Genomic DNA, 56,093 nt, shown 5'->3' with positions numbered 1-56,093 from the left:
TGGGTTGAAGATGAAGAGCTGGATCGCGAGCATGTTGACAAGGAAACGGCGGAGCGCTTGCGTCAGCGCATGCGCTACTGCTCAAGCCTGATCTATATAGTGACTGATCGATCAGGTCAGTCCAAATGGATGCCTTGGGAATTGGGTTATTTCGACGGTTACAAGGACGGTGGTGTCGCTATCCTTCCCCTCGTAGATACAGTGAATTCCGGATTCGATGGCCAGGAATACTTAGGCTTGTATCCCTTGGTCAACCAAGTCAATCAGCGATTGTATGTAGAGGATGCCTCTAAAGTGCACTCGGACTTTTGGGCTTTCGTAAATGACCCGTCTCGCTAGATGTCTGAAGCCCAACTTTGAAAAAATTAATTAACAGTTAACGGCTAAGAAAATGGCTCGTAACGTCACAAGAAGCGAACTAAAAAGCATTGCTGTCAGTGCCTCTCGAAGACACAATTTCACGAAGTCTCTGACTGCGTCAGCGCACAACCTGACATTTATCTCGCATTCCAGTAAAGATGAGGATTTGGTGGCGGGGGCCATTGAGGTTATCGCTAGCCATGGCGGCGTCCCCTATATCGATGAGGTAGACCCGGCAATGCCGAGTCACACGTCGGAAGAGACGGCGGAGTTGTTAAAGAAGCGGATTGTTGAGTGCAAACGGTTCGTACTCCTTACGAGTCCCAATAGCAAAGATAGCCGATGGGTGCCATGGGAGCTGGGCGTCGCCGATGGGAAAAAAGGGATTCACAAAATCGCGATTTTCGGTGCCTCTGATTCTGCAGGTCTTGATGGTTGGTCATCTTGGGAATACATGGGTTTATATCCAAGAATAATCTGGGGGAAACTTCAGGGCTACTCAAATGAGCTCTGGATGGTCTACTCACAAAAGACGGACTCAGCCGTAACGCTAGAATCTTGGTTGCGGAGCTAAATTCCAATTTTACAGGTGGTATTCGGATTCTCATCAAAATGAGCTGGGGACAATATGTATCTGGGTTTTGAAATTGAGCACTATAAAACGTTCGAGATGATCAGTAATGCGGCTATCGATGATTATCGCAAACAGGCCCGCGATGCGGCGGTCAATGACCTGGCTGACTATGTTATAGGTCAGATTGATAAAAAGGACGTGATTGACGCCAAGGAGCTCGCTAAAAAGATATTCCCGCAGCAGGACGCCCATGTGTTCTTGTCGCATTCCCATCGCGATGAACGTGAAGCTATCGAGTTTGCGCTTTCTCTGGAAAAACGGGGTGTCAAAGTCTTCGTGGACTCCTGCGTGTGGGGCTATGTGGGCGATTTGCTATTGAAGATAAATGCTCATTACTCCGATAAAGAAGAGATAGGTGGAATCACCAACTTCTCTTACGATAAATGCAATGACGTGGCAGCTTCTCTGTTTTTAATGTTGAATGAGGAGCTACATCGAATGATTGATGCATCGGAGTGTTTCATCTTTTTCAACACCCAAAACTCCGTAAGTATCAAAGGATATGAAGGGTTCGCTGAAGGCGATCGCACGTTTTCTCCCTGGATTTATTCTGAGTTGGCTTTCAGTGCTAAGACGCGATACACACTGCGGCCTCGCAAGCGCCTCCCCAGAGGCATCGTAGGAGCGATGGAGTCACACAAAGTGCATAGGGCGATGGCATCAGCATCTTTTGCGTTTGAGATCATAAACCTGCACTTACCTAAGCTCAGCGGTAACGATGTTAAATCGTTAGCTGATAAGACGCCTCATGTTGGTTTTTTCTGGCTAGATGCGCTGTATTACGAGCATGACTTAGAAAATGAGTTCAAAGACCGCTGTCAGGCTGCTATTTTAAATGGCTAACGGAAATGTGCGACTCAGGACTGATCGGCCCTGGTGATCAGGACGTAATCATCCCTGCCCATTCTCTCAAAACAAAGCTGGCCAGCGACGAGCGACTAACCACCAGTCAAAGTGATCATTTGTTTCGCGTGGCGCACACCATTGCTTTAGCTGAGTCTTTTTTTGGCAACACTGATAAGGCTATGTGCTGGCTTTCCAAACCTAAGTGCAGTTTTCGCTGGAAAGTCTCGGGAGTAGCACAAACCATGTTCAGCGTTACGGGGCAGAAGAGGGAAGGGAGGCTAGGGCAGATACTAGAGTTGTTATCTGCCGTGTATGAAGTTCCTACAGCAGCGGTGACACGTGCTTTATAGGTGTCAGCAGATTACTGACGAATAGCTAAAAGGCTCCGTGCCACATCCGCGACTTAACGTACTGAAGTTTTACCCTTAAAGTACTACTTTTTCGCTTTAAGAAAGGTCAGGGGTAATATCATTTTCATATAGAATTTTCAGATATTCGGTATGAAGCTGAAGTAAACTTAGGTTTTGAGAGCGAAGTTTATCAGCCTCCTGCCTCAAATTGGTATATGCCACTAGTAGACTTTGTCTTGACATGGTTTCCCCCTTTGTTTTAGGTCCGGATTTTATGACGTCTTTAGCAATCTCAAATTCCTTGTGGATTGTTCCGCTCTTCGTTTTGTATAATGAGGTTCTTTCATATAAATAACCTGTAACGCTTTGAATTTTTTTTATGAAGCTATTCCAGCTCAGATCGCCTTCTTTTTCGATATCCCAGTTTCTGAGCATTTCAATAAAAGCCGTAGTGTCCTCGTCTGTTATTCTTCTACGCTTCATTTACAATTCCTATTTTGGAGAGCTTTCAGTGCTCTTAGAACAGCACTGTAAGAGATTTTTATGCTTGGGTGCCGTGTTAGAATGTTTTTGTATATTTTAGATGTGTCGCAATCGATTTGGAACCAGTCTTCACTTGCGCAGCAAGATAGTATCAGTTGGTCTATGTTCCAAAGTGGTTTGTTTGCGCCGCTAAATTTTATTAGTCCGGTTTTTGCGCTCTTCTCTCTGATATGGTTAAAGCTTTTTAATAACGTATTGTTTGAAAAAATGTATGTCTTGTTGAATGTAAACCCTGTTTTTTTTGCAAATTTCGCTAAAACGGATTCCACGGTAGGAAGCCCATCTTCAATTCCCCATTCTCTAGCGAATTGAGAGAAGCATTCATAAATGTTTTGATTGTTGCCATCAGGTAGTACCGATTTCCTTTCGCAGACTAAGTCTCCATGCATAGAGATAAATATCAAACCAATGTCGTGAAAATATTTGCGTTTTTCTAAAAGTTTGCTGCGAATTTCAGAGTTTTTCTGAAGCGCAGCGAGAGTTATTTTTGCATATGAAAAGTTTGTTTTGATTTGCTTTGCTACTTTTGGGAGTGTAGGGCAACCATGAAGTTTGAAATTCCAGTTTTCCAAAAGTTGTGAAGCTATGTATTTATTGTTCCAGTACCATCTTGAAGATGAGTCTCTTTTAATTAGATCCGTACTGAGCATTCGATTGCCAAGGCCCTCGTAAGCGCGCTGCATGGCGTCGTTATTTATGATGGCTTGATGCCGAATTAAAGTTTTATATTTAGCCTTAAAGCTACTGCAAACGTTCTCCCAGGTGGGAAGTCCATTATGTACAGTCCATGAATCCATTAGCGATTCAAATGCTTCTAAAATGTTGTTGTCAATGCTGCGAATTAGAATTCTACCATGCTTATAAGCCTGTTTTTTTACTTGATCTGCGTTTAGGGTGCGAGAAATAATTGCCTTTGAAACTATGTTGTCTCTTGGGGTGTCTGGTACTAATGCGCATAATGCGTTGGCGGGGACCGAAGTGTCCGAGCAAATTTCTATTTGCTTTTTGTATCTTGATATTTTGTTTGTATGTGAATTAAGGAACTTTTCCGCGCCGGGTTCTCCTTTGTCTACTGCAATTTGAGTGGCGGCTATTATTGGTTGTAGTTTCTCTACCATTCTATGTGCTGCTAATAATGATTTGTCGTCACCTCTTCTAAAGCAGTGTTCAGAGCAGTCAATACATTGAAAGACATTGGGGCACGGACCTGAATTATAGTTGTGTCGGCATAGGCCAAGTTCAGTTACGTGAAGCGATCCAATTTTTATTTTGAAGAATTGTTCGGTTGATACCCCAGTTTGTTTGTGTTCTTGCTCGTATAAATCATCTAAAAAACCGCCGAACTCGAACCCTGCCCCGATTGCATTTTCATCAATGAGATCAATTTTTTCCAGAGGAGTACGATGATCATAATCGTCATTTTGTTCCACTGAGCTTCTACCAGACCACATTGCAATCAATCGCTGGTCTATGTGTTTGCTCTGCGCCAACGTATTAAGTAAATGACGCATAGCATGTGTGCCTAAGGAAAGGTCTTCACGCTTGCGGCCTCGGAAAAATAATCTACCAAACCATGATTGGAGCTTGTTTGTCGAAAAAAAACAAGGTGCGTAATGGCACTGCCAATAAATTTTGAAGTTAGGAGTTTTGGAGGAGTATGGATATACAAATAAGCAATCCTTGAATTCAACATTGGATACACCATCTACGAATGGGAAGGTAGGTGATAATTTGTTGATAACCCACTTGTATAGGTTGGTGGCGCTGATGAAAGCCGCGTCCTTCAGTAAAATTTTTTCATTGTGGCGGTAATAGTTTGAAGAATCTGACTGAAACAACCTGCCTAGTCCAGGAGGTAAAACTGCGGCAGGTAATGAACTGTTTCTGTTCGCATATAGTTTTTGAGAATACACTCCATCGCTTCGCTCATAGCCGATTAAGGCTAATGCCTCTTGAACATTATATGTTTTCCGGTCTCTTAAATGCTCGAGGCCTTTCGGGATGTAAATGACTTTGTTCTCTTTGTACCAGGCTGCTGCGTCTCTTGCGGATTGGCCAAATTTGATAAGCTTCTGGACTGCTTCCCCGATAACCTCCTCAAACTCGGCACAAGGTGGCCTCTTCACGACGGACTTACCGTTTTTGGCTGGCATAGGAAAGCATAAACCAAATCCGTCCAGAGACGTAATACAGTCAAGATTCAACGTCACTATTTCAGAGGATCTAGAAGGCGCATAGTTCAATAGTGCGAACGCTGATGAGACTATCGTTTCAAAACCATTCTGAGGAAGCCTGAATGATTCAGCCAGCATTTTGCATGCCTCGAGATCTGGTAAGAGTGTCTTTGTTGAGCGGGGTGGCCTAGTATGAGGATTCTCAGTGTATTTTATATTTTCTGGGGATAAATTATATTTCTTATAGGTTTTACCTATGTTAGCAAGTCCGGCCCCCGTGCGAAACTTTACTCCCAGTGAGAGGTTGTTTTTATTTGAGGCGCGTAGAAAGTCTGAGTTGGTGATTTCCCATGGTTTTTTAAATGAAGGTAGAGAATCAATAAGAAAATAGAATCCAGTGGCAATATCTCGAGATTTCTTTTTTTCTTCCAGTGAGCGGATAAGATGAAATAGTTTAAGCGTGACAATCCAGTCCTCGTCTGCGCAGATGAGTTTGAATACGCCACTTTCTTTTTTATAAGTGGGGGGTAGTGCATGGGTAAAATCACACGGGTCGCCTTTGAGCAACATGTTGTTCGGGAGTTTGTATTTCAATGCTAGATCTATATTTTTTCCGCTCATTATTTGGTCCTGGAATAGCGGTATAAATACTTTCTTGAATGAGTCGAAATTTAGCTGAGGTGTGTTTTTGCTCATGAGGCGCGCTCTTGGTTGACACACAATTTTGAAATCCACATGTCGCATGCCTCTACATATTCCAATACCGTATTTTTAATTTTAATGTCAGGTTGGTTTTCGTACTCGCTGATTAGATATTCTTTATATTCGCCAAACGGTGCATCTCGAAATGGTTCAAATTTCGAGCAAAGCAGGCATGCTATTGGTGCATGATCTGTACAGTTTGCCATGGTTCCGCAAACGCCAATTGGCTTTGCTTGTGCAATTCCATAATGGCGTTGTATGGAGTTGGGCATTTCCAAAACGGCTTTTTCATATCCACCCTCATAAGGTGTACCTAGAAATAATTTCGCAATGGAGGTAAGTGCCGGTCCTAATTCCTCTTTGATCCTGGCTTGTGCTTCAGGTATAGAGTCGATATAAGAGTTTGCCGAGGAAAGATTGTTGTGCAAACCTAAGTACATAAGTTCATGTGCGCTTGCTCCATTTACGGCTGCGCGTGTTAGCAAAGTGTGTTTAAATCTAATGAAGTTTAGATTTACTCTTCCTCCCGTAACTCTGCTGCTCCTAACACCCATTTCATAAATGACACTCTTAAGTCTTGTCATTAGGGAGGTAGCATTGCAACGAGTATTGGGCAGTTTTTTTATTTCCTCTTCGGTAATCGTAAGCCCAGCTATCCCAGAGGAATTATGGATTAAATAAGTTCTATTCCTGCTAATGCAAATAGGTACCATATAATCGAGCAGGGTGTTCACCAGCGGTGGAAGTCTGACATTGATGTAGACGGGTTTGTTTTTTCTTTTCTGCTTGATTATTTCAATTTTTAGTGTCCAGTTTTTCTGGGGTTCACTGTAAGTTAAGTCATCTAGCTTTATGTTGAGAATTTGGCTTTGCCTATATCCGAGTACCAGAGCCAAAAAGAAAATGGCTAAGTGTTCAATTTCCAGCAGACCATTTTCGTAACCTTTGCAGATAGCGAAGGTTACATCTCTTACCTCGGTTTCGGTCAGTGCTCCATTAACAGGGTCGGCCGAGCTTATGGCGCTCCCGTTTTTTCTTGACGATGTACGGATTATATCAACTGCTAAATTATACTCGTCGCACCATAGAACTCCTTTGTCTCCGTTGCATGCAACTAAAAAGGCTTTCATATTAGGGTTGCACTTTAACCAGTTTATGAAAGAGGACCATAGCTCTTTACTTTCACTTATCTTGTGTATTGTGCGTCCTTGGCTGAGGGTGGCTTCACTAAGCAGCTTGCAAAGCTCTTTGAGTTTCGTGCAGAACGTCTTAATGGAAGATAGTGCGTAGCATTCTGCTATGCGTGAGCAAAGTTCATGGCGAAATGACTCTATGATGTCGTCGACAAGATAGTTCTGCATCTGCTTGAAATCTATCGTGCACTGGCCACTCAAGGTCTCATGTTTAATTGTTAGATTTGATCCAACAATAAAATCAAGTTTTGTCTTTTGATGGTATACAGTTATTTCTTCAAATGGCTGGTTTAATTCTTTTTTAGTCGTTTGACTGTGCGCCATCGCTAACGTCCTTGCTAAGTTTGTTGTGGAGAGATCGGTCTTCTGATAACAATCGTTCATTGCCGATTTTTTGAAAGGCATATTTTGCATAGTGTTCTGGCATTGAAGACTTCAAACTCCATCCCATCTGAACTCGGAGAACGCTTAATGCGTTGGAGATGATTCTCTCTTTTTCTCTTCCAGTGACAAAAGATGCTTTTTCATATTCGTTAAGAATAAAGTTGCATGCCCAAGAGTGTCGTAGGCTATGAGGAGTGATTTTTAATTCGATTTGCTCGCTCAGTGTTCTGAAAATCTTACCTACAGCATCGTTTGATAGCGGTTGCCCAGAAATACCGATGATTAAGAATGGGTGTTTGATACTCGCTTTTATTTTTTTTCTTTCGATAATATATCTTTCGATAAGTCCCCATAATGAGTCCGAAATTTTCAGTTCTCTGTTAAATGTCTTCACGGTAGCGGGCGACGTTCTAGGGTCCAGGTTCATGTCAGTACTTGCTTCAATTTTTGTAGTTATATATCCTCGATTTGTTCGTTGAAATCCGGCCACTCTTATACCGAGTAACTCACTGTTCCTGATGCCCGATTCACGCAGAAGATGAAATACAACTAGATTCCTATGTACTAGGAATTTTTCTCTGTTTTTTGAATTTGACTTTATTGTTAAATCCATTTTTATATAGTCTTCATTTGTCCAAGGTTGAACAATATTTTCATTGTCGGAGTTGTAGCTTCTAAGTTGATTTTTGAGTCTGTCTCTGAAGTCGCTGAGGGAATTTCTTTTATCCTTGTTTGTGCCGATTATTAATTCTTCAGCGATATATCCTAGAAATTTTTTTGCGATACCGCATCTTCTGTCATAAGTGGAGTTGGATACTTTTTTCGGATTTATAATGCCTATTCCCGCGATTCGGTTTTCGAGGGTTGATTTTGTTTCCGTAAGATGACTGCGTAATTTTGTAAGCTCTCCATTGGTGAGAAAGCTTCCGTTTGAAAATCTTCTTATATAGTCAATTTTTTTATACTGAAAAAACAGTATGACTAGACACAGATCGTAACTATACGTAATTAATGACTTTGGTCGAGTTGTGGGGTGTTGATTGATAAGCCAATAGTTTGCCCAAAACACAGGCTTGTCATTGTTAAAAATCAGTGCTGTGGGATTGCCGCTTGGACTTTTGAATTCAAATACTTTCATGCTGACTCTTTCACTGGAAGTAGTGAAGGGGCGGTTGGTGTCTTTGAATTTTTTTTTAACTTGAGGAAAAGATACCCGTCAGCGATTACTGACGCAGTAGCTTTAATCTGATTTGGTGGGATGTTAGATTGATAGTTTTCACAAATAGCAGGTGCCCGGCGCATATCAACGATTCCTTGATAAAGTAAACATCAAAGTCAACGCTGATCACTCGCACACTGCCAAATTTCTTAGGGCTTTAGTGTTTCAAGTTGAACTAGCTGATGGACCAGGCAGACCTACGCCGGGGCTGCCAATACGATCAATTATGCACAGGAATTTAGATGAATCAACGGGTGATTCTTGCTTCGGCTAAATTTATATATTAGTCAACACGTTGTATGTTACGTATAAAGTCCATGTTGACTTCATGGTTTCCCTCACTTTGTTGACCGGACAACCCAATTTTCCCCGTTTACACTGAAGAATATATAAATAGTCAACAAAAGGTTCTTCGGGCGGATAATACTTGGCCGCCATTGCGCCCGGTGGCGCCCCAGCCGATTTTGTGGCTTTCGACGATGGCGACTTTCAGGCCTTTTTCGGTGAGTTCGACAGCGGTGGCGACGCCGGTGAAGCCGCCGCCGATGATTACCACGTCGACAGTGTGTCGGCCTTGCAGGGTCGGGTAGTCGGTGTCTTGGTTGAGGGTGGCGGTGTAGTAGGAATTGCAGCGTTCGGTCATGTCAGTGTCCACACAAATTCGGGAGTCGGAGTGCAGTCCCCTGTGGGAGCTGGCTTGCCAGCGATAGCGGAGTGTCAATCACCACAGAAGGTGAATGTGCCGGCCTCATCGCTGGCAAGCCAGCACCCACAGGATCTATGTCCAATGGTTAAGCTTCAGTGAGATACCAGCGCCAATCCTGCTCACCCACCTCGGCCATGAACTGCCGATACTCGGCACGCTTCACCGCCAGATACACCCCGAGAAATTCCTGCCCCAACGCATCCCGCGCCCACACTGAGTTCTCCAGCGCCTGCAGCGACGTCAGCCAATCGGTCGGCAACAATTCCTTCGCCTGCGCATAGCCGTTGCCTTCGACCGGCGCACCCGGATCAAGGTCTTCACGAATGCCACGATGAATACCGGCAAGGATCGCTGCCGCCGCCAGATACGGGTTGGCGTCGGCGCCGCAGATGCGGTGTTCGATGTGCCGGGTATTGGCCGGGCCGCCCGGAACGCGCAGGCTGACGGTGCGATTGTCGACGCCCCAGGTCGGTGCCAGCGGTGCGTAGCTGTTGGCCTGGAAGCGCCGGTACGAGTTGGCGTTCGGGCAGAACAGCAGCAACGAATCGAGCAAGGATGCGAGCATGCCGCCAATCGCCGTACGCAGCAGTGGCGTGCCGGTCGGGTCTTCGGAGGCGAACAGATTATGTCCCGCGCCATCGGCCAGACTCACGTGCATGTGCATGCCGGTGCCGGCCAGATCATCGAACGGCTTGGCCATGAATGTCGCCTGCATGCCGTGCTTGTGGGCGATGGCTTTGACCAGACGTTTGTAGCGCACGGCCTGATCCATCGCCTCCAGCGCGTCGCCATGTTCGAGGGTGATTTCCACCTGACCCGGTGCGTATTCGGAGATCGCCGTGCGCGCCGGAATACCGTGCAGTTTGCAGGCGCTGTAGAGGTCGGCGAGGAACGGTTCGATCTGTTCCAGCTCACGCAAACCGTAGACCTGAGTGTGTCGCGGTCGGCCTCCGTCAGCATCCAGCGCCGGTTGCGGACGGCCGTTGTGATCGCGTTTGGCGTCGAGCAGGTAGAACTCCAGCTCGCAGGCCATCACCGGGTAATAACCCTCGGCCTTGAGGCCGTCGATGACCTTGATCAGCAAATGGCGAGGGTCAGCGATGCTGGCGGGCATGCCCTCGGTCGGGTGCATGCTGACCTGCACGGCGGCGGTCGGAATCTGCCGCCATGGCAGGCGCACCAGACTGCCTTCCAGTGGATAGGCGCGGCAGTCGATATCGCCGACGTCCCAGACCAGACCGGAGTTCTCGACGTCTTCACCCTGTACGGTCAGACCGAGGATGGTGCTCGGCAGCGGGCGGCCGCTTTGGTAGACGGCGAGCAGTTCTTCGCGGTGCAACAGTTTGCCGCGCGGCACGCCGTTGGCGTCGAGGATGAACAACTCGATCATGTCGATATCGGGGTTCTGTTCAAGGAACAGGCGGGCGTCTTCGATGGCTGCGAATTTCATAATCAATCACTCACGATGGCGCCGCACAGGCGCGCAGATTCGGGCCGGACACGACGCAGCAATAGGCGTGGCTGTCCTGGCAGGGATATCAAGAAGTTGGGGGCTGTCGCGGTTCTTTAACGGACGCGATCAGACAGGCAGAGAGATATCCGGCGGGCGTGCGGAGTGACGCAGCTTGGAACGGCGCAGGGCCATGGGGAGATTGACGATACGATTCATACGCCGCCCCTGTGAGAGAGGGCGCGCAAGGAAGAGACGTTCAACGATTCTGCTTGTTGTAGTGACGTACTCATAACGCGTGTTTCCGTTGGCGGAAAACGTCGGTGGCGGGCTGACCCGCCGACCGGTGTGCCCGGATAGTAAGGGGGAATTCGCGGGCGTGTAAACGGGAGATTCACAGGCCAGGGTTCAGCGCATCAGGTGAAAGCCCAGCCCGGCGAGGGCGCAAACGATCAACACACTGATCACGCCGCGTTTGAAAACGAACAGCGCCAGCGCCGCCGCAACTGCCAACATCAGCGAAAATACATCCAGCGCCCCGGCAAAACCGTTCGGCCAGAACACGTGATAAGCGAAAAAACACGCCAGGTTCAGGATCACCCCGACCACAGCAGCGGTGATCGCCGTCAGCGGTGCGGTGAACTTCAGTTCGTTGTGCGTCGATTCCACCAGCGGCCCGCCGGCGAGGATGAACAGAAACGAAGGCAGGAAGGTGAACCAGGTCACCAGCGTGGCCGCGAGCGCCCCGGCGGCAAAGGCATGTTCGGGGCCGAACGCCGGTTGCACATAGGCACCGACGAAACCGACGAACGCCACCACCATGATCAGCGGCCCGGGAGTGGTTTCGCCGAGCGCGAGACCGTCGATCATCTGCGTCGGCGTCACCCAGCCGTAATGCCCGACGGCGCCCTGATAGACGTAAGGCAGCACCGCGTAGGCGCCGCCAAAGGTAAGCAGCGCGGCTTTGGTGAAGAACCAGGCCATTTGCGTGAACGTGCCGTCCCAGCCGAACAACGCGGTCAACAACGCCATGGGCAAACACCAGAGCACTGCGCCGATCAACGCCAGACGCAGCAGTTTCGGCAGGCTGAAACGGGCATGTTCGGGCGCTGGTGTATCGTCGTCGATCAACGCCGGGCCGAAGGATTTTTCGCTGTTGCGGTGACCGCCATGGCTGAATCGCTGCGGTGCGAATCGTCCGCCCAGATAGCCGATCAGCGCGGCCCCGAGGACGATCAGGGGGAAGGGCACGTTGAAGGCGAAAATCGCCACGAACGAGGCGCCGGCAATCGCCCATAGCCAGGCATTCTTCAGGGCGCGCGAGCCGATGCGATGCGCGGCGTGCAGCACGATCGCGGTGATCGCCGGTTTGATCCCGTAAAACACTCCGGCCACCGCCGGCACGTCACCGAAGGCGATGTACAGCCAAGACAACGCGATCAGAACGAACAACGACGGCAGCACAAACAGCGCACCGGCGATGACACCGCCCCAGCTGCGATGCAGCAGCCAGCCGATGTAAGTCGCCAATTGCTGAGCCTCGGGGCCGGGCAGCAACATGCAGTAGTTGAGTGCGTGCAGGAAACGTTTTTCGGAAATCCAGCGCCGACGCTCGACCAGCTCCTGATGCATGATCGCGATCTGCCCGGCCGGCCCGCCGAAACCGATGCAGCCGAGTTTCAGCCAAAAGCGCCAAGCGTGACGCAGGGTGACGGGGTCGGGGCGGGGCAGGTGGTTCGGCGCTGTGCTCAAGCGTGACTCCGGGGGCGAATCCTGGCGGAGTGACTATCTAATCAGACTTTCAACCCTCACCCCAGCCCTCTCCCAGAGGGAGAGGGTGCCGACCGAAGTGTCTGGCGTTATCCATCGACCTGGAAGATCGAGTCGATTATGGATTTGGTTATCAGCCGCAGGGGCTGACGCAGGCGTCTGGCATCGTCCATCGTTCTGAGAGATTCCGTCGATTATGGATTCACCTCAGCCATTTCAGGTCGGCGTACCTCTGCAATATCCCCCAATCAGTCCCCTCTCCCTCGGGGAGAGGGCTAGGGTGAGGGGCTTGTGCTTTTCAGGCATGCGCCAGACTCCAGCGCGACGCCACACCCAAACAGCTTCCGCGCCTCGGCAAAACACTTCTCGGCAATTGCCGAACGCGGTTCGGTCTTGCGCATCACCAGCCCCAATGGCGCCAGCACACTGGCATCCGGCAATTGCATGAACGACAGGTGCTCGATCGGCTCCTCAAGGCCACTGTCCAGCGGCATGATCGCGCAGCAGAAACCTTGGTGAATCGCCTGCAACAGTTGATAAGTCGAATCGCTTTCCATGATCGGCTGCGGGCTGAGCCCACGGCTGCGAAAGCTCAAGTCGATGGATTTACGGTAATGCATGCCAGCAGTGATCATGCCCAGCGGCAACTCGGCGGCCTCTTCCCAGCTCATTTGCGAGCCTTCGAAATGGAAATGCCGGTTGTCGTAGAGCAGCCCTACACGCGTTTCACCAATCTCGAAGAACTCGAAATAGTTCGGGTTGACGTGCTCGAGGTAGCACACGCCCAGATCGAGTTGATTGTTGCCCAGCCCGGCGATGATCTCGTCGGAACTGAGTGACGACAGACTGAATTTCAACTCCGGGTACGTCGCCGACAAACCCTGAATGTAATTGACCGGATTGAAGCTACTGAGCGGCACCAGACCCAGACGCAAACTACCCACCAGTTGCCCGCGACACGCTGCGGCTTCGGCGAACAGACCGTCATGCGCCGCCAGCAAAGTGCGCGCCCAGGCCAGCACGCGCTCGCCGGCCTGGGTGAAACCCTCAAAGCGCTGGCCACGGTTCACCAGCACCAGATCCAGCTCGTCCTCCAGATTGCGCAGGCGCATCGACAAGGTCGGTTGAGTGATGTGGCAGCGTGCGGCGGCCTGGCCGAAGTGACGGGTTTCGTCCAGCGCGATCAGGAACTTGAGTTGTTTGATGTCCACGATGGCACCTGCTTGATGGGGATTTTTTCATTGAGTAGTGACGCAGATGCGCGGGGCGCACGAAAAGCGCAGGGTGCGACGATCTCATCTGAACGGTTGTTCGTCCAATCGGAAGTGTTTAAAGGACTGTCGATCGGCTCTATCAGGCCCGGTTTTACTGGCCTTGAGCAAGGTGACAGTTACCGATAGAGCAGGTCGATAAGGTGGTTGGCCAGAGTGATTAGACAGTACTCATAAGCGGCACTTAGGCTGCCCGGCAATGTTGATTGATTGCTTGCGGAGAACTGCCATGAGCGCAAAAGCCGATGCCCTGTTTGTCCCCCTGAATATTGCCGTGCTGACGGTCAGCGATACGCGCGATTACGCCAGCGATACCTCGGGCCAGTTGCTGGTCAGTCGCTTGCTGGAGGCCGGTCATACGCTGAGCGAGCGCAACCTGCTCAAGGACGATCTGTACAAGATTCGCGCACAGGTCGCCCAGTGGATTGCCGACGAAGGCATTCAGGTGGTGCTGATTACTGGCGGCACGGGTTTCACTGGTCGCGACAGCACGCCGGAAGCGGTGGCCTGTCTGTTCGATAAGCGGATCGACGGCTTCGGCGAACTGTTCCGCGCGATTTCGATTCTGGACATCGGCACCTCCACCGTGCAAAGCCGTGCGCTGGCCGGGCTGTCGAATGGCACGCTGGTGTGCTGCCTGCCGGGCTCGACCGGTGCTTGCCGTACGGCGTGGGAAGGCATTCTGGCCGAGCAACTGGATAACCGTCATCGCCCGTGCAACTTCGTCCCGCACCTGAAAGCCGTGCAAGCCTGCGGAACACGTGGATGAATCGTTCACCCTTGATGCCAGTGGAAGACGCGCTCGAGCAGTTGTTGCTCATGGCCAATGAACAACGATTGGCCGACAGCCAAGTGCTGCCGCTCGACGAAGCGCGCGGCCGGGTGTTGGCCAGTGATCTGGTAGCGACCCTGGATTTACCGCCGTGGCCGAACAGCGCCATGGACGGTTATGCGTTGAACCTGAGCGATCTGGAGCAGCAGCCGCTGACGGTTTCACAACGAATCTACGCCGGCGCCGCTCCGGAGCCGTTGTTGCCCGGGACGTGCGCGCGGATCTTCACCGGTGCGCCGGTGCCGCCCGGCGCCAATTGTGTGGAAATGCAGGAAAACGTCGAGGTACTGGACGACGGTCGCGTGCGGTTTTTGCAGCCGTTAAAGGTCGAGCAGAATATTCGCGCGCAGGGCCAAGAGAACCGCGTCGGCGATATTTTGCTGTGTGCGGGCAAGCGCCTCGGGCCGTTTGAACTGGCGGTGGCGGCGGGGCAAGGGCTGGCGCAGTTGCATGTGGTGCGCCGGCCGAGGGTGGCGCTGTTGTCGACCGGTGATGAGCTGGTCGAACCGGGCCAGCCGTTGCGGCCCGGCAGCATCTACAACAGCAATCGTGTGCTGTTGGGGCAGTGGCTGCGTGAATTGGGGTGCGAGGTGATCGACGCCGGGATCCTGCCGGATCACCCGGCGCAGACGCGGCTCAAGCTTGAGCAACTGCAAGTGAGCGCGGATCTGATTCTGACCACGGGTGGTGTGTCTGCCGGTGATGCCGATTGCCTCGGGCAGGTGCTGCGCGACAGCGGTAAACCGTTGTTGTGGAAACTGGCGATCAAGCCAGGAAAACCGCTGACGGTCGGGCATTTCGGCATGGTGCCGGTGATTGCTCTGCCGGGCAATCCGACCTCGGCGCTGGTGACGTTTGGCTTATTGGCGCGGCCGTATCTGCTGCGCATTCAGGGTGTCGAAGACGTCATGCCGCTGAGTTTCACCGTCAACGCAGGTTTCGATTGGCACAAGGCTGGCAGCCGTCGTGAATACCTGAGAGTGAAACTGGAGGCGGGGCGAGCGGTGCTTTATCCCAATCAAAGCTCCGGCGTCTTGCTCGGCGCAACCTGGGCCGACGGCCTGGTGGAAATCCCTGAAAACAGCACGCACAACCTCGGCGACCCGCTGCGCTTTATCCCCTTCAACGAACTCTTCTGAACCGACAACACAAATCAAACCTGTGGGAGCTGGCTTGCCAGCGATAGCGGCAGGTCAGTTGGCATTGATGTTGGCTGACACGGCCCCTTCGCTGGCAAGCGAGTTCCCACAGGGTTTTGAGGTGGCTGCAGAGGTAAGGGTCAGCTCAGTACATAGTCCACAGGCTTCAACGCCGGCGGCACTTCGGCGCCAAGTTCGGCGAGGATGTCGCGCTCGATGGTGCGTACCAGCGCATCGGTGGGTAGGTCGTTTTCGTCGCGACCGAACGGGTCTTCCAGTTCATCGGCAATCGCATCCAGGCCAAAAAACGTGTAGCTGACAATCGCGGTGAACAGCGGTGTCAGCCAGCCCAGCGGTTCGGCCATGGCAAACGGCAGCAGGATGCAGAACAGATAAATCGTGCGGTGCAACAACAGCGTGTAAGGAAACGGCAGCGGCGTGGTTTTGATCCGCTCACACACCGCTTGCGCCTGGGTCAGGCTGGTCAAATGGTTGGCCAGCAGCACGTAGCGCCATTCAGTCAGTTCACCGTTCTGATGCAGATCGGAACACTGCTCACCAACCGTTTGCAGGATGCGCCCACTGTAATCCGGCGTCTGCGGATCGGGTTTGGGCATGATCCATTGGCTACTGGCGTCCGCTTCACTCTCCTTGCGCAACCGCGCGTTCAGCGCATGGGCAAAGCCGCACAAATTGAGCAACAACGGTTTACGCTCAACCGACTCACGAATCACATGGGTTTCGCGAATCACCGAGCGGATATGCACGATCACCTCGCCCCAGGCTTTACGCGCTTCATACCAACGGTCATAGCAAGCGTTGTTGCGAAAACTCATGAAGATCGACAGCGACAAACCGAGCAAGGTAAACGGCGTGGCGTTGACCTTGGTGAAGTTGCTCGGATGGAGGATTTCCACCAGCACGATGGCTGAAGCCAGCAGGGTGACCATCAACGTGCGCATGGCGATGCGCTTGGCAATCGAACCCTTGAGGGTGAAGAGGATGGCGAACTGGCTGACCTTGGGTCTGATGATCATGCTGTGCGGTTCCGATAACCGATGAAACTGGCGGGATCAGCCGCCGGTCATGTTCATGAAGCGGACGACCTGGACATCATCGTTCACTTCGAAATTGTGCCGATACGGCTTGAGTTTCATCGCCTCGATGATGGCCTTCTCCAGCCGTTGCGGTTGCCCCGGATGGGCGCGCAGTACCGCTTTCAAATCCACCGAATGCTCGTTGCCCAGACACAGTAGCAGGCGCCCTTCGACGGTGAGCCGCACGCGGTTGCAGGTGCCGCAAAAGTTGTGGCTGTGCGGCGAGATAAACCCTAGACGAATCTCCGGCGCCTCGGCCAGCCGCCAGTAACGCGACGGGCCTTGCGTCGACTCCGCCGAGTCGATCAAGGTATAGCGCTCGGCAATCTTTTCTCGCACCTGCGCGCTGGAGAAAAACGACTCGGCGCGGCTGTGTTCGCTGATGATCCCCAGCGGCATCTCTTCGATGAAAGAGACGTCGAGCTGGCGGTCAATCGCGAAGCTGACCAGATCGTTGATCTCCTGATCATTGCGGCCCTGCATCACCACCACGTTGAGCTTAGTGCGGGTAAAACCGGCCTTGCGCGCGGCATCGATGCCGTTGATCACCTGCGCCAGATCGCCGGTGCGGGTCATCTGTTTGAAGCGCTGCGGATCGAGGCTGTCGAGGCTGATGTTCAGGCGTTTGACCCCGGCATCGAACAGTGGCGCGGCCAGTTTGCCCAGTTGCGAGCCGTTGGTGGTCATGCACAGTTCGCGCAGGCCGGGCAGGGCGGCGATCTGCTCACACAACTTGACCACGCCCGGGCGGATCAGCGGCTCGCCACCGGTGAGGCGAATCTTGCGTGTGCCGAGCGCCACAAAGCTCTGCGCCAGTTGAAAGATTTCTTCCAGGGTGAGGATTTTTTGCCGTGGCAGAAACTGCATGTCTTCGGCCATGCAATAGACGCAGCGGAAGTCGCAGCGGTCGGTCACCGACATGCGTAGATAGTCGACGCGGCGATTGTAACCATCGATCAAGACACGCTCTGACAAGGAAGCCTCGCAGGAATGAAAACCGCTGTGGAAAGAGTGGGGGCAACGTAGGTTATGGGCAACGTTCCATGGCGTCCAATCACTGTTAGTGACTGATCGATTGACGCCATCGATGACCCGATTTTTGAATATCACAGATCATGGCTACACCGCTCAGCACTGAGGGAGCTGTGTTGGCCAAGAATGACGGGGACTGCACCGAACATTGTGGGAGCGAGCTTGCTCGCGAAGGCGTCAGGTCAGACAACGTTGATGTTGAATGTACTGGCCTCTTCGCGAGCAAGCTCGCTCCCACAGGGGAGGGTGGTGAACTTGAGTGCGGCTTACTGGGCGCCGAACATCGCGGTCCAGTAAATGCCTGCGCTGCTTTTCGGATCGGTCGCGTAGGCGGCGCCGAGTTCCTGGTATTGCGGGTTCATCAGGTTGGCGCAATGGCCGGGGCTGGCGAGCCAGCCTTCGACGACTTTGTGCACGGTGTCTTGCCCGGCGGCGATGTTTTCGCCGACCTGTTGGCCGCTGTAACCGGCGAGTTCCGCGCGATCGCCGGGGGTGCGGCCGTCGCGGTCCTTGTGGTCGAAGTAATTGTTGTTGGCCATGTCGCGGCTGTGATCCTGGGAAATCGTGCCCAGTGTCGCGTTCCAGGCCAGCGGTGCAGCCGCAGCGAAAGCCTGGCCGCCACACTGCCGCGCCTGACTGCGGGCGACGTTGAGTTCACTGAGCAACTTCTGCCCCTCACTTTGCGCATCGCCCAACTTGGCCGACAACAGTGGCCGCGCCAGCACGATGCGCCAGTCACGGTCATCACGGCTGACACCGACATCGACGAACTGCGGATCAAGCACCACCTGACAGAAACTCTCCTGAATCGCCTTCATCGCCGACGCCGCATCACGCGGACCGTTGAGGGTGATCGCCTGCACATTGACCATCGGGTAACTGGCGCTGGCCATGGCTTGCTGCAGATCGACGGCACCGGTGGCGCGTAATCTCAGACGCGGATCGGCCGACAAAGGCGCGAGTTCGTTCGACGCCTGCGAACCGCAACGCTGCGGCTGGCTGCGGTAGCTGTTGATCGACTCGATCAGTTGCGACTCATCACCGGCCATGGCTGGAATGGCAAACACAACGCCCACGGACAACGCGGCACAACGCAAAACGAATGGCATGAAGCGCATGGAAATCTCCCTTGAGCTGAATGCGCCCATGATGCGCGAAAGGCCCCCGGTGAGTGCAATGTCTTTTTTCTTCATTCGGCCTGTTTTCTGCGCAACTTTGCCGATGGATTTGCCGTCTACACTCACCGAAGCCCCCGCAAACCGGGTGTCTCCCCGACGTAATACCTTGCCCGACTCGGGCGCTGCCGGAAGAACTGACATGGGATTGAAAGGCTTGGCTGGATGTCTGGTATTTACCCTGTTGGCCGGCTCTGCATGGGCCACCGATCAGGCCCCGATCAAAGCAAAGGCTGAAGAAAAAGCCCAAGTGCTGGAAGAGAAAGCAGCGGACAAAGTCAGCGCCGCGCCGGCGCCGAAAGCCGAAGCGATCACCCCGACCGAAGTGCAAGCGGTCGACCCGGCCGGCGCGGCGCCGCTGGACGATCCGATCACTTGTCTGGCGCGCAGTATCTACTGGGAAGCCAAGGGCAAGGACACTCCGGAAATGGAAGCCGTGGCCAGTGTGGTGATGAATCGCCTCGGTCACGAGGGCTTTCCCGACACGGTATGTGCTGTCGTCAAACAAGGTTCGGAAACCAAGAGCTGCCAGTTTTCCTGGTGGTGCGACGGCAAGCCGGATCAGGTCAAGGAAGATGCCGAATACACGCTGGCCAAGGATATCGCCCGCAAGGCTTTGAACCGCCAACTCAAGGATCGCACCAACGGCGCGCTGTATTTCCATGACCGCAATGTGCATCCGAGCTGGGCCAAGGAGTACCGCAAGACTGCCGAAACGAAAAAATTCCTCTTCTACAAACCAGCGGGTGGCGACGCGCGTTAAGCGCAGACCTGCCGCACGCAATCGCGCAACCAGCGATGCGCCGGGTCGGCGTCCATGCGCGGATGCCAGAGCATCGACACGCTAATGTCCGGCATCGCGAAGGGCAGGGCGAAACTGTGCAGGCCGGTGCGCAGTTTGCTCGTATGCCTTTGCGGGACCGTGGCGATCAGCTCTGATTCACGCACCAGCGTCAGCGCCGCCGAGAATCCGCCGAATGAAGTGACGATGTCCCGTGTCAGGCCGAGCGCGAGTAACGCTTCGTCGACCGGGCCGCTGCTGCGCCCGCGTCGAGAAATCAGAATGTGCTGTCCACCCGCGAAGCGTTTGCTGGTGACGTTCCCCGCGCTCAACGGATGCCCCTCGCGCACCACGCCAATCCACTGATCCTGAAACAGGATGCGGCTGTGCAGCGTCGGGTCGGTGCTGTCGTCGACCACCCCGGTTTCCAGATCAACGCGGCCTTCGCGCAGCGGCGTGCTGTCCTTGTCGGCTTTCTGCACAAAACGCAGGCGCACGCCGGGCGCCTCTTCGGCGATGCGCGCAAGCAGGGCGGCGGCAAAGGTTTCGACAAAACCGTCGGTGTTACGCAGGGTAAAGGTGCGTTGCAATCGGCGCGGGTCGAGCACCTCGGCAGGGCGTAAAACCGCCTCGGCTTCCTGCACTAGATGACTGACCCGTTCGCGCAGTTCCAGAGCGCGCGGCGTCGGCACCAGGCCACGACCTGCGCGCACCAGCAACGGATCTCCGGTGGTTTCGCGCAGACGGGCGAGGGCGCGACTCATCGCCGATGGGCTCAGCCGCAGGCATTTGGCGGCACGGGCGACGCTGCCTTCGCGCAGCAAGACGTCGAGGGTGATCAGCAGGTTCAGGTCCGGTGCGGTCATGATATGGCGTTCCATGCAGGTATTGAGTGCAAAGCATGCGTCTTGCGCCTTGCCTTGTCGAGGCTCACGCTATGACGCATCACCTTTGCCCTGCGAGCCCCTCATGCCCCGCGAACCCCTGAGCACACCCGCCCGATGGGCGCTGACCAGTCTGGCCTTGTCGATGTTGATGCCGTCGCTGGACACCAGCATCGCCAACGCCGGGTTGCCGATTCTGGCGGCGGCGTTCGAGGCGACGTTCGCGCAGGTGCAATGGATCGTGCTGGCCTACCTGCTGGCGATCACCACATTGATCGTCAGTGTCGGGCGTCTGGGTGACGGCGTCGGCCGGCGGCGATTGCTGTTGATCGGGATCGGCATTTTCACCAGTGCCTCGTTGGCCTGTGCGCTGGCACCGGGGCTTGGCTGGTTGATCGGCGCACGGGCGGTGCAAGGTGTTGGCGCGGCGATCATGTTTGCCTTGACCGTGGCATCGGTGGCCGATGCGGTGCCGAAGACGCGGGCGGGCAGCGCGATGGGGTTGCTGGCAACGATGTCGGCGACTGGCACCAGTCTTGGGCCGTCGCTGGGCGGCCTGTTGATGACGCATGTCGGCTGGCAGGCGATTTTTCTGCTCAACGTGCCATTGGGCTTGCTCAATATTTGGCTGGTGTACCGCTTTTTGCCAGCGGATCGGCCAACAGGGCCGCGCGCAGCGTTCGATTATTCTGGCAGCGCCGTGCTGGTGCTGACGCTGGCGGCCTATGCGCTGGCGATGACGCTTGACGGTTTGATGTTGCCGTTGCTGCTGGCCAGCTTGTGCGGCGCAGGGTTGTTTATTTTGGTCGAGATGAAGGCCAAGGCGCCGTTGATTCGTTTGTCGCTGTTTAGCGACGCGCGACTGAGCAGCAGTCTGGCGCTGACCTTGCTGGTGACGACCGTAATGATGACCACGCTGGTGGTCGGGCCGTTTTATCTGAGCCGTGGCTTGGGCCTGAGCAGTGCGATGGCGGGGTTGGCGTTGTCGGTCGGGCCGTTGTTGTCTGCGTTTGGCGGCGTACCGGCCGGGCGTTTGGTGGACCGCTTTGGTGCACGGCGGATCGTCCCGGGCGCGTTGCTCGGGCTGGCCTGCGGGTGCGGCTTGTTAGCACTGTTGCCGATGCGTCTGGGGCTGCCGGCATATTTGCTGTCGATCAGCGTGGTCGCGATCAGTTATGCGTTGTTTCAGGCGTCCAACAATACCGGGTTGATGGCGGGTGTCCGTCAGGAGCAGCGTGGCGTGGTCTCGGCGATGCTCGGGCTGGCGCGCAATCTCGGCTTGATCACTGGCGCGGCGGTGATGGGCGCGGTGTTTGCGCTGGCGGCGGGCGATCCGACACAGGCGCCGGCAACGGCGATTGCCAGCGGATTGCACATCACTTTTGGCGTCGCGGTGGCGTTGATGCTGATAGCGCTGATCGTCAGCCGAGCCGAGATCAAGCTGTGGGAGCGACAGCGCGCCGATTCGACCTGCTCGCGATAGCTGCGGGTAAGGGAAAGTTGATGTTGATCAAGCTGGCCTCATCGCTGGCAAGCCAGCTCCCACAGGGTTTTGGGTTGGCCGGAGATTTGGATTCAGCGCCTATCATTGTGGGAGCTGGCTTGCCAGCGATGGCGGTTTAACAGGCAATGACGATGGTTGCCGGGCCGGGAAAAACAGTTCGAAGCAGGTGATGCCGTTGGCACTGCTGGCGCTGTAGCGGCCTTGATGCAATTGCATGATGGTCGCGACGATCGACAGGCCCAGACCGTTGGATTGTGCCGAGCGCTCACGGGACTGATCGACACGGTAGAAGCGTTCGAACAGCCGCGCCAAGTGTTCAGGGGCAATGGTTGTGCCGTGGTTGCGTACCCGCAGGTAAGCGCCGTCCGGCTCGGCAATCGCCTCCACCTGCACCGTCGAATCCGCCGCGCCGTACTTGATCGCATTGGCGCACAGGTTGGCCAACGCACGCCGCAGCAGCATCGGCTCGGCCCAGATCACACCGCTGCCACGGGCCTCGATGCACACACCGATATCCGCCGCCAGGCCTTCAAAATAATCGGCAATGCGCTGCATCTCATCCGCCGCATCCAGTTCCTGACGCTGGCTCAAGGCACTGGCCGGATCGGTGCGGGCCAGAAACAACATGTTGTCGAGCATCCGTGTCAGGCGTTCGAGCTCTTCGACGTTGGAGGCGAGCAATTGCTGATAGGCCTCGACACTGCGGTTCTGCTGCAGCGCGACCTGGGTTTCGCCGAGCAGATTGTTGATCGGCGTGCGCAACTCATGCGCCATGTCGGTGGACACCTGACTCAACTGCGCAAAGCCCTTGGCGAGGCGATCGAGCATGGCGTTGAACGCCTCGATCATCGGCTGCAACTCCCGAGGAGAACCATGACTGTCGAGGCGTTCACCGAGGTTGCCGACGCCGATACCGTGGGCGTGTTTCGCCAGTCGCCGTAACGGCAGCAAACCGCGATACACCAGCAGGCATCCGACCACTGCCAACAACAGCGCTGCCAGCGAGGCGAGGCCATAAACACTCAAGCGGTAGTTGGCGAGCATCGCCGTGCGCTCGCTCATCAGGCGCCCGGTGGTGACTTGCAGATTGCCCAGTTCGCCGGAATCGATACTCGCCGCCACCGCCGAAAACGGCACACCGTCGACGCTCGGCAGATGCTGCACGTCTTTCAGCGTCATCGCCTGATCGATGGGCACCGCCGGCAACGTCGGCGGCTTCAGATTACCCGGGTTGACCACCAGCAGCGGCGGCTGCCCCGGTGCACCGATGGTCAGCAAGGCTTCGCGGTTGCCGAGCATGTTCTGGAACAGCGCCGGTTTGTTCTTGATCAGCTCCAGTGTGTTGCTGTCGTTGAGGAAGGTACGCAGTTGATCGACGCGGCTGACCAGCGAGATGTCGTCGCGGCGCGTCAGTTGCTCTTCGAGTTCGCCATACAGCGCCGCGCCGAGGCCGGCCAGCGAAGCGAAGGCGAGCAGGGCGAACACCAGCGCCAGGCGCAGGGTCAGGGAATACGGGCGACGGCCGCTCATGGCTGCGTATCGAAGCGGTAGCCGATGCCACGCACGCTGTGGATCAGCTTGAGCTGGAACGGATCGTCGATCTTCGCCCGCAAGCGGCGCACGGCGACATCGACCACGTTGGTGTCGCTGTCGAAGTTCATGTCCCAGACCCGCGAGGCGATCAGCGAGCGCGCCAGCACCTGCCCGGTATGGCTGGCGAACAATTGCAGCAACGCGAATTCCTTGTTGGTCAGGGCGATGCGCACCCCGGCGCGGCTCACGCGGCGCTTGAGCACGTCGATCTGCAGGTCGGCGACTTGTAATTGTTCGTCTTCATGAATCGGCCCACGGCGGGTCAGGGTGCGCAGGCGCGCGACCAGTTCGGCGAAGGAAAAAGGCTTGATCAGGTAATCGTCGGCGCCCAGTTCGAGGCCTTTGACGCGGTCGGCGATGTCATCGCGGGCGGTGAGGAACAGCACCGGCGTGTCGGCTTCCTTGCGCAGCCGGCGCAGGACTTCCCAGCCATCCATTTTCGGCATCATCACATCGAGCACGATCACATCGAAACTGTGTTCCAGCGCCAGGTGCAGACCGTCGGCACCGTCGCGGGCGAGGCTGACGCTGTAACCCAGTTCCTGCAAACCGTTGAGCAGGTAATTGCCGGCCTTGGGTTCGTCTTCGACAACCAGAATATTCATCGATCAGTCTCAATGGTCATTGATGCAGCCGCTGCCTTGTACCTGATAGTCCAGCACATGTTCGCGGCCCCGATGGTCGAGGTAATTCAATTGCGCCGGGACCACACCGCACGCTTGTGAAATATCGGTGCTGGACAGGACTTTGTCGACATCCAGATTGACGTAGAAGCCGGATTTGTCATGAATCACGGCGGTATCGGGCATGTTTGCGGCGAACACGCTGCCGGTGGCGAGGAGGGCGGTGAAGGCGAGCAGAAGGCTTTTCATGATCAGTCACTCAGTGGTCGAAGTTGATCGGCATTGGCGCCGGGACAACATCAGGCTACCGAGCGATCCGCACGGCAAACCGACAGCTGAATGACAAAGTTGTAATGAAACGGTGTGTGAAGATTTTCCAGGCTAAACGCTAATCCTGTGGGAGCTGGCTTGCCAGCGATGATGCCGGCACAGTCAAAATTTTCATTGACTGATCCACAGCTATCGCTGGCAAGCCAGCTCCCACAGGGTTACAGGGTGTGCCGTTAACTGGCGTGAGTATTGAGAATGCTCGCCACCTGCTGCGGCTGGCAGTTCAAATAAGGCGAAGACTTCAACCAGCGCTGATCCGGGTACCACGAAAACATGAACTGGCCATTCTTCAACCGGTCGATCACCTGCCTGGCAATCTGCGGCCGAACTGCCGGGCAACCTTGGCTGCGGCCGATGCGCCCCTGTTTTTTGCTCCACAACGGATTCACATAACTGGCGGCGTGAATGACGATGGCGCGATCACGGGCCATGTCATTGAAGCCCGGCTCCAGACCGTCCATGCGCAAAGAATAGCCGTGAGTGCCGCTGTAACTTTCCTGCGTGCGGAACAGGCCAAGGCTGGACTGGTAGCTGCCTTCGACATTGGAAAACTGCGTGGCGAAGTTTTCCCCGGAATTGGAACCGTGGGCAACCAGATCGCGCAGTACCAATTTCTTTTTGCTGAGGTCGAAAATCCACAGACGGCGTTCAGTCGACGGTTGCGAATAATCGATGATCGCCAGATGGCGGGACGGCTTCGCCCCGTTGTTGACCGCGCATTGCATGGCGTTCAAAGCACCTTTCAGCGCCTGGGGATTGAGTTCTGGCGCGGCGTGCGCGAGGCTGGTGTAGAGAACCGGCGATGGCTTGCCGGCGGCAAAAACTGGACTGGACACGGCGACAAGGGTCGCGGTGGTCAACAGAAGTCGGCGCAAAAACGTCAACATTTTATAAAGTGTCCTCACTTGCTACTTATTTGGCACTTTGGCTCCTGACTCCCAGTCAATACCGGCAAGCCCGTTGATCGAGCCTGACTGTTCAGCGCACCTGATGTAAGGTTGGCCATCATCTAGACGGCCATGGATTGGAGTAAAGCAGTTGTTCAAAAAGTACGCATGCTACTTGAGCATTTGTTTGCTCGCTGCGCCGTTTGTCGCTTGTGCCGATGAGCCGCTGCCGCCGCTGGAGACATTGCCGACGCCGCCAGCAGAAATGCCGGTCGAGCCGCAGAGTCCGTTGCAAGCAGTGTTGATCAGTCTGCCGCAGTCATGCCCGGCGATTGCCGCGCACCTCAACGGCCCGGCGTTGACGCAGTTGCAGGCGTTCTACGCGCAACAGGACTGGATGCCGGTGTGGGCCAGTGAGGCTGCACGATTGCCGGCCTTGCACGCACAATTGCAGTTGTTGGCCGACGATGGCCTCAATCCAAAACGTTACCCGATCGCGACCACGGTGCCCCAGGACGGCGAGTTGTGTGCCGACATCGACATCAGTCGCAACTACCTCCAGGCCCTGCAAGACTTGCACTACGGGCGCCTGCTGCAATCGCACTTCGAACCGTTGTGGCATGCCGATGAGGCACCGCGCGACCGCCAGGCGCAATTGCTCGCCATCGCTGTGCCGGGCATGCACGACATCGCGGCGGCGTTCGATCTGGCCCGTCCGCGTCTGGCGCAATATCAAAACCTGCGTCACCTGTATGCCGCGCAACGCCTGAAAGCCTTGCCGCAGTGGCAGGCCGTTGGCAACGGCCCTTTGCTGCGCCCGGCGATGGAAGACAAACGCGTGCCGGAACTGGCTCAGCGTCTGTACAACGAAGGCTATCTGACTCACGTCATTGGCACCCCCGACAACGCCTACGACGGCGCGCTGGTAGAGGCCGTGAAGAGTTTTCAGGCCAACCATTCCTTGCAGGCTGACGGTGTGGTCGGGCCGGGGACGATTGCCGAACTCAACATCAGTCCGCTGACCCGCCGTGAACAGTTGCGGGTCAACCTCGAGCGTTTCCGCTGGATGGCTCAGGACATGGAACCCGATGGCTTGCTGGTCAACGTGGCTGCCGCCGAACTGACGCTGTATCAGGGCGGCGTGCCGGTGTGGCAGACACGCACTCAGGTCGGCCGCGCCGAACGTCAGACGCCGCTGCTGAAATCCCGCGTGACACGCCTGACCCTGAACCCGACCTGGACCGTGCCGCCGACCATCTGGAAGGAAGACAAACTGCCGGCGATCCGCAAGGACCAGACCTTCCTCAGCCGCCAGAATCTGCAAGTGCTCGACGCCAACGGCCAGCCGCTGGCGGCAGCGGACATCGACTGGGACAACCCCGGCAACATCCTCCTGCGTCAGGACGCCGGGCCGCGCAATCCGTTGGGGCAAATGGTCATCCGCTTCCCCAACCCCTTCTCGGTGTACCTGCACGACACGCCGAGCAAGGCGTTGTTTGAAAAAGGCCCACGCGCCTTCAGCTCCGGTTGCGTGAGGGTCGAGCATCCGATGCAACTGCGCGACCTGCTGCTCACTCCGGCAGAGAAGGCCCGCACCGAGACTTTGCTGGCCACCGGCACCACCCACGAATTCCGCTTGTCGGCGCCGGTGCCGATCCTGATGACTTACTGGACCGTGCAAGTCGACAGTGCCGGGCGTGTGCGTTACGCGCCGGACATCTACAGCCGTGACAGCGCGTTGCTCGCCGGACTCGACCGGGCGCATTGAGCCTCAGCGGGTGCTTCTGTTCCAGAACACCCGCGCCAGCCACGCATCGACACTCAACTTGCCAGCCCCGGCGAACACCAGCGGCAGCAACGCCGCCAGGTAAATCGCCGGCAGCTTGAAGTTGCCGAAGCCCTTGTTGGTGATTGCATACCCCTGCGCCAGTTCGCTCAGCGTCGACCAGTCGGCCGGCCAGTGCACGGCGGCGGTGGCGACGACAGTGACCACGATCAGCGAAATCGCCGAGAGGCGCGTACCGAACCCGACCAGAATCGCCAGCGCACAGATCAGTTCGGCCCACATCGACAGCTCCCAGTTCAGCGTCGCCGGCAGGTGATCGAAGGGGAAGGGGAATCGCTCCTGAATGTCTTCGAACCAGTTCTGCCCGTTGAATTTCTCCAGTCCGGATTCGAAGAATTCCCAGGCGATGAACAGGCGCAGGGTCAGCGGCGCGAGCCAGGTGCCGGCGCGGTCGAGGTTCAGGTGCAGGGCTTTGATGGCGGTTGAGAAGGTGGCTGTCATGGTGCATCTCCGGTGGATTGGGCAAGGTGAATCGACCGGGGCATTTCAGCGTTGGGGTGTATCGGGGGTGTGTCGGCGGGGTGGGGGATTGTGCTTTTGGTGTGTCTGCGGCTTCGGGGTATACAGTGCGATACAGTCAAAAGCCCCTCACCCTAACCCTCTCCCAGAGGGAGAGGGGACTGACCGAGGTGTCTTGCGTCATCCATCGACCTGAAAAATCCAGTCGACTATGGATTCACCGAAGCACATTCAGGTCGGCGTACATCTTCAATATCCCCCGATCGGCTCCCTCTCCCCCTGGGAGAGGGCTGGGGTGAGGGTAACGGGCTGGACTCATATCGACGAGCCAGTCAGCATGACCAAAAAAATGGATCCCCCCCATGCGACGACTCCCCTCACTGGCCGCCCTGCGCACCTTCGAATGCGCCGCCCGTCACGCGCATTTCGGCCGGGCCGCCGCCGAACTGTGCGTCACCGACAGCGCCGTCAGCCATCAGATCCGCCAGCTCGAAGAACAACTCGGCGTCTCACTGTTCATCCGCGAAGGCCGACAAATCCGCCCAACCATCGCCGCCGGACGCCTGATGCAAAGCCTGCAACAGGCCTTCGAACTGATCGGCGAGGCCTGCGATGAGCTGCGTGATCCATCCTCACTGGCCGTGCTCAGACTGGCGGTCACCGCCGAACTCGCGCAGAAGTGGCTGATGAGCCGCCTCACCGATTTCTATGCACGTTACCCGCACATCACCTTGCACCTCTACGAACAACCGATCGACGCCACCGGCCCCGGCGAAGACATCGATCTGGCCATCACCTACGGCACTGGTCCGGTGGACAGCAGCGCCTACTTCGTCCGTCCGCTGCCAGCCCTGCAGTTCTTCCCGGTATGCAGTCCCGGTTTGTTCAACCAGGGCACCTTGAAAAACCCAAAGGATCTGGCCCGCCACTGCCTGCTGCACGACGATCAGGACGGCAAGACCTGGACCGCCTGGTTGACCAGTCACGCCGGCGATCAACGCCCGCAACGTCAGTTGTATTTCGCCCATGCAGGCCTTGCGCTGGAAGCAGCGGCGCAAGGGCAGGGCGTGGCGATGGGCGACAACCTCACGGCGCAGGAGGATCTGCAAAGTGGCCGACTGGTGCGGCCCTTCGCTTCCAGCATGACCGCGCTCGGCCAGTACGCGTTGGTCTGCGAGCGGCTGCGGCTGGAGCGTCCGGCAGTGGCGCAGATGCTCGAATGGTTCAACGATCAACTGGTCGATTGATGAGTTGAATTCAACTGTTCCGTAATAATCATCGTTGGCGGGCGCGCTGCGTGCGCCCTTAGCCTGTGGTCATTCCCATCCCATCGCGAAGACGAGGTTTGACCATGGCACGTTTGCTCGACTCCACCCCTAAACACGACGGCTTCCGTCTGCCCGGCGAATTCGAAGCCAAGTCCGGCTGCTGGCTCGGCTGGCCGGAGCGCACCGACGTCTGGCGCAACGGCGCAAAACCGGCGCAGAAAGTCTGGGTGCAGATCGTCACCGCCATCTCCCACAGCGAGCCTGTCACCGTGTGTGCCTCCGCTGCGCAATTCGCCACGGCGCGTCGGCAGTTACCGCCACAAGTGCGCGTGGTCGAGATGACCTGCAACGACACCTGGTTTCGCGACAGCGGCCCATGCTTTGTGGTCAACGATCAGAGCGGTGAAGTGCGCGGCGTGGATTTTGAGTTCAACGCCTATGGTGGTCTCGACGGCGGGCTGTACTACCCGTGGGACAAGGACGACCAGATCGCCTGCAAGATCCTCGAAATCGAGCGTTTCGACCGTTACCGCGCGCCGCTGATTGCCGAGCTGGGCGGCATCCAGAGTGACGGCCAGGGCAGCATCCTCACCACCGAACAATGCCTGCTCAACCGCAATCGCAACCAGCATCTGGGCAAGGACGAAGTGACCCGGCGCCTGACCGATTACCTCGGTGCCGAGCAAGTGATCTGGCTGCCACGCGGCTGCAAGTTCGACGAAACCGATGGCCATGTCGACGACCTCGCCTGTTTCGTCCGTCCCGGCGAAGTGGTGTTGCAATGGACCGACAATCGCGACGATCCGCAGTGGGAAATCTATCAGGAAGCCTACGACATCCTGCGCAGCACCCGCGACAGCCGGGGACGCGAGCTGATCGTGCACAAACTGCCGCAACCGGACGTGCTCGAGTGGACCGCCGAAGAAGCCGACGGCCTCGATCAGCAGGACAGCACCCACACCCGTCAGGCCGGCACGAAAATCTGCGCGTCGTACATCAACTACTACGCCGGCAACAGCTCGATCGTGGTGCCGCTGTTTGGTGATCGCAACGATCAAGTGGCGTTGGCGACGCTGGCCGAACTGTTCCCGCAGCACAAAATCGTCGGCATCGAAAACTCCCGGGAAATCCTCCTTGGCGGCGGCAATGTCGCGTGCATCACCATGCCGCAATACGCCGGCCTGAAAAAGGGAGCCTGAACATGCGCCTGCACCAACTGACTCAAGCGTTATTGCTGGTGCTTGCACCCTTGTGTGTGCAGGCTGCCGACACCGCCAAACCGGTGGTTAATCTGTACATCTGGGGCGAGTACCTGGCGCCGGATACGCTGAAAAATTTCGAGGCGCAGACCGGCATTCACGTGGTCGCCGATCACTTTGATTCGCTGGAAACCGTCGAGACCAAACTGCTCACCGGGCGCAGCGGCTACGACCTGGTGCTGACCGCCGGCCAGCACCTGTCGCGGGCCATCGAAAGCGGCGCGATCCAGCCGCTGGACAAGGCCCGGGTGCCGCATTTTGCCGGGGTCGGTGAAGAGTTTCGCCAGCACATGGCGGTGTTCGATCCGGGTAATCGCTACGCAGGAATCTATGCCTGGGGCACCACCGGCGTGGGGTTTCAGGAAGAGGCGATCAAGCAACGTTTGCCGGATGCACCTACGGACAGTTGGGCGATGTTGTTCGATCCGGCGGTGGTGGCGAAATTCGCCGATTGCGGGGTGAGTCTGCTCAACGATCCCAACGAAGTATTCGCCGCTGTCATGAAATACATGGGGCTGGACATCAACCGGCAGAACCTCGATGACTTGAAACTCGCCGAGCTGCAACTGGCGAAGATCCGCCCCTATATCCGTTATTTCGATAATGACCTGAATATCAGCGATCTGGCCAACGGCAATACTTGCGTGGCGATGTCGTGGAACGGCAATGTGGCGATCGCGGCGGGTCAGGCAGAGGCGGCGAAGAAACCGTTCACGCTGAGTTATCGGATTCCGAAAGAGGGCACGTTGATCTGGTTTGATGCGATGGTGGTGCCCAAGGATGCGCCGCATCCGCAGGCCGGGTTGGCGCTGATGGATTATTTGATGACGCCGGAGGTGATTGCGCCGATCACCGACACCATTCATTACGCCAACGCTATTACGGCGGCGGATGGGTTGGTCGATGCATCGATTCGCAATGATCCGGGGACGTATCCCTCGGCCGATGTCAGGGCCACGTTGTATAGCAAGAATGACAATGGCAAGGCGTTCAATCGGGCGCTGATCCGGGCGTTCAGTCGGTTGAAGTCCGGGCTGTGAAAAGCTGACCCTCACCCCAGCCCTCTCCCTCCGGGAGAGGGGGCCGACCGAGGTGTCTTGCGTTAAACATCGACCTGAAAGACCGAGTCGATTATGGATCTAAGACTTGCCGGTCATGGATTTACAAGCGCTTTGTCAACCATGGCCTCAAAGGTCCTATTTCGATCATGGATTCACAAACGCTATTTCAAGTCGGCGTAACCTCCCAATCTCCCCCAATCAGTCCCCTCTCCCCCTGGGAGAGGGCTAGGGTGAGGGCAACAGTTTCGGCACCCGCCACAAATACCACGCCGCCACCGTCCGATACGGCCGCCACGCCAAACCAATCTCGACCATTTGCCTGCGCGTCGGCTGCACCTCAAGCCCCTTCAACCGCCGATAGCCCTCGCGCACACCAAAATCATCCGCCGGCAAAATATCGATGCGCTCCAGGCTGTAGATCAGCAACATCTCCACCGTCCAGCGACCGACCCCGCGCAAACTGACCAAACGCTCAATCAACGCCTCATCATCCATCGCCAGCGCCGTGGCGTAATCCGGCACCACGCCATCCAGCGTCGCCTGAGCAATCCCCTGAATCGTCGCAATCTTGCTCGCCGAAAACCCGCAACCGCGCATGCGCTCAAAATCAGTCGCCAGAATCTGCTCGGGACGCGGAAACGACTGCCCGGGAAACAACCCCACCAGCCGCCCGACAATCGCATCCCCGGCCTTGGCATGCAGTTGCTGATAAGCAATCGCCCGCACCAATGACTCATAAGGATCGCGCGCCGGATGCGGTTGATGCAGGCACGGGCCGACCGCTTCGATATGGCGCTGCCAGTGCGGATCGAGCGCGGCCAGAAACGCGCTGGCCGCTTCATAAGCGTCGGCCATGCTATTTCAGCAAGCCATTGACTTCGCCGTAGGTGAACGCCTTGAGGTCATGGGTGTCGAGTTTGCCGCTGGCCAGAAAGCTTTTTACCAGCCCGCCCATCGCGCCATAGAGGAATTCGGCGATGCCGGAGCCGGCGCTCAAGCGGCGCACGCCCAGCGCTTGCAGCGCTTGCGGCGACGGCAGGCAAGCAAAGCCAAGCACGTTGACCGGCAGCGCAGTGCCCTTGCAGATGGCCTCGATTTCATAGGCCGACGTGACGCCCGCCGCGAACAAACCATCGGCGCCGGCCGCTTGATAGAGTGCCGCGCGGCGCAGGGTTTCGGCGACGCGATCCTCGGCGGGCACCAGGCTTTTCAGATAGACATCGGTGCGCGCATTGATGAACAACTGCACGTCGCGCTTGCCGGCAACCTGCCGCGCCACTTCGATCTTGCGCGCGAGCAATTCAGGATCCGTCGAACCATCTTCGATATTGATGCCCACGGCACCCGCCGCGATCACCGCATCCAACACTTCGGCCACGCGCCCGAGGTCATCGGAGTAACCGGCCTCGACGTCCACGGTCAACGGAATGCTGATCACCCGGGCGATCGATTCCACCGTCGACACCAGACGTTCGAGGGGCAGGGTGTTGCCGTCCGGGTAACCGTGGGCCCAGGCCACCGCGGCACTGCTGGTGGCCACGGCCTTGCAGCCCAAGTGCTCGACCAGTCGCGCACCGGTGGCATCGGCGACGTTGGGCAGAACCAACAGGCCTTGCTGGTGCAACTGGTGAAACTGCGTAGCGAGCGCGTTCATCAAAAATCCTTCTTGTCAGTTGATCGGGTTGGTCAGAATGCCAATTGTTGGGTGAGTTGCACGGCGGCGTTTTCCAGCCGCAGCAGAAACGCCTTGCGCGGCTGCCCACCACCATAGCCGGTCAGCGAGCCATCTGCGCCGATCACCCGATGGCAGGGCACCACAATCGACAGCCGATTGTGCCCGTTGGCCAGACCGACCGCGCGACTGGCGCCGGGCTTGCCCAAACCGGCGGCGATGGCCCCGTAGGTGCTGGTGTGGCCGTAGGGGATTTGCAGTAACGCTGACCAGACCTGCCGGGCAAACTCGCTGCCGGGCAAGTGCAGCGGCACGCTGAATTCACTGAGTTTGCCGGCGAAATACGCCGCCAGTTGCTGCTCGATCTGCTGCAAATGCGCGTTGTGCCCCGGCGCGACCGCGTAGCCGTAGCGGTTCTGCAGTTCCTCGACTTCGCGGGTCAGCGCCGGGCGATCGAGAAACTCCAGCAACACCAGCCCCCGGCGCTCGGCCATGGCGATCATCGGCCCCAACGGTGTGGTCAGCCGGGTGAACAACAGTGGTTCACTCTGCGCGACGCGGCCGGGGGTGATGTGAAAGGACTTCTGAAAAGCGTCGCGAAAACCGCTGAGCGACTCATAACCCGAATCGAACGCAGCGTGATCAATCGAGGTGCCTTGCTTGATCCCGCCCAGCGCCATGCCCAGGCGGCGCGTGCGCAACCACGCATGGAAGGTCATGCCGAAATGCTGCTTGAACCAGCGCCGCAGCTTCAATGGCTCGATACCTTCGGCGAGCAGTTGCGCATCACTCCAGCGCATCTCTGGATCGGCCTCCACGGCGGTAAGCAAGCGCTGCACCCAGTCCGGCGCAATGGCCGCGGCGTCCAGGGGTTTGCAGCGCAGGCAGGCGCGATAGCCGGCCGACAGGCAATCCTCGGCATGGGCGAAGAACTCGACGTTCTGCGGTTTCGGCTTGCGCGCCGTGCAACTGGGGCGGCAGAAGATCCCGGTGGTTTTCACCGCCGTGAAAAACACGCCTTCATAGGCAGTGTCGCGTTCGAGCATGGCGCGAACCATTTCGGCGTGGGGCGGCAGGACAGCGGTTTGTATGTTCATGGGCTGAGAGTAAAACCAGTTTGTCGATGGCTCCACCGAAAAATCGACAGTGAATTTTTTCGATTCTGCACCACAATGTCCGGGTCGCTGAATGTGAGGAACCCAACATGCATCCCTTCACGATCCAACATATCGATCACATCGTCCTGCGCGTCGCCGATCTGCAACGCAGCATCGACTTCTACGGCCAGGTGTTCGGCGCCGAAGTGGTCAAGCGCAACGAACCGTTGGGCCTGATCCACCTGCGCGCCGGCACTTCGATGATCGACCTCGTCGACCTGCAAGGCGAACTCGGTCGCAAGGGCGGCGGGGCGGCCGGTACCGAGCGGCGTAACGTCGATCACTTCTGCCTGCGCATCGAACCGTTCGATGAAGCGGCGCTGATTGCACATCTGCAAACGTTCGGCCTGAACGTGGCAAAAGCCGAATCACGCTTCGGCGCCGAGGGCAAAGGCCTGTCGCTGTATTGCTTCGACCCGGACGGCAATCAGGTCGAACTCAAAGGTCCGTCCGAGGTTTAAGCGCGTTTCGCCAGCAACAGCACCGACGCCGCCGCCGACAGCAAGCCGGCGCAGCAACGATTGAATATCCGCTTGCCGCGCGGCTCGGCGAACCAGCGGCGCATGTGCAGGCCCATCCACGCGTAGGCGCTGATGGCGATCCACTCCAGCAGCAGAAACAGCACGCCCAGCACCGCGAACTGCGCCGGCACCGGCCGCGCCGGGTCGACGAACTGCGGCAGAAACGCGGTGAATAGCAGTATGGCCTTCGGGTTGCCCGCCGCCACCAGAAACTCCTGCCGCGCCAATGCAAAGAAACCAACGGTCGCGCCCGTTACCCGCTGTTCGGCCTCGGGATTGGCCCGCCACAACTGCCAGGCCAGGTACAACAGGTACGCCGCGCCAACGATCTTGATCGCATGGAACAGCCATTCCGAGGTCTGCAGCACCACCGACAGACCCGCGCCAGCCAGCGCAATCATCCCGGCGAACGCCAGAATCCGCCCGATGCCCGCCGTGCAGGCGCGGCGAAAGCCATAGCGCGTGGCGTTGCTGACCGACAGCAGATTGTTCGGCCCGGGGGCCATGTTCAGGGCGAAACAGGCCGGAAGAAACAGGGTGAGGGTGGCGAGATCCATGACGGCACTCCAGTAACGAGAACGATATTTTTATCACAGCCCCCACGCGCCCAGACCCATACAGTCACGCAGCGCTGTCGCGGTACAGCGCCCGGCGCTGTTGGTCAACGCGGTCGAACTTTTTGCAGATGCCTTTACTCTGTATCAATCAGAGGGTGATGGTTTCGTCAGAAAAAACTATCCATCCGGTCAGAAACGGCGATAGCCGTGTAAAATTTCGCCGACGTTGCACTCACCCCGTTTGGCCCCAGGCGGCCCCACCAAGAGCGATCTACATGCAAGCAAAGGCCCGTGAAGTTTATGTGCCACTGGTGCTGCAAGATCTGCGAGCCGGCACTGCCGAGTTGCACATCGCACTGGAAAAACGCCTTCCTTTTTTCTCCGATGCCCTCGATACGCAGGCCTTTGTACGGCTGATGCAGGCCTACTATGGCTTCTATCTGCCGTTGGAAAGTGCCTTGGTCCGCAGTGATGCAATTCCTGCCGATTTTGATCTGCCGCCTCGACTCAAAGCGCCAACCTTGCGCACTGATCTGCACGCGCTGGGCGTGTCTGCCGAAGCGCTGCAAGGTCTGCCGCAGTGTGCGCAGTTGCCGGTGATCGACTCAAGCGCTGCCTGCCTTGGCGTGCTCTACGTCCTCGAGGGCGCAACACTCGGCGGGCAGATCCTGCGCAGGGAAATCTCCGCTCGGTTGGGCCTGGAAGCCGACAACGGCGCAGCCTTTCTCGATATCTACGGCGCCGCCACGGGCCGGCGCTGGCGCGACTTCATCGAATATCTGGGCAATCGCCCGATCAGCGCCGACGAGCGCGCCGCTGTCGTCACGGCAGCACAAACCACATTCAGCTGTTTCGAGCGCTGGCTCGAAAGCCGGGAGGTACTGGCATGACTGCGCAGGACAAACAAGACTTTGAAGAACTGCTGGCCAATTGTGCCGATGAGCCTATTCGCTTCCCCGGTGCGATCCAGCCCCACGGTTTGCTGCTGACCCTCAGCGAGCCTGCATTGGCGATCATTCAGGTCAGCGCCAACGTTGAAACCTTGTTGGCGCGGGCGCCGCAAAGCCTGATCGGTCAGCCGTTGGAAAGCCTGATTGGTGATGCCGAAGCGGCGCAAGTGCGCGAAGCCTTGCTGCAACCGTCGCTGTCTGACCTGGAGCTGCTGCGCTTGCGGCTCAATGGCACCGCGTTCGAGGGCTTGCTGCATCGCCATCAGGGCGTGCTGATTCTGGAGCTGGAAATCCACGTCGAAAACTTCCAGCCGCGCAACGTCGCCGGCAACCAGACCCATCTGGGGCGCATGCTCCAGCGTCTGCAAGCGGCTACGACATTGCAGGCGCTGTACGACATCAGCGTCAAGGAAATCCAGGCGATGACCGGTTATGACCGGGTGCTGATCTATCGTTTCGAAGAGGAAGGCCACGGTCAGGTCATCGCCGAAGCCTCTGACCCGTCGATGGAAGTGTTCAATGGCCTGTTTTTCCCGGCCTCGGACATTCCCGAACAGGCACGCGAGCTGTATCGCACCAACTGGCTGCGGATCATCCCCAATGCCGATTATCAACCGGTGCCGCTGCTGCCGAAGCTGCGCCCGGACACTGACACGCCGCTGGACCTGAGTTTTGCCACGCTGCGCAGCGTGTCGCCGATCCACTGCCAGTACATGAAGAACATGGGTGTGCTGTCCTCGATGAGCATTTCCCTGCTCAAGGGCGACAAACTCTGGGGCTTGATCAGTTGCGGCAATCGCCAGCCGTTGCATGTGCCGCATGAATTGCGCGCGGCGTGCCAGACCATCGGCCAAGTGCTGTCGCTGCAGATCAGTGCGATGGAAGCGCTGGAAATCAGTCGTCAGCGTGAGGAAAAAGTCGAGGCGTTGGCGTTGCTCAATCAAGCGATGATCGACTCGCCGCAAAATGTCTTCGATGGACTGGCCAATCAGCCGCAAACGCTGATGGCGCTGACCAATGCCGGCGGCATCGCAATCATCGAAGACAAGCAACTGCACCGTTACGGCAACTGCCCGGAACCGGAAGAAATCCGCGCTTTGCACAAGTGGCTGCAGGAGCGCGGCGAACCGGTATTCGCCAGTCATCATCTGGCCAGCGTCTATCCGCCGGCCGCGCACTATCAGCAGGTCGCCAGCGGCGTACTCGCGCTGAGCCTGCCGAAACCGGTCGACAACGGCGTGTTGTGGTTCCGTCCCGAGGTCAAGGAAAACATCAATTGGAGCGGCGATCCGCGCAAGCCGCTGGACCTGGAAAACTCCGACGCCGGCCTGCGCTTGCGCCCGCGTACCTCGTTCGAGATCTGGAAAGTCGAGATGGCCGGGATCTCCACCAAGTGGAGCCACGGCGACCTGTTCGCCGCCAACGACCTGCGCCGTTCAGCGCTGGAAAACGATCTGGCCCGGCAAGTACGCCGCGAGCAGGAGGCGGTGCGCGCCCGCGATGAATTGGTGGCGGTGGTGTCGCACGATCTGCGTAACCCGATGACCGTGATTTCAATGCTCTGCGGCATGATGCAGAAGGCTTTCAGCTCCGACGGCCCGCACACTTCGCGCCGGATCTCCACGGCCATCGACACCATGCAACAGGCCGCCGGACGCATGAACACGCTGCTGGAAGACTTGCTCGACACCTCGAAAATCGACGCCGGGCGCTACTCCATCACCCCGCAAAAACTCGACGTCGGGCAGATGTTCGAAGAAGCGCAGGCACTGCTTGCGCCGCTGGCACTGGACAAGGACATCAGCATTTCCTTCGCCGCTGATGCTGATCTGCGCATTCATGCCGACCCGGAGCGGCTGTTTCAGGTGCTGTCGAACCTGGTCGGCAACGCGATCAAATTCACCCCGCGACTGGGCACGGTCGGCGTGCAGGCCACGTCTGTTGGCGATGACATCGTCTTCACCGTGCGCGACAGTGGCGAAGGCATTCCCAAGGAACATTTGCCGCATGTGTTCGACCGTTACTGGACGGTGAAAGAGGGCAATCCGACCGGTACGGGCCTGGGTTTGTACATCACCCAAGGCATCGTCGAAGCCCACGGCGGACGGATTTTCGCCGAGAGTGAGCCGGGGCAGGGCAGCGAGTTCCGCTTCACCGTGCCGCGCCTGGACTGAGCGTAGATTCTCATGTGGGAGCGAGCCTGCTCGCAAATGGGGTGTGATCGTTCCCACGCTCCGCGTGGGAATGCCTCAACGGACGCTCTGCGTTCGGCTCTGCAGGGGACGCGGAGCGTCCCGGGCTACATTCCCACGCAGAGCGTGGGAACGATCAGGATCACAGGGGCATTTTCTTCAATACCGGGGACCGGGCGCTCGCTACCGTGAGCACCTTGTTCCTCGATTTGAAGCAGGTGTGCGATGAGTCTGATTGTTTCCATGGCGGCGTTTGCGCTGGCGGCGTCCATCACGCCGGGACCGGTGAACATTGTGGCGTTGAGTGCCGGGGCGCAGTTCGGTTTTCGCGCCAGTCAGCGGCATGTCGCCGGGGCCACGTTAGGGTTTGTGTTGTTGCTGGTGCTAATGGGGTTGGGCCTGCATGAGGTTCTCAACCTCTGGCCGTTCATGACCCGAGTGGTGCAACTGGCCGGTGTCGTGTTTCTGCTGTTCATGGCGTGGAAACTGGCCATGGATGACGGGCAGTTGAATGCCAAGGATTCCGGGCGGGCGCCGTCGATGCTGTATGGCGCGGTGATGCAATGGCTCAACCCGAAAGCCTGGCTGGCCTGCGTCGCAGGGATGGGCGCGTTTGTCGCTGATGGTGAAGCGCGGTTGGTCTGGCAGTTTGCGGCGGTGTATCTGGTGATCTGTTATCTGTCGGTCGGCTGCTGGGTGTATGCCGGGACGTTTTTGCGTGGGTATCTGAGCAATGCGGCGGGGATGCGCTGGTTCAATCGGAGCATGGCGGGACTATTGGCATTGAGTGCAATCTACCTGCTGTTCACTTGACCCTGTGGGAGCGAGCTTGCTCGCGAAAGCGGTGTATCAGTCAATGGATGTGCTGACTGTTCCACAGCATTCGCGAGCAAGCTCGCTCCCACATTGATCGGGCGTCGCTGCCGCAGATTAGTCGAACGGCTGCTGAAAGGCGCCGCCCTCAATGTGATACACCTTTGGCTCTTCGGAAAAATATTCCTCCAGACCCAGCATGAACAGCCGATGGTCTTCACTCGCTTCAAACCCCGGCGTGTGATCCTCAAGTGATTGCCAGCGCACAATCAAATTGAACACCTCAGGCGTTTCGATCCCTTGCGCGAGCATGTGGCCGCCGTAACCCTGTGCGCGCATGAGCAGTGGCTCGACCTCGGCAAATGCCTGCCGGAAGGCTTCGGTTTTCCCTGTGTGCACGGGCAGTAAAGCGATCTCATAAATCATGGTGATCTCCTTGCGCTGAGTTCAGCGATTGGCGAGTTCTGGCGACGGTACGACAGCAATCGCGATTTTGCCTTGAACGCCGTTGTTGGGCGTCTCCAGCCGGGCATGGGCGAGGCCGATGTCGGCCAGCGAATAGACCGCGCCAACGTGTGGGCGCAACTGACCGTTTGCGATCAATGCGCTCAGCTCATCGAGCTTGCCGCGGTTCTGTCGGGTGAACACGAAGTGATAGCTGGCGTTCTTGCCCCAGGCCTGAATCAGGTTTTGTGGCCGGGCAAGGTCGACAATCGACACCACGCGGCCAAGCTGTGCGAGCGCGTCGGGACTGCGCGACAGGGTGTCGCCGCCGATGGTGTCGAACACCACATCGACGCCGCTCCCGTCGGTTTCGCGCAGGATCGCTTCGACGTAATCTTCCTTCTCATAGTCGATCAGCACATCGGCGCCCATGCGCTGGGCGAACTCGAAATTGCCTTCACGCACCGTGGTGAAGACCTTCGCGCCAATGGCTTTGGCCAACTGGATCGCAACATGGCCGACGCCGCCTGCACCGCCGTGGATCAGAATGCTTTCGCCGACTCTGAGCGCGGCTCGCACGACCAATGCTTCCCACGCGGTCCCGCCGACCAGGCTCAGGCTGGCCGCTTCGAGATGACTCAACGCGGGCGGCTTCTTGCCGACAATGCTTTGCGCCGCAACGTGGTACTCGGCATAACTCCCCGGACCGTCGAATATTTGCGGGGTGTACCAGACTTCGTCGCCCGGTACGAAGGCGGTCACCCCCGGGCCGACGGCTTCGACAACGCCGGAGACGTCGTGCCCGGTAATGGCGGGGAGGGGCACCAGATCGGCATAGTCGCCACGGCGCACCTGGTAATCCAGCGGATTGATGGAGGTGGCGTGCACCCGTACCAGCACTTCGCCCGCTTGTGGCACTGGCTTGGGCACGTCACACAGTTCGAACGATTGCGCGCCGCCAAATGATGTAAGGATCATCGCTTTCATTGCATTGCCTCGTTTCGGTAAAAAGGGATATCGGGAAATATCGATATCATGGGGTAAAAAATTACAGCTCGCTGCCGATGATCTCGGCCAGCGCACTAATCGCTACTTCGTTGCGTTTGTAATAAGTCCACTGGCCGATGCGCCTGACTTCGACCAGGCCCGCGCGTTGCAGCGTCGCCAGATAGTCAGACACCGTCGACTGCGACAGCCCGACGCCTTCCTGAATACTGCTGACGCAAACGCCCACGGTGTGCACGTCACCCTCATCCTGCGGAGGAAAGTGTTTCTCGGGATCCTTCAAGCCTTTGAGGATTTCCAGGCGTGTGCGGTTCGAGAGGGCTTTGAAGATTTCGAGTAGTTCCATGCCGCGAAGATATCGGAATTTACCGATATGTCAATATCTGAAAGTCATGGCCAGAGTTGTGTCATCTGACCCAGTGGGAGCGAGCTTGCTCGCGAAGGCGGTGTATCAGTCGACGAATGAACTGACTGAACCAACGCATTCGCGAGCAAGCTCGCTCCCACAGGGGACAGTGTTGAGTTTCAGATGAGGTGTCAGCCGCGATACTGGCCGGGTGTTGCCGCCAGATGTTGCTTGAACGCTCGCTGAAAATGCGCCTGATCGGCAAACCCGGCCTCAAGCGCTACATCGGCAATCAACTGCCCGCCGCGCAAACGCTCGCGGGCAAACTGGATACGCTGGTTAACTAAAAACGCGTGGGGCGTCATGCCGTAATGCTGTTTGAAAGCGCGGATCAGATACGACGGTGACAGCTGTGCCGCCGCGCAGATGTCGTCGAGGTTGAGCACCTCGGTGCAGTGCGCGCGGATGAAACCGGCCGCGCGTTCAAGTTTGAAATTCGGTTCGCGCAACGACGGCCCGGCAGGGTTGAGGCGCAGTTGCAGGTCGCTGAAGAATTCCACTGCCGCGCTTTGTTTACTCAGCACATCCTGTTGTTCGTCGACCAGCACGTCGTAAAGCGCCATCAGGCCGCGAAACAAATCGGCATCCTGCAAGTGCGTGTCCGAAAACCGCCGAAACTCGAGCTCGGCACTGAACCCCAACTGATGCTGCAAATCCCTCAGCCAAGGCGTCTCGACATACAGCATCACATAAGACCACGGCTGATCATCGATCGGATTGCAGGCGTGAACATCGCCGGGATTCATCAGCACCACCGTCCCCGTGGCCACTTCGAACTGCGCCTGTTCATGCACATACGTGCTGCGCCCGGCGGTGATTGCGCCAATGGAAAAGTGCGCATGGGAATGCCGGGCATAGCAGACCTCGCGGCCATCGGCGATGGCCCGTGCTTCAATGAATGGCAGCGCCGCGTCGCGCCAGAAGCGCGGGGCTTTTTCAGGGTTTTTGGCGGCAGCGTGTTTCATCGTTGTCATTCCCGGCAGGCCAGTGCGCCAGTGTATTAGCTCTGGCCGGCAAAGGCCCGTTCGAGTTCGGCAATGTCGAGTTTTTTCATCGTGAACATGGCCTGCATCGCGCGCTGCGATTTGCTGGTGTCGGCATCCAGCATCATGTGCATGAACGCCACCGGGACGATCTGCCATGACACCCCAAACTTGTCCTTGAGCCAGCCGCATTGCTGGGCTTCGACAGGGCCGCCCTCGGACAGATTGCCCCAGAAATGGTCGACTTCTTCTTGATTCTGACAATTGACCTGAAACGAAATCGCCTCGCTGAATTTGAACATCGGCCCACCGTTGAGCCCGGTAAAAGTCTGGCCATCGAGCTCGAAACTGACGGTCATCACCGCACCTTCCGGCTTGCCGTGAAATTCCTGGCCGACCTTGCTGTAGTGGGTCAGGCCGGTGATTTTCGAATGATCGAAGATCGCGCAATAGAACTTCGCGGCGGCTTCGGCCTGATCATCGAACCACAGGCACGGGGTGAGTTTTTGAAAGCGTTGCATGGCAGTCGTCCTCGGCAGGTTAGACACGCAGGATTAACAGCGTAGTCAGTCCTTGGTCGATTGCCGGTGCCGTAGATCGACAATTGCCGAGCATTGGAAATCCTGACGATGGAGACACCGAGCCGCAGACCGGCTTTTCCTTGCGTGCCTTGCTGTAGTCGTAATGACAAGGTTTCAGGTCGAATTGACTATTTCAGGTTTGTGTCAAATTGACTCGCTATCGTGCAACTAACTGATTCTATTGAATTGAAAATCTGGCACGAGACTTGATGTACTCAACTTACCTAAACGAACCGCTCAGGAGTACGCCACCATGCTCACTTTCTTCGAAAGCCCGCTGAACGTTCTGCACCTGTCGAGCAAAATCCTCGTCGCCGGTCTGCTCATGCTGCTGGCCGGCATCTACGGCGCGTATCTCTACAACGGCCACATGCCGATTGCGCTGCTGGTGGCGATGCATGCCCTGACCATCCTTGGCCCGACCCTGATCAAGATCGGCTACGTCATGCGCCTGCTGGCGCAGTACCGCATCCGTGGTCCGCAGATGATCCCGCAAACCGCATAGAGCCCACAGGTTTCTGTGGTGCCCACAAATTCCGGGAACAACTGAAATCACTGTGGGAGCGGGCTTGCCAGCGATGGCGGCGGGTCTGGCAACATTGATGTTGAAAGTTACGGCCTCATCGCTGGCAAGCCAGCTCCCACAATGAGGGGTGGTGTTTCTGAAATTTCAGCGGCGCTCAGCCACTATCAGCAACGACTGCGGCAGCGGACTTTGCGGGTGTTGTGGTTCTTGCAAGCCAGCCAATTGATAGCCAGCCATATCGAGTGCATTAAGCCAACTCGACAACGTACGGAAATACCACGGCATCGGCTGCCACTGGCCCTTGAACCCGGCGAACGATTCTTCGCGCCAGCCATCCTGATAATCGCCTGCCGCGACGGCCCATGGATGCAGCGTCTGAATGACTAAAACCCCGCGGGGAACAAGCAGCGTATTGATCGCCGCAAGCAGCGGGATGATGTCCTGATGCAGCAAAGAGAAGTTGGCGCAGATCAGGTCGTAGTCGCTGCCGATGTCGACCTTCGCCTCGACCAGGGCTTCATAACTGGCGAGATGCACCCGCGCCGCCCCCGCCAGCCGCGCGGCCTCGACCAGCCGCGCATCGCCATCCACGCCGACGGCATCAATCCCGCGATCCGCCAGCGCCCGCAACAACCAGCCTTCACCGCAGCCGAGGTCGAGCACACGCTGCGGCTGCCGGCCCATGATCGCCAACAAAATCGCTTGATCGGTCACCTGCTGACGGCTTTCGATGGCACCGCTGCGGATCACGTCGATCCAGGCATCAGCGTTGTCGTGCCAGCTCTGCAAAAGGCTGGATTCGGGGGAGGGCATGGCGGTGTCCCGACTTCTGAAAAACCACAGTATGGACGCTGATCGCAAGCGAGGGCTTGTAGATCAGCGTACCCAACACAACTCCGAACGCCGATGTTTTTGAGAAATCGATATCAAGTCCATTTTCCGGTCATTTTTTTGAAGCCGTCAAAGCCTCTTTGAGCGCTGCATTTGCACGTTCGGCGGTTTGCGCATCACCGTGCTTTTTCAGCAGCTCAGTGACCTCGGCCAACTGTGCCGCGCTGAGCCCGACGCGCAGGCTCGCCGCCATATGCGCGCGCAATTGCGGTTCCACGCCCGGCGTCGCTGCCAGCGCCCCGACAGTCGCCAGTTCACGGCTTTGCCAGTCGAGGTTGTCGCGCTCGAAAATGTCGCCGAACAGATGGGTTTGCAGGAACCGGTTGATCACCGGGGCGAACTCGAACACCGGGCCTTTGACCGGGGCGCCGGAGATCCTGGTTTGATTCGCCGTGCCCGCGACCAGCAACTCATCCCCGACCGGAATCGCCCGGTTCGGCTCGCGTCCCGGCGCATCTTCGATGCCGCGTTGTTTGCGTGCCTGCACCACCGTCATCAGCTCGTTCAAGGCATTGAGGCTGCGCGGGAAACCCACGTAAGCGTAGAGCTGCACGAGAATTTCCCGGGTTTCGCTGATGGTCAGGCCGGCGTCGAGTGCCTGGTTGAGCGCCGAGTTGAGGTTGGGCATGTCGCTGGTCGCCATGAACGCGGCAATCAGTGGAATCGTCTGTTGTTTGCTCGACAGGGCTTGTGCGGTGCTTTGCGCAGTAGTCATGGATTTCGGTGCCTCGGCTGCTTGGGTGGTAAGGCTGAACATCGCTCCAACGCTGAGGCAGAGCGTCATGAGTGCGGGGAGGGCAGCGCTGCTGCGTGTGTCAGTGGCCATCGTGAAGGGCTCCCGTTGTACGTGGGGAGAACAGTAAGCGAGGTGACCGGCGGGGACTAGACGGGTAAATCGGGATGGCTTGATGAGTTCTGTTCATCAATCGACGGAATGAGTGAAGGGGTAACCCTGCACTCATTCCTTTGGGTGACTACTGTGGTACGCGCAGCTTGTCCAGCAGTCGATTGACCAACAGCTCGTTCAGCATGATCACCTGTTGCAGCGCCAGCAGCGGTTTGCGCTCCGGGCCGCCTATCGAGTTGGCGATGTTGCCGGCCATGGAGTGGGCGTATGACAGCGACTCACAGGCTTCGACCAATAGGGTTTCGTCATCCAGCGTGGGGTCGACAATATAGACGGGGCGAAACTTGGGCGAGTTTGGCGGGGCCGCGAGGTCTTCGGGTTTGAGGTAGTAGTCGAGGGCGCGGTCGGTTGCCTCTTTGAGCTTTTGCGGGTTGAGCGCTGGGTCGTGAGGGATTGGATCGGTGGGTGGCGGATTTGGCGTGATCTTGAACATAGATAAAGCTCCAATTTGAAAAAATGGGAGCCATCACCCTCGCTACCAAACGGCGGGTGGCGGCCATGCGCGGGTTGGTAGACCGGTCAAATTGGGTAACCCGGCGCTCACGGATGAGCCCCACGCATGCCCACCATACAAAGCCATACCTCAAAAAAAGGAGACAGCATCGACGGTGTCGCAACAACGACAATTTAAAGCGGGCTACCAAACCCGATCACTGTTTTGCAGTGACAGGCAAACGATATAGCCCGGCCCATAGCCGTGTAAGCCGGCGGATTCTGGCGTACGCGTAGGTAACGGCGCAAGGTGTTGTAGGGAGGATGGCGTAACGGATTGTGTGCTTTAAACGCGATTACCGGATGACGTTTACTAAGGGGCATTGCCGAGCAATGAGATCTAAATTCAGGAGTTTTACGGACTACAATTTTGGGTGTAATGACCTACAGATCTGCAAGAATCCGCCGACTTGTCTGCCTTGAAACAAGATCCTATCGTTTGCCGGTCAAAACTTAATCACTTAAGCTGGTCAGCATGAATACACATCCTTCGGAGGCTCCGATGGCCACCACCAGAAAGACCGACAAACCCAACAAAAAGGAAGTCCGTGATGAGCTGACTTTCCTTGATGTTCGGCAAGCCGCGCGTGATGGGCAGAAAGTGTTCGATAAATTTGTGATCACTGGCAGGCTACCTATTACAAAGTAGGCCTGAATGCCAGCCATCAAGATTTCTGCGCTTTTTGAACAAATCACTAACTGGCAAAACTTTGCTGCACATTTTTATAACTACAAGGTGTGCGGTGAGTTACCCGGAATTTTCGGGCGGGACGAACGACTCGATCTGTCCGATATGCACCATATTCACCTTGCCAGTACTTCGTCACTGCAAGCTCGATGGGCAAAAATCAATCGTCAGTATTACCGCACTGTATTGGTTGAAGATGCTGATAATGACTTTTGGCTGATCTATGCCTATGACGCGTTTCGGGATGAATATTTGTTGCTGACCGTCACTGGCCCGGATGCGCATAACCGAAGCGAGTGGGGCTCATTTCTGCGCAGTGTGCATTGCCAGATTGTTGAGCCTTGGACGCTGGGCAGGATTACCTTTCCCGATTTGGACGATCTGTAATTTGAGGTCGAGCATAGGAGGTGTGACATGGACCGATTGACCGGCGGATGCCTATGCGGCGATGTCCGTTTCGAAGTGACAGGGCAGCCTTACCGGGTGGGCATCTGCCACTGCCTCGATTGCCGCAAGCGCCACGGCGCGCTGTTCGGCACCTCGGCCATATTCCCCGAGGATGCGTTGAAGGTCACTGGCGAAATGCGCGACTACAACGGGCGCTTTTTCTGCCCGCGCTGCGGCTCACCGGTGTACACGCGTTCGGCAGATGAAGTGGAGGTCAACGTCGGATCGCTCGATGAGCCTAATCAGTTCAAACCTACTTACGAACTCTGGACTATTCGCCGCGAGTCGTGGCTGCCGGCGTTGCCCCTGGCTCACCACTATGAACGTGATCGTGAAAGCATGGGACGCACGGAGGAGTAATTGCAGGCCACAGCCGACTTTTGTGGGAGATAGCCTGCTAGGAATTAGGTCTGCACAGCCAATATCTTCATTGAATGAGCCACCGTAATCGCCAGCAGGCTGGCTCCCACAATAGATTGGCGTGGGTCAAAAAATCAGGCATTGACACACATCATTGTGGGAGCTGGCTTGCCAGCGATAGCGGTGGGTCAGGCAACAAGGATGTTGAATGTGCCGCCCCCTTCGCTGGCAAGCCAGCTCCCACAGGAATTGAGGTGGGTTGAGGATTTTTGGTGTGACAAATAGCTAATAGGGGAGCCAGCAGGCTGGCTGCCACAGAGGCAAGTGTCAGGCGCCGTTACATTTTCAGCCGCGAATAAAGGCCAGCAGATCCGCGTTAATCGTCTCCGCCTCCGTCGTCGGCATCCCGTGCGGGAATCCCGGATACGATTTCAGCGTGCCATTGGGCAGCAATTTCGCCGACAACGGCCCCGAGTTCGCATACGGCACAATCTGATCATCCTCACCATGCATCACCAGCACCGGCACGGTGACCTTCTTCAAATCCTCAGTAAAATCCGTCTGCGAAAACGCCACGATCCCGTCGTAATGCGCCTTCGCCCCACCAATCATCCCTTGGCGCCACCAGTTGGCAATAATCCCCTCCGATGGCGTGGCGCCCGGCCGGTTGTATCCATAAAACGGCCCGCTCGGAATGTCCCGATAAAACTGCGCGCGATTCGCCGCCAAATTCGCCTGAAACTCGTCGAAAACCGATTTCGGCAGCCCACCCGGATTGCTCTCGGTCTGCACCATCAACGGTGGCACCGCACTGATCAGCACGCCTTTGGCCACATTGTCCTGGCCATGCCGGGCGATGTAATGAATCACCTCACCACCACCGGTCGAATGCCCGACATGCACGACGTTCTTCAGACCCAAATGATTGACCACGGCCAGCGTATCGTCGGCGTAATGATCCATATCGTGGCCATCCCAGACCTGACTCGAACGCCCGTGCCCACGGCGATCATGGGCAACCACGCGGAAGCCTTTGCCGAGAAAAAACAGCATCTGCGCATCCCAATCGTCGGAACTGAGCGGCCAGCCGTGGTGGAAGTGGATCACCGGCGCGTCTTTCGGGCCCCAGTCCTTGTAGAAAATCTCGACGCCGTCTTTGCTGGTGACAAATCCCATGTTCGCTACTCCAGACCAATCTGATGGATAACCCGCGGGGTAATCGCGGACCGGTTTCGCTCATGACGAGTTTTCTAATGTGCAGGCTCGGTGAGAGCCGTTATCAACTGTAGGATTAAAGTCGACATCTGCATGACCGGTGGTCGCAACGTCTGGCTTGAAGCGCAAATTAGGCTTTGCTGAAAGGGATAAGCCGAGGCGCGCGTAGGCATTGATGGCCACAGCGGCGCCCCTTCAGAACACCGTGAGTCTGAGGAATTTCCCCGATGCTGACCTTGAATATCAATGGCAAGGATCAGGAGCTCGATGTCCCTGCGGACATGCCGTTGCTCTGGGTTCTGCGCGATGTCGCGCACCTGACCGGTACCAAATTCGGCTGTGGCATGGCCCAGTGCGGGGCCTGCACCGTGCACGTTGACGGCGCGCCATTGCGCGCCTGCATCACGCCCGCAACCGCCGTAGCCCACGGCCAGAAAATCCTCACCATCGAAGGCTTGTCCACCGACGGCTCGCACCCGGTGCAACAAGCCTGGGCCGAACTCGATGTGGTGCAGTGCGGTTACTGCCAGTCGGGGCAGATCATGTCTGCGGCGGCACTGCTGGCGAAGATCCCGAAACCCACCGACAGCGATATCGATCAGGCGCTCTCCGGCAATATTTGCCGTTGCGGCACCTATCCCCGGATCCGCGCAGCGGTGAAGCGCGCATCGGAAATCGGCTGATTCAATCTGTGGGAGATCGGTGATGAACAGTCCTGTATCGCGTCGGGGTTTTCTCAAGGGCAGCGCCGTGTTGGGCGGCGGGCTGGTGGTGGCATTTGTCGTCCCCGGCGGCCACAAGTTTGCCTATGCGGCCGAGAATGAAGGCAAGGTCTTTGCGCCGAATGCGTTTTTGCGGATTGCGGCGGACAACAGTGTGACGGTGCTGCTCGGGCATTCGGAAATGGGCCAAGGCATCTGGACCGGCCTGACCATGTTGATTGCCGAAGAACTGGACGCGGACTGGTCGAAGATCCGCGTCGAGCACTCGCCGGCGTCAGCGGCGGATTACGGCATGCCGGGGTTTGGCGGCATGCAGATTACCGGCGGCTCGACGTCGACGTGGATGGAGTTTGACCGCTATCGCCTGGCAGGCGCGACCGCGCGGCAAATGCTGGTGGAAGCGGCGGCGAAGCGTTTTGAGGTAGCCCCTTCGGCGATTCGCACCGAGTCGGGCGTGGTGATCGCCGGCGACAAACGTGCGACGTACGGCGAGTTGGCAGATGCCGCCGGGCAATTGCCGGTGCCGGATCCGAAGTCGATCATCTTCAAGGAGGCCAAAGACTGGAAAGTCATCGGCAAACCGACCAAACGCCTCGACACCCCGGAGAAAATTACCGGTCGCGCCAAGTTCGGCATGGACGTGCAGTTTGAGGGTTTGATGACCGCAATGGTCGCGCGCCCACCGGTATTCGGTGCCAGCGTTAAATCCTTCGAAGGCGCTGAGGCACTGGCAGTGCCCGGCGTACACAAGGTGGTGCAAGTGCCGACGGGCGTGGCGGTGATTGCCGAGCATTACTGGGCGGCGAAACTGGGGCGGGATGCGCTTAAGGTCGATTGGGATCTGGGGCCGAATGCAGACCTGAGCAGCGAGAAACTGCTGGAAAGCTTCCGCAAACTGGCCGCCACGCAAGGCACCTCAGCGAGTCAGGCCGGCGATGCCAAGGGCAGTTTCGGCAAAGCGGCGAAGAAGATCGACGTCGAATACAGCGTGCCGTATCTGGCTCATGCGCCGATGGAGCCGCTCAACTGCACGGTGAAAATCAGCGCCGAGAAATGCGAAATCTGGACCGGTACGCAGTTTCAGACGCTCGATCAAATGGTTGCCGGCAAGATCACCGGGTTGAAGCCGGAGCAGGTCGAGATCCACACCGAATTCCTCGGTGGCGGTTTCGGGCGCCGCGCCAACCCGACGTCAGACTTTGTCGCCGAGGCGGTGCAAGTGGCCAAAGCCGCCGCGATGCCGGTGAAAACCGTATGGTCGCGTGAGGATGACATTCGCGGCGGTTATTACCGTTCGATGTTTCTGCATCAGGCGAAAATCGGTTTGGGCGCGGATGGTTTGCCGTCGAGTTGGCAGCACATGCTGGTCGGGCAGTCGATCATGACTGGCACGTTGATGGAAGCGACGATGGTCAAGAACGGCATCGACCCGACCTCGGTCGAAGGCGTGGCCGACAGCCCGTATGTCAAAGGCCTGGCCAATCACCAGGTCGATCTGCATTCGCCGCAAACCGGCATCAATGTGTTGTGGCTGCGCTCGGTGGGCCATAGCCATACCGGTTTTGTCATGGAATCGCTGATCGATGAAATGGCCACGGCGGCGGGCAAGGATCCGGTGGAGTACCGACGAACCTTGCTCAAGGATCATCCTCGGCATTTGGGCGTGCTCAATCTGGCGGTGGAAAAGGCTAACTGGAAAGCACCATTGCCGGATGGCCATGCGCTGGGCGTGGCGGTGCACGAGTCATTTGGCAGTTACGTGGCGCAGGTCGCCGAAGTGTCGCAGGACAATCTGGCGATTCGTGTGCATCGCGTGGTTTGTGCGGTTGACTGCGGGATTGCGGTGAATCCGCAGAGCATCGCTGCGCAGATGGAGTCGTGCATCACCTTCGGTCTGGGCATGGCGCTGCACAGCAAACTGACGCTCAAGGACGGCGCGGTGGTGCAGTCCAACTATCACGATTATCAGGTGCTGCGGCTCAACGAGATGCCGGTGGTCGAAGTGCACATCGTTCCGAGCAGCGACAAACCCGGCGGCATCGGCGAGGCCGGTGTGCCGCCGACCGCGCCGGCGGTGGCCAACGCGGTGTTCGCCCTGACCGGGCAACGTCTGCGCGAGTTGCCGTTGCAACTGTCGGGGGTGTGAGATGAAACGACATCTGTTGTTGGGCACGGTGGTTTTGCTGGGTCTGGGTGGCTATGCCTCGGACCTGTTTGCCGATGATCAGGAAGCGCTGAAGGCGTTCGGCATGGTGCAGAAAGTCTTCCAGAGTCCGCGCTGCCAGAACTGTCACATTCCCGGTGATTCGCCATTGCAGTTTGACGCCGGCATTCCCCACGCCATGAATGTGATGCGCGGCATGGACGGCAAGGGTGCCGCCGGTTTGCCCTGTGCAACCTGCCATGCGGAAAACAATCCGCCGGCCAGTTATGGCCCGCATGCACCACCGGGTGCGCCGCACTGGAGCCTGCCGCCAGCGTCGCACAAAATGGCCTGGATCGGCCTTCCGCCAGACAAGCTCTGCGCGATGATCAAGGACCGCTCGAGCAACGGCGATCGCGACTTTGCCGCGCTGCTCAAACACGTCAGCGAAGACAAACTGGTGCTGTGGGGCTGGAATCCCGGGGTAGGGCGCGCGCCGGTGCCAGTGCCGCACGATATTTTTGTCGCACAGTTCAAGCTGTGGGCCGATGCCGGCGGGCCGTGTCCGGTGGCGCAAATGTGAGCCATTGCCAAATTAGCGCTACGCTTGAAAGCATTGTTGCCAATGGAGTGTGCTGATGCTGGTTCCAGGAAAACCCGCCAATGAAGCGGCGCGAATTCAAGCGCTGCACGGTCTCGAGCTGCTCGATTCCGCCCCTGAGGAGCGTTTCGACCGACTGACTCGGCTGGCGAAACGCCTGTTCAATGTGCCAATTGCACTGGTGACGCTGGTCGACACCAATCGGCAGTGGTTCAAGTCCTGCGTGGGCCTGGATGCCACTGAAACGCCAAGGGATGTCTCGTTCTGCGGTCATGCGATTCTTAACGACGGCCTGCTGTTGGTGCCGGACGCCCGCGAGGATGTGCGCTTCCATGACAATCCGCTGGTGACTGGCGCGCCGAACATTCGCTTCTACGCCGGCTACCCGCTGACCGTGCCCAACGGCAACAAAATGGGCACGCTGTGCCTGATCGACACCAGGCCCCGCGAGCTCGATGATGAAGAGCGCGCGTTATTGCGCGATCTGGCGGAAATGGCCGAACAAGAGCTGACCGCCGTGCAGATGGCGAGCATGGACGAGCTGACGTTGCTGTCCAATCGTCGCGGCTTCAAGCAACTGGCGCAGCATGCGCTGGACGCGTGCGCCCGGCTGGAGCGGCCGGCGACGTTGCTGTTTTTTGACCTGAATGATTTCAAGCAGATCAATGATCTGTATGGGCATGCCGAGGGTGACAGTGCGCTGAAGACCTTTGCCGATGTGCTGCGCATTGCCTTTCGTGAGAGTGACGTGGTCGGGCGCTTGGGCGGGGATGAGTTTGTCGCGCTGCTGACGGGGTCTAGCCACATCGAAACCAACGCGATCATGGCGCGGCTCAAGGAGATCCTTGAAGAGCGTAATGCGACGTTGCACCGGGGTTATGCGATTCGCTTCAGTGTTGGGCAGATTGAATATGACGCCAAACGCCATGAGACCGTGGATCGGCTGTTGGCGGATGCCGATAGTGCGATGTATGTGCACAAGCAGGCCTTGAAGCGTTGTTGATTCGGGCCCCATCGCTGGCAAGTCGAATCGTCGCACCGCAGCTCCCACAGGTCTCTCGGGTGTTCACAAAGTCCCGATTCACTGCAGATCCCTGTGGGAGCTGGCTTGCCAGCGATGGCGTCCGCACATTCAACATCTTCATCGGCTGACCCACCGCTATCGCGAGCACGCTCACTCCTACGGGGGATTTGTGGTGTTGCGGGAATTTTGGGCATAAAAAAACCCGCCAGATCGGCGGGTTTTTTTATGGGCTAAGCGAAGATCACTCTTCGATGTTGCCCATGGCGGTGGTGTTGAAACCGCCGTCGACGTACATGATTTCACCGCTGATGCCCGACGCCAGGTCGGAGCACAGGAAGGCGCCGGCGTTGCCGACTTCGTCGATGGTGACGTTGCGACGCAGCGGGGTTTGCGCTTCGTTGGCGGCCAGCATTTTACGGAAGTTCTTGATGCCCGACGCTGCCAGGGTACGGATCGGACCAGCCGATACGCAGTTGACGCGGGTGCCGTCCGGGCCCAGGGAGCCGGCCAGGTAACGCACGCCAGCTTCCAGCGAAGCCTTGGCCATGCCCATCACGTTGTAGTTCGGCATGGTGCGCTCGGCGCCCAGGTACGACAGGGTCAGCAGGCTGCCGTTGCGGCCTTTCATCATTTCGCGGCCGGCTTTGGCCAGGGCCACGAAGCTGTAGGCGCTGATGTCGTGAGCGATGCGGAAACCGTCACGGGTGGTGGCTTCGGTGAAGTCGCCGTCCAGTTGGTCGCCCGGGGCGAAACCAACGGAGTGGACGATGCAGTCCAGGCCGTCCCACTTCTTGCTCAGTGCTTCGAAGACCTTGGCGATTTCTTCATCGCTGGCCACGTCGCACGGGAAGCACAGCTCAGGGCTCGAACCCCAGCCCTGAGCGAACTCTTCAACACGACCTTTCAGTTTGTCGTTCTGATAAGTGAAGGCAAGCTCAGCGCCCTCGCGATGCATGGCGGCAGCGATGCCGGATGCGATGGACAGCTTGCTGGCGACACCGACGATCAGTACGCGCTTACCGGCGAGAAAACCCATGTGTTGCTCCTCTTTCAGGTTATTGCGCAGTGGCTGGTGCCAAAAAAGCGGCTTCCAGCAACTGCTGTGTATACGGATGTTGGGGGGCGGCAAAAATACTTTGCGCATCTCCCTGTTCGACCACTTGGCCATGCTTGACCACCATCAACTGGTGGCTCAGCGCTTTGACGACAGCCAGGTCATGGCTGATAAACAAATACGTCAGGTTGTACTTGGCTTGCAGTGAACGCAACAGCTCCACCACTTGCCGCTGCACCGTGCGGTCGAGCGCCGAAGTCGGCTCGTCCAGCAGGATCAGCGCCGGTTTCAGCACCAAAGCCCGGGCAATGGCGATTCGTTGCCGTTGCCCACCGGAAAATTCGTGGGGGTAGCGGTGCCGGGTTTCCGGATCCAGACCTACCTCCTTCAATGCCGCAATAATCGCCGCCTGTTGTTCCTCGGCGGTGCCCATCTTGTGAATCCGCAGGCCTTCGCCAACGATATCGCTGACACACATGCGCGGGCTCAGGCTGCCAAACGGGTCCTGAAACACCACCTGCATCTCCCGACGCAACGGGCGAACCTCGTTCTGCGTCAGGCAGTCTAGCTGTTTGCCTTCAAAGCGGATCGCGCCTTTGCTGCCAATCAGCCGCAAAATCGCCAGCCCCAGCGTGGATTTACCGGAACCGCTTTCGCCGACAATCCCCAGGGTCTGACCCTGAGGCAGGCTGAAATTGATGCCGTCCACTGCCTTGACGTGATCCACCGTACGCTTGAGCAGGCCTTTCTTGATCGGGAACCAGACTTTCAGGTCCTCGACCTCAAGCAGCGGCGGCCCGATTTTATTGCTCGCCGGGCCTCCGCTGGGCTCCGCGCCGAGCAATTCCCGAGTGTACGGATGCTGCGGCGAACGGAACAGCTCTTCGCACGATGCCTGTTCGACGATGCAACCGCGCTGCATGACACATACGCGATGCGCAATTCTTCGCACCAGGTTCAAATCGTGACTGATCAGTAACAGCGACATGCCCAATCTGGCCTGCAATTCCTTGAGCAAATCGAGGATTTTCAGCTGAACGGTCACGTCCAGCGCCGTGGTCGGCTCATCGGCAATCAACAATTCCGGCTCGTTGGCCAGGGCCATGGCGATCATCACCCGTTGGCGCTGGCCGCCGGACAATTCATGGGGCAGGGCCTTGAGGCGCTTGTGCGGCTCGGGGATACCGACCATCTCCAGCAGCTCCAGCGTGCGCTTGGTCGCGACTTTGCCGGTCAAACCCTTGTGGATGCCGAGGACCTCGTTGATCTGCTTCTCGATCGAGTGCAGCGGGTTCAGCGAAGTCATCGGCTCCTGAAAGATCATCGCGATGCGGTTGCCGCGAATGTGGCGAATAGTCTTTTCGCTCAGACCCAGCAGGTTTTGCCCGGCATAGTTGATGCTGCCGGCCGGATGGCGGGCCATCGGGTAGGGCAGCAGGCGCAGGATCGAATGCGCGGTCACCGATTTGCCCGAACCGGATTCGCCGACCAGCGCCAGGGTTTCGCCACGCTTGATGTCGAAGCTCACGCCTTCAACGACCCGGTGCACACGCTCGCCGAAACCGAATTCGACGGCGAGGTCACGCACTTCGATCAGATTGTCCTGATTCATTTCACTTCCTCGGGTCGAAGGCATCGCGAGCGGACTCGCCGATAAACACCAGCAAACTCAACATCAACGCCAGCACGGCGAAGGCACTCATGCCCAGCCACGGCGCTTGCAGGTTGGATTTGCCCTGGGCGACCAGTTCACCCAGCGACGGACTGCCGGCCGGCAAGCCGAAACCGAGGAAGTCCAGCGCGGTGAGGGTGCCGATGGCGCCGGTGAGGATGAACGGCATGAAGGTCATGGTCGAGACCATCGCATTGGGCAGGATGTGGCGGAACATGATCGCGCCGTTCTGCATGCCCAGAGCCCGGGCGGCGCGCACGTATTCAAGGTTGCGGCCGCGGAGGAACTCGGCGCGCACCACGTCGACCAGGCTCATCCACGAGAACAGCAGCATGATCCCCAGCAGCCACCAGAAATTCGGCTGGACGAAACTGGCCAGAATAATCAGCAAGTACAGCACCGGCAGCCCCGACCAGATCTCCAGAAAACGCTGCCCGGCCAAGTCGACCCAGCCGCCATAGAAGCCCTGCAACGCACCGGCAATCACGCCGATGATCGAACTCAACACGGTCAGTGTCAGCGCGAACAGCACGGAAATGCGGAAACCGTAAATCACCCGCGCCAGCACATCGCGACCTTGATCGTCAGTGCCGAGCAGATTGTCCGCCGAGGGTGGCGCCGGCGCCGGGACTTTCAGGTCGTAGTTGATGCTCTGGTAGCTGTAGGGGATCGGCGCCCACAACACCCAGGCATCCTTG

The 56,093-nt window shown here is 57.5% G+C and carries 55 protein-coding genes and 1 pseudogene (2 of these 56 cut by a window edge); 23 read left to right on the top strand and 33 right to left on the bottom strand.

All coding sequences use genetic code 11. From position 1 onward, the window contains the following. The 3 genes in view from WA225_RS23275 to WA225_RS23265 are tightly spaced (at most 54 nt apart) and all read left to right on the top strand, a layout consistent with a single transcriptional unit that may run on beyond the window. Positions 1-339 carry the 3' portion of a toll/interleukin-1 receptor domain-containing protein gene (locus tag WA225_RS23275; RefSeq protein ID WP_422609802.1) on the top strand. It extends 195 nt beyond the left edge of the window, so 339 of the gene's 534 nt are visible here — the last part of the coding sequence; the start codon falls outside the window, past its left edge; it ends in the stop codon at positions 337-339. A 52-nt stretch (positions 340-391) separates the two neighbouring features. Further along, on the top strand, positions 392-934 hold the full coding sequence (locus tag WA225_RS23270; protein ID WP_175553982.1) for a toll/interleukin-1 receptor domain-containing protein: 543 nt from the start codon (positions 392-394) through the stop codon (positions 932-934). A 54-nt stretch (positions 935-988) separates the two neighbouring features. Beyond that, positions 989-1,837, top strand: coding sequence for a toll/interleukin-1 receptor domain-containing protein (locus WA225_RS23265; RefSeq protein WP_175553983.1), 849 nt, complete (start codon positions 989-991; stop codon positions 1,835-1,837). A 449-nt stretch (positions 1,838-2,286) separates the two neighbouring features. On the opposite strand, the gene WA225_RS23260 is transcribed toward WA225_RS23265, so the two are convergent. The 8 genes and pseudogenes from WA225_RS23260 to WA225_RS23225 all read right to left on the bottom strand — a co-directional run bounded on the left by WA225_RS23260 (position 2,287) and on the right by WA225_RS23225 (position 13,542). After that, positions 2,287-2,673, bottom strand: coding sequence for a hypothetical protein (locus WA225_RS23260; RefSeq protein WP_175553984.1), 387 nt, complete (start codon positions 2,671-2,673; stop codon positions 2,287-2,289). After that, positions 2,670-5,603 carry a hypothetical protein gene (locus WA225_RS23255; protein WP_422609801.1) on the bottom strand — a complete coding sequence of 978 codons (2,934 nt, stop codon included), beginning with the start codon at positions 5,601-5,603 and terminating at the stop codon, positions 2,670-2,672. The genes WA225_RS23260 and WA225_RS23255 overlap by 4 nt, the downstream gene beginning before the upstream one ends. Further along, positions 5,600-7,126, bottom strand: coding sequence for a hypothetical protein (locus WA225_RS23250; RefSeq protein WP_422609800.1), 1,527 nt, complete (start codon positions 7,124-7,126; stop codon positions 5,600-5,602). The genes WA225_RS23255 and WA225_RS23250 overlap by 4 nt, the downstream gene beginning before the upstream one ends. After that, positions 7,104-8,324, bottom strand: coding sequence for a tyrosine-type recombinase/integrase (locus tag WA225_RS23245; protein WP_422609799.1), 1,221 nt, complete (start codon positions 8,322-8,324; stop codon positions 7,104-7,106). The genes WA225_RS23250 and WA225_RS23245 overlap by 23 nt, the downstream gene beginning before the upstream one ends. A gap of 505 nt (positions 8,325-8,829) precedes the next feature. Continuing rightward, positions 8,830-9,048: pseudogene (locus tag WA225_RS23240) on the bottom strand (NAD(P)/FAD-dependent oxidoreductase); the annotation flags it as partial. Positions 9,049-9,196: 148 nt separating this feature from the next. Beyond that, entirely contained in the window at positions 9,197-10,561 is a 1,365-nt protein-coding gene (locus WA225_RS23235; RefSeq protein WP_422609798.1) for a glutamine synthetase family protein, read from the bottom strand. 408 nt (positions 10,562-10,969) lie between these two features. After that, the gene (chrA, locus tag WA225_RS23230) at positions 10,970-12,313 is read right to left on the bottom strand and encodes a chromate efflux transporter (protein ID WP_422609797.1); all 1,344 of its coding nucleotides are present in this window, start codon (positions 12,311-12,313) and stop codon (positions 10,970-10,972) included. A 293-nt stretch (positions 12,314-12,606) separates the two neighbouring features. After that, positions 12,607-13,542, bottom strand: a complete 936-nt coding sequence (locus tag WA225_RS23225; protein WP_422609796.1) for a LysR family transcriptional regulator — start codon at positions 13,540-13,542, stop codon at positions 12,607-12,609. Positions 13,543-13,831: 289 nt separating this feature from the next. Between WA225_RS23225 and moaB the strand changes: the two genes are divergently transcribed. Continuing rightward, entirely contained in the window at positions 13,832-14,371 is a 540-nt protein-coding gene (gene moaB / locus WA225_RS23220) for a molybdenum cofactor biosynthesis protein B (protein ID WP_422609795.1), read from the top strand. Then, positions 14,368-15,573 carry a gephyrin-like molybdotransferase Glp gene (glp, locus tag WA225_RS23215; protein ID WP_422609794.1) on the top strand — a complete coding sequence of 402 codons (1,206 nt, stop codon included), beginning with the start codon at positions 14,368-14,370 and terminating at the stop codon, positions 15,571-15,573. The genes moaB and glp overlap by 4 nt, the downstream gene beginning before the upstream one ends. A 140-nt stretch (positions 15,574-15,713) precedes the next feature. Here glp and WA225_RS23210 read toward each other — a convergent pair whose 3' ends face one another. The 3 genes from WA225_RS23210 to WA225_RS23200 all read right to left on the bottom strand — a co-directional run bounded on the left by WA225_RS23210 (position 15,714) and on the right by WA225_RS23200 (position 18,811). Further along, on the bottom strand, positions 15,714-16,610 hold the full coding sequence (locus WA225_RS23210; RefSeq protein ID WP_422609793.1) for a bestrophin family protein: 897 nt from the start codon (positions 16,608-16,610) through the stop codon (positions 15,714-15,716). A 36-nt stretch (positions 16,611-16,646) separates the two neighbouring features. Further along, the gene (gene moaA / locus WA225_RS23205) at positions 16,647-17,645 is read right to left on the bottom strand and encodes a GTP 3',8-cyclase MoaA (RefSeq protein WP_422609792.1); all 999 of its coding nucleotides are present in this window, start codon (positions 17,643-17,645) and stop codon (positions 16,647-16,649) included. 323 nt (positions 17,646-17,968) lie between these two features. Next, the gene (locus WA225_RS23200; RefSeq protein WP_422609811.1) at positions 17,969-18,811 is read right to left on the bottom strand and encodes a CAP domain-containing protein; all 843 of its coding nucleotides are present in this window, start codon (positions 18,809-18,811) and stop codon (positions 17,969-17,971) included. 208 nt (positions 18,812-19,019) lie between these two features. Between WA225_RS23200 and WA225_RS23195 the strand changes: the two genes are divergently transcribed. Continuing rightward, positions 19,020-19,640: a cell wall hydrolase gene (locus WA225_RS23195; RefSeq protein ID WP_422609791.1), complete on the top strand. Its 621-nt coding sequence runs from the start codon at positions 19,020-19,022 to the stop codon at positions 19,638-19,640. On the opposite strand, the gene WA225_RS23190 is transcribed toward WA225_RS23195, so the two are convergent. After that, positions 19,637-20,524, bottom strand: a complete 888-nt coding sequence (locus tag WA225_RS23190) for a LysR family transcriptional regulator (protein ID WP_422609790.1) — start codon at positions 20,522-20,524, stop codon at positions 19,637-19,639. The two genes, WA225_RS23195 and WA225_RS23190, sit on opposite strands and share 4 nt — an antisense overlap. Before the next feature lie 103 nt (positions 20,525-20,627). Between WA225_RS23190 and WA225_RS23185 the strand changes: the two genes are divergently transcribed. Continuing rightward, positions 20,628-22,025: an MFS transporter gene (locus tag WA225_RS23185; protein WP_422609789.1), complete on the top strand. Its 1,398-nt coding sequence runs from the start codon at positions 20,628-20,630 to the stop codon at positions 22,023-22,025. 102 nt (positions 22,026-22,127) lie between these two features. Here the strand turns inward: WA225_RS23185 and WA225_RS23180 are convergent, their stop codons facing one another. The 4 genes from WA225_RS23180 to WA225_RS23165 form a co-directional block, all read right to left on the bottom strand. Beyond that, positions 22,128-23,576, bottom strand: coding sequence for a heavy metal sensor histidine kinase (locus WA225_RS23180; RefSeq protein WP_422609788.1), 1,449 nt, complete (start codon positions 23,574-23,576; stop codon positions 22,128-22,130). Then, the gene (locus WA225_RS23175) at positions 23,573-24,244 is read right to left on the bottom strand and encodes a heavy metal response regulator transcription factor (protein ID WP_422609787.1); all 672 of its coding nucleotides are present in this window, start codon (positions 24,242-24,244) and stop codon (positions 23,573-23,575) included. The genes WA225_RS23180 and WA225_RS23175 overlap by 4 nt, the downstream gene beginning before the upstream one ends. Positions 24,245-24,253: 9 nt before the next feature. Further along, positions 24,254-24,511, bottom strand: coding sequence for a DUF2790 domain-containing protein (locus tag WA225_RS23170; protein WP_422609786.1), 258 nt, complete (start codon positions 24,509-24,511; stop codon positions 24,254-24,256). A 254-nt stretch (positions 24,512-24,765) separates the two neighbouring features. After that, a complete protein-coding gene (locus tag WA225_RS23165; protein WP_422609785.1) occupies positions 24,766-25,479 on the bottom strand; it encodes a murein L,D-transpeptidase catalytic domain family protein in 714 nt (237 codons plus the stop codon). 151 nt (positions 25,480-25,630) lie between these two features. Between WA225_RS23165 and WA225_RS23160 the strand changes: the two genes are divergently transcribed. Then, complete coding sequence (locus WA225_RS23160) at positions 25,631-27,247, top strand: L,D-transpeptidase family protein (RefSeq protein WP_422609784.1); 1,617 nt, start codon at positions 25,631-25,633, stop codon at positions 27,245-27,247. Positions 27,248-27,250: 3 nt separating this feature from the next. Here the strand turns inward: WA225_RS23160 and WA225_RS23155 are convergent, their stop codons facing one another. Further along, the gene (locus WA225_RS23155) at positions 27,251-27,766 is read right to left on the bottom strand and encodes a DoxX family protein (RefSeq protein WP_422609783.1); all 516 of its coding nucleotides are present in this window, start codon (positions 27,764-27,766) and stop codon (positions 27,251-27,253) included. 380 nt (positions 27,767-28,146) lie between these two features. On the opposite strand from WA225_RS23155, the gene WA225_RS23150 reads away from it, so the two are divergent. The 3 genes from WA225_RS23150 to WA225_RS23140 all read left to right on the top strand — a co-directional run bounded on the left by WA225_RS23150 (position 28,147) and on the right by WA225_RS23140 (position 31,351). Continuing rightward, positions 28,147-29,031, top strand: coding sequence for a LysR substrate-binding domain-containing protein (locus WA225_RS23150; RefSeq protein ID WP_422609782.1), 885 nt, complete (start codon positions 28,147-28,149; stop codon positions 29,029-29,031). Between the two features lie 104 nt (positions 29,032-29,135). Further along, a complete protein-coding gene (gene aguA, locus WA225_RS23145) occupies positions 29,136-30,251 on the top strand; it encodes an agmatine deiminase (RefSeq protein ID WP_422609781.1) in 1,116 nt (371 codons plus the stop codon). A 2-nt stretch (positions 30,252-30,253) separates the two neighbouring features. Next, the gene (locus tag WA225_RS23140; RefSeq protein WP_422609780.1) at positions 30,254-31,351 is read left to right on the top strand and encodes an extracellular solute-binding protein; all 1,098 of its coding nucleotides are present in this window, start codon (positions 30,254-30,256) and stop codon (positions 31,349-31,351) included. 246 nt (positions 31,352-31,597) lie between these two features. Here the strand turns inward: WA225_RS23140 and WA225_RS23135 are convergent, their stop codons facing one another. The 3 genes from WA225_RS23135 to WA225_RS23125 are packed head-to-tail and all read right to left on the bottom strand — an operon-like array spanning position 31,598 to position 34,141. Continuing rightward, complete coding sequence (locus WA225_RS23135) at positions 31,598-32,227, bottom strand: DNA-3-methyladenine glycosylase family protein (RefSeq protein WP_422609779.1); 630 nt, start codon at positions 32,225-32,227, stop codon at positions 31,598-31,600. Between the two features lies 1 nt (position 32,228). Next, on the bottom strand, positions 32,229-33,026 hold the full coding sequence (locus WA225_RS23130) for an isocitrate lyase/PEP mutase family protein (RefSeq protein WP_422609778.1): 798 nt from the start codon (positions 33,024-33,026) through the stop codon (positions 32,229-32,231). 32 nt (positions 33,027-33,058) lie between these two features. Beyond that, positions 33,059-34,141, bottom strand: a complete 1,083-nt coding sequence (locus WA225_RS23125; protein WP_422609777.1) for a bifunctional transcriptional activator/DNA repair enzyme AdaA — start codon at positions 34,139-34,141, stop codon at positions 33,059-33,061. 107 nt (positions 34,142-34,248) lie between these two features. Between WA225_RS23125 and WA225_RS23120 the strand changes: the two genes are divergently transcribed. After that, complete coding sequence (locus tag WA225_RS23120; RefSeq protein ID WP_422609776.1) at positions 34,249-34,662, top strand: VOC family protein; 414 nt, start codon at positions 34,249-34,251, stop codon at positions 34,660-34,662. On the opposite strand, the gene WA225_RS23115 is transcribed toward WA225_RS23120, so the two are convergent. Next, positions 34,659-35,279 (bottom strand): LysE family translocator, encoded by a 621-nt coding sequence (locus WA225_RS23115; protein WP_422609775.1) that lies wholly within the window; start codon positions 35,277-35,279, stop codon positions 34,659-34,661. The genes WA225_RS23120 and WA225_RS23115 overlap by 4 nt on opposite strands. A gap of 275 nt (positions 35,280-35,554) precedes the next feature. On the opposite strand from WA225_RS23115, the gene WA225_RS23110 reads away from it, so the two are divergent. The 3 genes from WA225_RS23110 to WA225_RS23100 all read left to right on the top strand — a co-directional run bounded on the left by WA225_RS23110 (position 35,555) and on the right by WA225_RS23100 (position 39,234). After that, complete coding sequence (locus WA225_RS23110) at positions 35,555-36,169, top strand: biliverdin-producing heme oxygenase (protein ID WP_422609774.1); 615 nt, start codon at positions 35,555-35,557, stop codon at positions 36,167-36,169. Beyond that, positions 36,166-38,403 (top strand): ATP-binding protein, encoded by a 2,238-nt coding sequence (locus tag WA225_RS23105; protein ID WP_422609773.1) that lies wholly within the window; start codon positions 36,166-36,168, stop codon positions 38,401-38,403. The genes WA225_RS23110 and WA225_RS23105 overlap by 4 nt, the downstream gene beginning before the upstream one ends. 243 nt (positions 38,404-38,646) lie before the next feature. Further along, complete coding sequence (locus tag WA225_RS23100; protein WP_422609772.1) at positions 38,647-39,234, top strand: LysE family translocator; 588 nt, start codon at positions 38,647-38,649, stop codon at positions 39,232-39,234. Between the two features lie 117 nt (positions 39,235-39,351). Here the strand turns inward: WA225_RS23100 and WA225_RS23095 are convergent, their stop codons facing one another. The 5 genes from WA225_RS23095 to WA225_RS23075 form a co-directional block, all read right to left on the bottom strand. After that, positions 39,352-39,660 carry an antibiotic biosynthesis monooxygenase family protein gene (locus WA225_RS23095; RefSeq protein WP_422609771.1) on the bottom strand — a complete coding sequence of 103 codons (309 nt, stop codon included), beginning with the start codon at positions 39,658-39,660 and terminating at the stop codon, positions 39,352-39,354. A gap of 21 nt (positions 39,661-39,681) precedes the next feature. Further along, positions 39,682-40,665 (bottom strand): zinc-dependent alcohol dehydrogenase family protein, encoded by a 984-nt coding sequence (locus WA225_RS23090; RefSeq protein ID WP_422609770.1) that lies wholly within the window; start codon positions 40,663-40,665, stop codon positions 39,682-39,684. A gap of 61 nt (positions 40,666-40,726) precedes the next feature. Then, positions 40,727-41,029, bottom strand: a complete 303-nt coding sequence (locus WA225_RS23085; protein WP_422609769.1) for an ArsR/SmtB family transcription factor — start codon at positions 41,027-41,029, stop codon at positions 40,727-40,729. A 191-nt stretch (positions 41,030-41,220) separates the two neighbouring features. Beyond that, a complete protein-coding gene (locus WA225_RS23080) occupies positions 41,221-42,054 on the bottom strand; it encodes an AraC family transcriptional regulator (protein WP_422609768.1) in 834 nt (277 codons plus the stop codon). Positions 42,055-42,089: 35 nt separating this feature from the next. Next, positions 42,090-42,593, bottom strand: a complete 504-nt coding sequence (locus tag WA225_RS23075) for a VOC family protein (protein WP_422609767.1) — start codon at positions 42,591-42,593, stop codon at positions 42,090-42,092. Between the two features lie 313 nt (positions 42,594-42,906). Between WA225_RS23075 and WA225_RS23070 the strand changes: the two genes are divergently transcribed. Further along, positions 42,907-43,158: a transmembrane sensor/regulator PpyR gene (locus WA225_RS23070; protein ID WP_283436137.1), complete on the top strand. Its 252-nt coding sequence runs from the start codon at positions 42,907-42,909 to the stop codon at positions 43,156-43,158. A gap of 165 nt (positions 43,159-43,323) precedes the next feature. On the opposite strand, the gene WA225_RS23065 is transcribed toward WA225_RS23070, so the two are convergent. The 3 genes from WA225_RS23065 to WA225_RS23055 all read right to left on the bottom strand — a co-directional run bounded on the left by WA225_RS23065 (position 43,324) and on the right by WA225_RS23055 (position 45,410). Beyond that, positions 43,324-43,992, bottom strand: a complete 669-nt coding sequence (locus WA225_RS23065) for a class I SAM-dependent methyltransferase (RefSeq protein WP_422609766.1) — start codon at positions 43,990-43,992, stop codon at positions 43,324-43,326. A gap of 130 nt (positions 43,993-44,122) precedes the next feature. Beyond that, complete coding sequence (locus WA225_RS23060; protein WP_422609765.1) at positions 44,123-44,896, bottom strand: carboxymuconolactone decarboxylase family protein; 774 nt, start codon at positions 44,894-44,896, stop codon at positions 44,123-44,125. Positions 44,897-45,044: 148 nt separating this feature from the next. Beyond that, entirely contained in the window at positions 45,045-45,410 is a 366-nt protein-coding gene (locus WA225_RS23055; RefSeq protein ID WP_422609764.1) for a DUF6124 family protein, read from the bottom strand. Positions 45,411-45,971: 561 nt separating this feature from the next. Between WA225_RS23055 and WA225_RS23050 the strand changes: the two genes are divergently transcribed. The 3 genes from WA225_RS23050 to WA225_RS23040 are packed head-to-tail and all read left to right on the top strand — an operon-like array spanning position 45,972 to position 46,964. After that, complete coding sequence (locus WA225_RS23050; protein ID WP_163004822.1) at positions 45,972-46,118, top strand: hypothetical protein; 147 nt, start codon at positions 45,972-45,974, stop codon at positions 46,116-46,118. A 6-nt stretch (positions 46,119-46,124) separates the two neighbouring features. Next, positions 46,125-46,544, top strand: coding sequence for a type II toxin-antitoxin system YafO family toxin (locus WA225_RS23045; protein WP_422609763.1), 420 nt, complete (start codon positions 46,125-46,127; stop codon positions 46,542-46,544). 27 nt (positions 46,545-46,571) lie between these two features. Then, positions 46,572-46,964 carry a GFA family protein gene (locus WA225_RS23040; protein ID WP_422609762.1) on the top strand — a complete coding sequence of 131 codons (393 nt, stop codon included), beginning with the start codon at positions 46,572-46,574 and terminating at the stop codon, positions 46,962-46,964. A gap of 345 nt (positions 46,965-47,309) precedes the next feature. Here WA225_RS23040 and WA225_RS23035 read toward each other — a convergent pair whose 3' ends face one another. Continuing rightward, positions 47,310-48,140, bottom strand: a complete 831-nt coding sequence (locus WA225_RS23035; RefSeq protein WP_422609761.1) for an alpha/beta fold hydrolase — start codon at positions 48,138-48,140, stop codon at positions 47,310-47,312. A 266-nt stretch (positions 48,141-48,406) separates the two neighbouring features. Between WA225_RS23035 and WA225_RS23030 the strand changes: the two genes are divergently transcribed. The 4 genes from WA225_RS23030 to WA225_RS23015 are packed head-to-tail and all read left to right on the top strand — an operon-like array spanning position 48,407 to position 52,648. Further along, on the top strand, positions 48,407-48,862 hold the full coding sequence (locus tag WA225_RS23030; RefSeq protein WP_003224136.1) for a (2Fe-2S)-binding protein: 456 nt from the start codon (positions 48,407-48,409) through the stop codon (positions 48,860-48,862). Positions 48,863-48,884: 22 nt separating this feature from the next. Further along, the gene (locus WA225_RS23025) at positions 48,885-51,047 is read left to right on the top strand and encodes a molybdopterin cofactor-binding domain-containing protein (protein ID WP_422609760.1); all 2,163 of its coding nucleotides are present in this window, start codon (positions 48,885-48,887) and stop codon (positions 51,045-51,047) included. 1 nt (position 51,048) lies between these two features. Further along, entirely contained in the window at positions 51,049-51,627 is a 579-nt protein-coding gene (locus WA225_RS23020; protein ID WP_422609759.1) for a hypothetical protein, read from the top strand. Between the two features lie 55 nt (positions 51,628-51,682). After that, complete coding sequence (locus WA225_RS23015) at positions 51,683-52,648, top strand: diguanylate cyclase domain-containing protein (protein WP_422609758.1); 966 nt, start codon at positions 51,683-51,685, stop codon at positions 52,646-52,648. Between the two features lie 262 nt (positions 52,649-52,910). On the opposite strand, the gene fabI is transcribed toward WA225_RS23015, so the two are convergent. The 3 genes in view from fabI to WA225_RS23000 are tightly spaced (at most 19 nt apart) and all read right to left on the bottom strand, a layout consistent with a single transcriptional unit that may run on beyond the window. Further along, positions 52,911-53,705: an enoyl-ACP reductase FabI gene (gene fabI, locus WA225_RS23010; RefSeq protein ID WP_007910591.1), complete on the bottom strand. Its 795-nt coding sequence runs from the start codon at positions 53,703-53,705 to the stop codon at positions 52,911-52,913. A gap of 19 nt (positions 53,706-53,724) precedes the next feature. Beyond that, entirely contained in the window at positions 53,725-55,335 is a 1,611-nt protein-coding gene (locus WA225_RS23005; protein ID WP_422609757.1) for an ABC transporter ATP-binding protein, read from the bottom strand. A gap of 1 nt (position 55,336) precedes the next feature. Beyond that, positions 55,337-56,093, bottom strand: the 3' portion of a protein-coding gene (locus WA225_RS23000; protein ID WP_064587187.1) for an ABC transporter permease. Its footprint extends 263 nt past the window's final position; the window shows 757 of its 1,020 coding nt (coding positions 264-1,020); its start codon lies beyond the right edge, outside the window; the stop codon is at positions 55,337-55,339.

This window comes from Pseudomonas sp. (assembly GCF_049300855.1).
Lineage (GTDB): Bacteria > Pseudomonadota > Gammaproteobacteria > Pseudomonadales > Pseudomonadaceae > Aquipseudomonas.
This window is presented reverse-complemented; position numbering and strand designations above follow the sequence as displayed.

Excerpts from the sequence above, each read along its gene's own strand:
- WA225_RS23270 (WP_175553982.1), top strand. The coding sequence starts at position 392 with ATGGCTCGTAACGTCACAAGAAGCGAACTAAAAAGCATTGCTGTCAGT.
- WA225_RS23265 (WP_175553983.1), top strand. The coding sequence starts at position 989 with ATGTATCTGGGTTTTGAAATTGAGCACTATAAAACGTTCGAGATGATC.
- WA225_RS23260 (WP_175553984.1), bottom strand. The coding sequence starts at position 2,673 with ATGAAGCGTAGAAGAATAACAGACGAGGACACTACGGCTTTTATTGAA.
- WA225_RS23255 (WP_422609801.1), bottom strand. The coding sequence starts at position 5,603 with ATGAGCAAAAACACACCTCAGCTAAATTTCGACTCATTCAAGAAAGTA.
- WA225_RS23250 (WP_422609800.1), bottom strand. The coding sequence starts at position 7,126 with ATGGCGCACAGTCAAACGACTAAAAAAGAATTAAACCAGCCATTTGAA.
- WA225_RS23245 (WP_422609799.1), bottom strand. The coding sequence starts at position 8,324 with ATGAAAGTATTTGAATTCAAAAGTCCAAGCGGCAATCCCACAGCACTG.
- WA225_RS23235 (WP_422609798.1), bottom strand. The coding sequence starts at position 10,561 with ATGAAATTCGCAGCCATCGAAGACGCCCGCCTGTTCCTTGAACAGAAC.
- moaB (WP_422609795.1), top strand. The coding sequence starts at position 13,832 with ATGAGCGCAAAAGCCGATGCCCTGTTTGTCCCCCTGAATATTGCCGTG.
- glp (WP_422609794.1), top strand. The coding sequence starts at position 14,368 with ATGAATCGTTCACCCTTGATGCCAGTGGAAGACGCGCTCGAGCAGTTG.
- WA225_RS23210 (WP_422609793.1), bottom strand. The coding sequence starts at position 16,610 with ATGATCATCAGACCCAAGGTCAGCCAGTTCGCCATCCTCTTCACCCTC.
- WA225_RS23200 (WP_422609811.1), bottom strand. The coding sequence starts at position 18,811 with ATGCCATTCGTTTTGCGTTGTGCCGCGTTGTCCGTGGGCGTTGTGTTT.
- WA225_RS23195 (WP_422609791.1), top strand. The coding sequence starts at position 19,020 with ATGGGATTGAAAGGCTTGGCTGGATGTCTGGTATTTACCCTGTTGGCC.
- WA225_RS23190 (WP_422609790.1), bottom strand. The coding sequence starts at position 20,524 with ATGACCGCACCGGACCTGAACCTGCTGATCACCCTCGACGTCTTGCTG.
- WA225_RS23185 (WP_422609789.1), top strand. The coding sequence starts at position 20,628 with ATGCCCCGCGAACCCCTGAGCACACCCGCCCGATGGGCGCTGACCAGT.
- WA225_RS23180 (WP_422609788.1), bottom strand. The coding sequence starts at position 23,576 with ATGAGCGGCCGTCGCCCGTATTCCCTGACCCTGCGCCTGGCGCTGGTG.
- WA225_RS23175 (WP_422609787.1), bottom strand. The coding sequence starts at position 24,244 with ATGAATATTCTGGTTGTCGAAGACGAACCCAAGGCCGGCAATTACCTG.
- WA225_RS23170 (WP_422609786.1), bottom strand. The coding sequence starts at position 24,511 with ATGAAAAGCCTTCTGCTCGCCTTCACCGCCCTCCTCGCCACCGGCAGC.
- WA225_RS23165 (WP_422609785.1), bottom strand. The coding sequence starts at position 25,479 with ATGTTGACGTTTTTGCGCCGACTTCTGTTGACCACCGCGACCCTTGTC.
- WA225_RS23155 (WP_422609783.1), bottom strand. The coding sequence starts at position 27,766 with ATGACAGCCACCTTCTCAACCGCCATCAAAGCCCTGCACCTGAACCTC.
- WA225_RS23150 (WP_422609782.1), top strand. The coding sequence starts at position 28,147 with ATGCGACGACTCCCCTCACTGGCCGCCCTGCGCACCTTCGAATGCGCC.
- aguA (WP_422609781.1), top strand. The coding sequence starts at position 29,136 with ATGGCACGTTTGCTCGACTCCACCCCTAAACACGACGGCTTCCGTCTG.
- WA225_RS23140 (WP_422609780.1), top strand. The coding sequence starts at position 30,254 with ATGCGCCTGCACCAACTGACTCAAGCGTTATTGCTGGTGCTTGCACCC.
- WA225_RS23135 (WP_422609779.1), bottom strand. The coding sequence starts at position 32,227 with ATGGCCGACGCTTATGAAGCGGCCAGCGCGTTTCTGGCCGCGCTCGAT.
- WA225_RS23130 (WP_422609778.1), bottom strand. The coding sequence starts at position 33,026 with ATGAACGCGCTCGCTACGCAGTTTCACCAGTTGCACCAGCAAGGCCTG.
- WA225_RS23125 (WP_422609777.1), bottom strand. The coding sequence starts at position 34,141 with ATGAACATACAAACCGCTGTCCTGCCGCCCCACGCCGAAATGGTTCGC.
- WA225_RS23120 (WP_422609776.1), top strand. The coding sequence starts at position 34,249 with ATGCATCCCTTCACGATCCAACATATCGATCACATCGTCCTGCGCGTC.
- WA225_RS23115 (WP_422609775.1), bottom strand. The coding sequence starts at position 35,279 with ATGGATCTCGCCACCCTCACCCTGTTTCTTCCGGCCTGTTTCGCCCTG.
- WA225_RS23110 (WP_422609774.1), top strand. The coding sequence starts at position 35,555 with ATGCAAGCAAAGGCCCGTGAAGTTTATGTGCCACTGGTGCTGCAAGAT.
- WA225_RS23105 (WP_422609773.1), top strand. The coding sequence starts at position 36,166 with ATGACTGCGCAGGACAAACAAGACTTTGAAGAACTGCTGGCCAATTGT.
- WA225_RS23100 (WP_422609772.1), top strand. The coding sequence starts at position 38,647 with ATGAGTCTGATTGTTTCCATGGCGGCGTTTGCGCTGGCGGCGTCCATC.
- WA225_RS23095 (WP_422609771.1), bottom strand. The coding sequence starts at position 39,660 with ATGATTTATGAGATCGCTTTACTGCCCGTGCACACAGGGAAAACCGAA.
- WA225_RS23090 (WP_422609770.1), bottom strand. The coding sequence starts at position 40,665 with ATGAAAGCGATGATCCTTACATCATTTGGCGGCGCGCAATCGTTCGAA.
- WA225_RS23085 (WP_422609769.1), bottom strand. The coding sequence starts at position 41,029 with ATGGAACTACTCGAAATCTTCAAAGCCCTCTCGAACCGCACACGCCTG.
- WA225_RS23080 (WP_422609768.1), bottom strand. The coding sequence starts at position 42,054 with ATGAAACACGCTGCCGCCAAAAACCCTGAAAAAGCCCCGCGCTTCTGG.
- WA225_RS23075 (WP_422609767.1), bottom strand. The coding sequence starts at position 42,593 with ATGCAACGCTTTCAAAAACTCACCCCGTGCCTGTGGTTCGATGATCAG.
- WA225_RS23070 (WP_283436137.1), top strand. The coding sequence starts at position 42,907 with ATGCTCACTTTCTTCGAAAGCCCGCTGAACGTTCTGCACCTGTCGAGC.
- WA225_RS23065 (WP_422609766.1), bottom strand. The coding sequence starts at position 43,992 with ATGCCCTCCCCCGAATCCAGCCTTTTGCAGAGCTGGCACGACAACGCT.
- WA225_RS23060 (WP_422609765.1), bottom strand. The coding sequence starts at position 44,896 with ATGGCCACTGACACACGCAGCAGCGCTGCCCTCCCCGCACTCATGACG.
- WA225_RS23055 (WP_422609764.1), bottom strand. The coding sequence starts at position 45,410 with ATGTTCAAGATCACGCCAAATCCGCCACCCACCGATCCAATCCCTCAC.
- WA225_RS23050 (WP_163004822.1), top strand. The coding sequence starts at position 45,972 with ATGGCCACCACCAGAAAGACCGACAAACCCAACAAAAAGGAAGTCCGT.
- WA225_RS23045 (WP_422609763.1), top strand. The coding sequence starts at position 46,125 with ATGCCAGCCATCAAGATTTCTGCGCTTTTTGAACAAATCACTAACTGG.
- WA225_RS23040 (WP_422609762.1), top strand. The coding sequence starts at position 46,572 with ATGGACCGATTGACCGGCGGATGCCTATGCGGCGATGTCCGTTTCGAA.
- WA225_RS23035 (WP_422609761.1), bottom strand. The coding sequence starts at position 48,140 with ATGGGATTTGTCACCAGCAAAGACGGCGTCGAGATTTTCTACAAGGAC.
- WA225_RS23030 (WP_003224136.1), top strand. The coding sequence starts at position 48,407 with ATGCTGACCTTGAATATCAATGGCAAGGATCAGGAGCTCGATGTCCCT.
- WA225_RS23025 (WP_422609760.1), top strand. The coding sequence starts at position 48,885 with ATGAACAGTCCTGTATCGCGTCGGGGTTTTCTCAAGGGCAGCGCCGTG.
- WA225_RS23020 (WP_422609759.1), top strand. The coding sequence starts at position 51,049 with ATGAAACGACATCTGTTGTTGGGCACGGTGGTTTTGCTGGGTCTGGGT.
- WA225_RS23015 (WP_422609758.1), top strand. The coding sequence starts at position 51,683 with ATGCTGGTTCCAGGAAAACCCGCCAATGAAGCGGCGCGAATTCAAGCG.
- fabI (WP_007910591.1), bottom strand. The coding sequence starts at position 53,705 with ATGGGTTTTCTCGCCGGTAAGCGCGTACTGATCGTCGGTGTCGCCAGC.
- WA225_RS23005 (WP_422609757.1), bottom strand. The coding sequence starts at position 55,335 with ATGAATCAGGACAATCTGATCGAAGTGCGTGACCTCGCCGTCGAATTC.